Annotated in this window: 51 protein-coding genes and 1 tRNA gene (1 of these 52 running past the window's edge); 10 read left to right on the top strand and 42 right to left on the bottom strand. The window is 59.1% G+C overall.

Features of this window, described 5'->3' with window-relative positions:
- The 7 genes from wecB to Q0K15_RS01125 form a co-directional block, all read right to left on the bottom strand.
- Positions 1 to 169: the 5' portion of a UDP-N-acetylglucosamine 2-epimerase (non-hydrolyzing) gene (wecB, locus tag Q0K15_RS01155; RefSeq protein ID WP_294510834.1), read on the bottom strand. 980 nt of this gene lie to the left of the window's left edge; only the first 169 of its 1149 coding nucleotides appear in the window; it begins with the start codon at positions 167 to 169; its stop codon lies off the left edge, out of view.
- Complete coding sequence (locus Q0K15_RS01150; RefSeq protein ID WP_294510831.1) at positions 166 to 1251, bottom strand: MraY family glycosyltransferase; 1086 nt, start codon at positions 1249 to 1251, stop codon at positions 166 to 168. The genes wecB and Q0K15_RS01150 overlap by 4 nt, the downstream gene beginning before the upstream one ends.
- A gap of 37 nt (positions 1252 to 1288) precedes the next feature.
- Positions 1289 to 2296: a tryptophan--tRNA ligase gene (gene trpS, locus Q0K15_RS01145; RefSeq protein WP_294510828.1), complete on the bottom strand. Its 1008-nt coding sequence runs from the start codon at positions 2294 to 2296 to the stop codon at positions 1289 to 1291.
- A 187-nt stretch (positions 2297 to 2483) separates the two neighbouring features.
- Positions 2484 to 3326, bottom strand: coding sequence for a bifunctional methylenetetrahydrofolate dehydrogenase/methenyltetrahydrofolate cyclohydrolase FolD (folD, locus tag Q0K15_RS01140; protein WP_294510824.1), 843 nt, complete (start codon positions 3324 to 3326; stop codon positions 2484 to 2486).
- Positions 3307 to 4236, bottom strand: a complete 930-nt coding sequence (gene lgt / locus Q0K15_RS01135) for a prolipoprotein diacylglyceryl transferase (protein WP_294510821.1) — start codon at positions 4234 to 4236, stop codon at positions 3307 to 3309. Before lgt ends, folD begins: the two co-directional genes overlap by 20 nt.
- The gene (locus Q0K15_RS01130) at positions 4233 to 5513 is read right to left on the bottom strand and encodes a pitrilysin family protein (RefSeq protein ID WP_294510818.1); all 1281 of its coding nucleotides are present in this window, start codon (positions 5511 to 5513) and stop codon (positions 4233 to 4235) included. Before Q0K15_RS01130 ends, lgt begins: the two co-directional genes overlap by 4 nt.
- 4 nt (positions 5514 to 5517) lie before the next feature.
- A complete protein-coding gene (locus tag Q0K15_RS01125) occupies positions 5518 to 6804 on the bottom strand; it encodes a pitrilysin family protein (RefSeq protein ID WP_294510815.1) in 1287 nt (428 codons plus the stop codon).
- Positions 6805 to 6995: 191 nt separating this feature from the next.
- Here Q0K15_RS01125 and Q0K15_RS01120 point away from each other — a divergent pair, with 191 nt between their 5' ends.
- Positions 6996 to 7610 (top strand): hypothetical protein, encoded by a 615-nt coding sequence (locus Q0K15_RS01120; protein WP_294510812.1) that lies wholly within the window; start codon positions 6996 to 6998, stop codon positions 7608 to 7610.
- Between the two features lie 67 nt (positions 7611 to 7677).
- Here Q0K15_RS01120 and Q0K15_RS01115 read toward each other — a convergent pair whose 3' ends face one another.
- The 10 genes from Q0K15_RS01115 to Q0K15_RS01070 form a co-directional block, all read right to left on the bottom strand.
- Positions 7678 to 8565, bottom strand: a complete 888-nt coding sequence (locus tag Q0K15_RS01115; RefSeq protein WP_294510809.1) for a ribokinase — start codon at positions 8563 to 8565, stop codon at positions 7678 to 7680.
- A 22-nt stretch (positions 8566 to 8587) separates the two neighbouring features.
- Positions 8588 to 9535 (bottom strand): nucleoside hydrolase, encoded by a 948-nt coding sequence (locus Q0K15_RS01110; protein WP_294510806.1) that lies wholly within the window; start codon positions 9533 to 9535, stop codon positions 8588 to 8590.
- A 36-nt stretch (positions 9536 to 9571) separates the two neighbouring features.
- Positions 9572 to 10345, bottom strand: a complete 774-nt coding sequence (locus Q0K15_RS01105; protein WP_294510803.1) for a nucleoside phosphorylase — start codon at positions 10343 to 10345, stop codon at positions 9572 to 9574.
- Positions 10346 to 10369: 24 nt separating this feature from the next.
- Complete coding sequence (locus Q0K15_RS01100) at positions 10370 to 11296, bottom strand: ABC transporter permease (RefSeq protein WP_294510800.1); 927 nt, start codon at positions 11294 to 11296, stop codon at positions 10370 to 10372.
- Positions 11297 to 11308: 12 nt separating this feature from the next.
- Positions 11309 to 12397, bottom strand: coding sequence for an ABC transporter permease (locus tag Q0K15_RS01095; RefSeq protein ID WP_294510797.1), 1089 nt, complete (start codon positions 12395 to 12397; stop codon positions 11309 to 11311).
- Positions 12394 to 13956, bottom strand: a complete 1563-nt coding sequence (locus Q0K15_RS01090; RefSeq protein ID WP_365932863.1) for an ABC transporter ATP-binding protein — start codon at positions 13954 to 13956, stop codon at positions 12394 to 12396. Before Q0K15_RS01090 ends, Q0K15_RS01095 begins: the two co-directional genes overlap by 4 nt.
- A gap of 90 nt (positions 13957 to 14046) precedes the next feature.
- A complete protein-coding gene (locus Q0K15_RS01085; RefSeq protein ID WP_294510793.1) occupies positions 14047 to 15174 on the bottom strand; it encodes a BMP family ABC transporter substrate-binding protein in 1128 nt (375 codons plus the stop codon).
- Between the two features lie 95 nt (positions 15175 to 15269).
- On the bottom strand, positions 15270 to 16022 hold the full coding sequence (locus Q0K15_RS01080; RefSeq protein WP_294510790.1) for a GntR family transcriptional regulator: 753 nt from the start codon (positions 16020 to 16022) through the stop codon (positions 15270 to 15272).
- Between the two features lie 14 nt (positions 16023 to 16036).
- On the bottom strand, positions 16037 to 16810 hold the full coding sequence (locus Q0K15_RS01075) for a nucleoside phosphorylase (protein ID WP_294510787.1): 774 nt from the start codon (positions 16808 to 16810) through the stop codon (positions 16037 to 16039).
- A 14-nt stretch (positions 16811 to 16824) separates the two neighbouring features.
- On the bottom strand, positions 16825 to 17595 hold the full coding sequence (locus Q0K15_RS01070) for a nucleoside phosphorylase (protein WP_294510784.1): 771 nt from the start codon (positions 17593 to 17595) through the stop codon (positions 16825 to 16827).
- A gap of 797 nt (positions 17596 to 18392) precedes the next feature.
- Here Q0K15_RS01070 and bilQ point away from each other — a divergent pair.
- The 3 genes from bilQ to bilS are packed head-to-tail and all read left to right on the top strand — an operon-like array spanning position 18393 to position 20393.
- Positions 18393 to 18845 (top strand): bilirubin utilization transcriptional regulator BilQ, encoded by a 453-nt coding sequence (gene bilQ / locus Q0K15_RS01065; RefSeq protein WP_294510780.1) that lies wholly within the window; start codon positions 18393 to 18395, stop codon positions 18843 to 18845.
- Complete coding sequence (bilR, locus tag Q0K15_RS01060; protein ID WP_294510777.1) at positions 18803 to 19909, top strand: bilirubin reductase; 1107 nt, start codon at positions 18803 to 18805, stop codon at positions 19907 to 19909. Before bilQ ends, bilR begins: the two co-directional genes overlap by 43 nt.
- A 1-nt stretch (position 19910) precedes the next feature.
- The gene (bilS, locus tag Q0K15_RS01055) at positions 19911 to 20393 is read left to right on the top strand and encodes a flavodoxin family protein BilS (RefSeq protein ID WP_294510774.1); all 483 of its coding nucleotides are present in this window, start codon (positions 19911 to 19913) and stop codon (positions 20391 to 20393) included.
- 431 nt (positions 20394 to 20824) lie between these two features.
- Here bilS and gspM read toward each other — a convergent pair whose 3' ends face one another.
- The 19 genes from gspM to hprK form a co-directional block, all read right to left on the bottom strand.
- Positions 20825 to 21391 carry a type II secretion system protein GspM gene (gspM, locus tag Q0K15_RS01050; protein ID WP_294510771.1) on the bottom strand — a complete coding sequence of 189 codons (567 nt, stop codon included), beginning with the start codon at positions 21389 to 21391 and terminating at the stop codon, positions 20825 to 20827.
- Positions 21388 to 21975 (bottom strand): hypothetical protein, encoded by a 588-nt coding sequence (locus Q0K15_RS01045; protein WP_294510768.1) that lies wholly within the window; start codon positions 21973 to 21975, stop codon positions 21388 to 21390. Before Q0K15_RS01045 ends, gspM begins: the two co-directional genes overlap by 4 nt.
- Positions 21976 to 21978: 3 nt before the next feature.
- Positions 21979 to 23004 carry a pilus assembly protein PilM gene (pilM, locus tag Q0K15_RS01040; protein WP_294510765.1) on the bottom strand — a complete coding sequence of 342 codons (1026 nt, stop codon included), beginning with the start codon at positions 23002 to 23004 and terminating at the stop codon, positions 21979 to 21981.
- A 179-nt stretch (positions 23005 to 23183) separates the two neighbouring features.
- Positions 23184 to 23957, bottom strand: coding sequence for an A24 family peptidase (locus Q0K15_RS01035; RefSeq protein WP_294510763.1), 774 nt, complete (start codon positions 23955 to 23957; stop codon positions 23184 to 23186).
- 27 nt (positions 23958 to 23984) lie between these two features.
- Positions 23985 to 24398 carry a prepilin-type N-terminal cleavage/methylation domain-containing protein gene (locus Q0K15_RS01030; protein ID WP_294510759.1) on the bottom strand — a complete coding sequence of 138 codons (414 nt, stop codon included), beginning with the start codon at positions 24396 to 24398 and terminating at the stop codon, positions 23985 to 23987.
- Positions 24399 to 24551: 153 nt separating this feature from the next.
- The gene (locus Q0K15_RS01025; protein ID WP_294510756.1) at positions 24552 to 25010 is read right to left on the bottom strand and encodes a prepilin-type N-terminal cleavage/methylation domain-containing protein; all 459 of its coding nucleotides are present in this window, start codon (positions 25008 to 25010) and stop codon (positions 24552 to 24554) included.
- Positions 25011 to 25108: 98 nt separating this feature from the next.
- Positions 25109 to 26314: a type II secretion system F family protein gene (locus Q0K15_RS01020; RefSeq protein WP_294510754.1), complete on the bottom strand. Its 1206-nt coding sequence runs from the start codon at positions 26312 to 26314 to the stop codon at positions 25109 to 25111.
- A 14-nt stretch (positions 26315 to 26328) separates the two neighbouring features.
- Entirely contained in the window at positions 26329 to 27429 is a 1101-nt protein-coding gene (locus Q0K15_RS01015) for a type IV pilus twitching motility protein PilT (protein ID WP_294510751.1), read from the bottom strand.
- Positions 27426 to 29132, bottom strand: coding sequence for a GspE/PulE family protein (locus Q0K15_RS01010; protein WP_294510748.1), 1707 nt, complete (start codon positions 29130 to 29132; stop codon positions 27426 to 27428). Before Q0K15_RS01010 ends, Q0K15_RS01015 begins: the two co-directional genes overlap by 4 nt.
- On the bottom strand, positions 29129 to 29647 hold the full coding sequence (locus Q0K15_RS01005; RefSeq protein WP_294510745.1) for a hypothetical protein: 519 nt from the start codon (positions 29645 to 29647) through the stop codon (positions 29129 to 29131). The genes Q0K15_RS01010 and Q0K15_RS01005 overlap by 4 nt, the downstream gene beginning before the upstream one ends.
- Positions 29644 to 29985 (bottom strand): prepilin-type N-terminal cleavage/methylation domain-containing protein, encoded by a 342-nt coding sequence (locus Q0K15_RS01000; RefSeq protein ID WP_294510741.1) that lies wholly within the window; start codon positions 29983 to 29985, stop codon positions 29644 to 29646. Before Q0K15_RS01000 ends, Q0K15_RS01005 begins: the two co-directional genes overlap by 4 nt.
- On the bottom strand, positions 29982 to 30734 hold the full coding sequence (locus Q0K15_RS00995; RefSeq protein ID WP_294510738.1) for a hypothetical protein: 753 nt from the start codon (positions 30732 to 30734) through the stop codon (positions 29982 to 29984). Before Q0K15_RS00995 ends, Q0K15_RS01000 begins: the two co-directional genes overlap by 4 nt.
- On the bottom strand, positions 30731 to 37375 hold the full coding sequence (locus Q0K15_RS00990) for a GLUG motif-containing protein (protein ID WP_294510735.1): 6645 nt from the start codon (positions 37373 to 37375) through the stop codon (positions 30731 to 30733). Before Q0K15_RS00990 ends, Q0K15_RS00995 begins: the two co-directional genes overlap by 4 nt.
- A gap of 320 nt (positions 37376 to 37695) precedes the next feature.
- Entirely contained in the window at positions 37696 to 40788 is a 3093-nt protein-coding gene (locus Q0K15_RS00985; RefSeq protein ID WP_294510732.1) for an EAL domain-containing protein, read from the bottom strand.
- A gap of 1475 nt (positions 40789 to 42263) precedes the next feature.
- Positions 42264 to 42482, bottom strand: coding sequence for a hypothetical protein (locus tag Q0K15_RS00980; protein WP_294510729.1), 219 nt, complete (start codon positions 42480 to 42482; stop codon positions 42264 to 42266).
- A 567-nt stretch (positions 42483 to 43049) separates the two neighbouring features.
- Positions 43050 to 43126 (bottom strand) — tRNA-Pro (locus Q0K15_RS00975).
- 155 nt (positions 43127 to 43281) lie between these two features.
- Positions 43282 to 44229: a nucleoside hydrolase gene (locus Q0K15_RS00970; RefSeq protein ID WP_294510726.1), complete on the bottom strand. Its 948-nt coding sequence runs from the start codon at positions 44227 to 44229 to the stop codon at positions 43282 to 43284.
- A gap of 14 nt (positions 44230 to 44243) precedes the next feature.
- Positions 44244 to 45176 carry a nucleoside hydrolase gene (locus Q0K15_RS00965; protein ID WP_294510722.1) on the bottom strand — a complete coding sequence of 311 codons (933 nt, stop codon included), beginning with the start codon at positions 45174 to 45176 and terminating at the stop codon, positions 44244 to 44246.
- A gap of 28 nt (positions 45177 to 45204) precedes the next feature.
- Positions 45205 to 46152, bottom strand: a complete 948-nt coding sequence (gene hprK / locus Q0K15_RS00960) for an HPr(Ser) kinase/phosphatase (RefSeq protein ID WP_294510719.1) — start codon at positions 46150 to 46152, stop codon at positions 45205 to 45207.
- Positions 46153 to 46375: 223 nt separating this feature from the next.
- On the opposite strand from hprK, the gene rpmB reads away from it, so the two are divergent.
- Positions 46376 to 46564 carry a 50S ribosomal protein L28 gene (gene rpmB / locus Q0K15_RS00955; RefSeq protein WP_294510716.1) on the top strand — a complete coding sequence of 63 codons (189 nt, stop codon included), beginning with the start codon at positions 46376 to 46378 and terminating at the stop codon, positions 46562 to 46564.
- Between the two features lie 100 nt (positions 46565 to 46664).
- Here the strand turns inward: rpmB and Q0K15_RS00950 are convergent, their stop codons facing one another.
- From Q0K15_RS00950 to Q0K15_RS00925, 6 genes are all read right to left on the bottom strand, one after another.
- Positions 46665 to 47666 (bottom strand): NAD(P)H-dependent glycerol-3-phosphate dehydrogenase, encoded by a 1002-nt coding sequence (locus tag Q0K15_RS00950; protein ID WP_294510713.1) that lies wholly within the window; start codon positions 47664 to 47666, stop codon positions 46665 to 46667.
- Positions 47667 to 47672: 6 nt separating this feature from the next.
- Positions 47673 to 48353: a glycerol-3-phosphate acyltransferase gene (locus Q0K15_RS00945; RefSeq protein WP_294510710.1), complete on the bottom strand. Its 681-nt coding sequence runs from the start codon at positions 48351 to 48353 to the stop codon at positions 47673 to 47675.
- Between the two features lie 3 nt (positions 48354 to 48356).
- Positions 48357 to 49682 carry a ribosome biogenesis GTPase Der gene (der, locus tag Q0K15_RS00940; RefSeq protein ID WP_294510707.1) on the bottom strand — a complete coding sequence of 442 codons (1326 nt, stop codon included), beginning with the start codon at positions 49680 to 49682 and terminating at the stop codon, positions 48357 to 48359.
- Between the two features lie 29 nt (positions 49683 to 49711).
- Positions 49712 to 51079: a DUF512 domain-containing protein gene (locus Q0K15_RS00935; protein WP_294510704.1), complete on the bottom strand. Its 1368-nt coding sequence runs from the start codon at positions 51077 to 51079 to the stop codon at positions 49712 to 49714.
- A 129-nt stretch (positions 51080 to 51208) separates the two neighbouring features.
- Positions 51209 to 51409 carry a 50S ribosomal protein L32 gene (rpmF, locus tag Q0K15_RS00930; RefSeq protein ID WP_130849259.1) on the bottom strand — a complete coding sequence of 67 codons (201 nt, stop codon included), beginning with the start codon at positions 51407 to 51409 and terminating at the stop codon, positions 51209 to 51211.
- A gap of 41 nt (positions 51410 to 51450) precedes the next feature.
- Positions 51451 to 51960 carry a DUF177 domain-containing protein gene (locus Q0K15_RS00925; protein WP_294510699.1) on the bottom strand — a complete coding sequence of 170 codons (510 nt, stop codon included), beginning with the start codon at positions 51958 to 51960 and terminating at the stop codon, positions 51451 to 51453.
- A 125-nt stretch (positions 51961 to 52085) separates the two neighbouring features.
- On the opposite strand from Q0K15_RS00925, the gene Q0K15_RS00920 reads away from it, so the two are divergent.
- The 5 genes from Q0K15_RS00920 to Q0K15_RS00900 all read left to right on the top strand — a co-directional run bounded on the left by Q0K15_RS00920 (position 52086) and on the right by Q0K15_RS00900 (position 57300).
- Positions 52086 to 53066 (top strand): RluA family pseudouridine synthase, encoded by a 981-nt coding sequence (locus tag Q0K15_RS00920; protein ID WP_294510696.1) that lies wholly within the window; start codon positions 52086 to 52088, stop codon positions 53064 to 53066.
- 100 nt (positions 53067 to 53166) lie between these two features.
- Positions 53167 to 54372 carry an ABC transporter ATP-binding protein gene (locus tag Q0K15_RS00915; RefSeq protein ID WP_294510693.1) on the top strand — a complete coding sequence of 402 codons (1206 nt, stop codon included), beginning with the start codon at positions 53167 to 53169 and terminating at the stop codon, positions 54370 to 54372.
- The gene (locus Q0K15_RS00910) at positions 54359 to 55216 is read left to right on the top strand and encodes an ABC transporter permease (protein WP_294510690.1); all 858 of its coding nucleotides are present in this window, start codon (positions 54359 to 54361) and stop codon (positions 55214 to 55216) included. Before Q0K15_RS00915 ends, Q0K15_RS00910 begins: the two co-directional genes overlap by 14 nt.
- A complete protein-coding gene (locus tag Q0K15_RS00905) occupies positions 55213 to 56103 on the top strand; it encodes an ABC transporter permease (RefSeq protein ID WP_294510687.1) in 891 nt (296 codons plus the stop codon). Before Q0K15_RS00910 ends, Q0K15_RS00905 begins: the two co-directional genes overlap by 4 nt.
- A 60-nt stretch (positions 56104 to 56163) precedes the next feature.
- The gene (locus Q0K15_RS00900; protein ID WP_294510684.1) at positions 56164 to 57300 is read left to right on the top strand and encodes an ABC transporter substrate-binding protein; all 1137 of its coding nucleotides are present in this window, start codon (positions 56164 to 56166) and stop codon (positions 57298 to 57300) included.
- Positions 57301 to 57671: the final 371 nt, after the last annotated feature.

Here is a 57671-nt window from a genome sequence, read left to right as displayed (position 1 = left end):
GCGTCAGGCCGAAGATGTGGAGCACCGAGTCCAGCATCTCACGGTGCTGGGCGGTGACACAGCACAGGCTCTCCACCCCCTCCCTGCGAGAGAGCTCCTGGACCAGAGGCGCCATCTTGATGGCCTCCGGCCGGGTCCCGAATATGGTCATGACACGGATGGTCTTCACGGCTGATCCTCCTTATGGTCGGATTCCTCGTTTTTCTTCTTCTCATTGTTGCTCAAAAAGATCCGGGCGGACACGGCGCCGGCGGCGCACAGGGCCAGCAGCAGCAGCATGGCCTTGAGCTCGCCGCTGGTGGTGAGCACCACAGCGCACAGACCCAGAATGGCGCTGATGATGTAGAGCACCGCCACCGCCTGCTTCTGGTTGAAGCCCATGTCGATGAGCCGGTGGTGGACGTGGCTCCGATCGGGGTGCATGGGGCTCTGGCCGTGGGCGATGCGCCGGATGAAGGCAAAGCAGGTGTCAAAGATGGGCAGGCCCAGCATCAGGAAGGGCACGGCAAAGGAGATGATGGTATAGAACTTGAAAAGGCCCTGGATGGACATGACGGCCAGGATAAAGCCCAGGAAGGTGGAGCCGGTATCCCCCATAAAGATCTTGGCGGGGTTGAGATTGTAGGGCAGGAAGCCAATGCAGGCACCGGCCAGAGCGGCCATGACAATGGCCACCGGGGCGTCGGCCACCGCCAGGGAGATGACCAGCATGGTGAGGGCGCTGATGGTGGACACGCCGCAGGCCAGACCGTCCAGGCCGTCGATGAGGTTGACGGCGTTGGTGATGGCCACGATCCACAGCACAGTGGCAGGATAGGAGAGCCATCCCAGGTCCCACCAGGGACTGGGCGAGAAGACGTTGGGGTTGGAGATGATCTCAATGACATTGCCGGACAGCACCGCCACCAGAGCGGCCACGATCTGGATGACCAGCTTGAACTTGGCCCCCAGGGCATAGATGTCGTCAAAGATACCCAGCACCACGATGATAACGCCGCCCAGCAGCATGCCCCGGAACTGAGGGGTCATCTCCACATAGAGCAGGGCGCTTAGGATGAAACCGAAGAAGATAGCCAGGCCGCCCATCCGGGGGATGGGGTGGTCATGCATCCGGCGGTTGTCCTTGGGCACGTCCACGGCGCCCACCTTAAAGGCCAGATTCTTTACCACAGGCGTGGTGATGAGGGACACCACCATGGCGGTGACCAGGGCGGCGGCCACCCAGCCCATGGTCTGCAAATCACTGTTCATTGACTAAAATGCTCCTTTTCCGGACAAGACCGGGCCGTTACCGGGCCACGAAGCCCACCTTTTTGTAGACCTTGCGCAGGGTCTTGTTGGCCACATAGCTGGCCTTTTCGGCGCCGGCGCGGTAGACCGACTCCAGATAGGCCTTGTCGGCCAGGAGCCGCTGGGCCTCCTCCCGGATGGGACGCAGGCACTCAATGACGGCCTCACCCACGGCGGGCTTGAAGGCGCCGTAGCCCTGGCCGTCAAACTCCGCCTCGATCTCCTCCATGGTCTTGCCGGTGACGGCGGCATAGATGCTCATGAGGTTGGACACGCCGGGCTTGTTCTCCGGGTCAAAGCGGACACAGCGCTCGGTGTCGGAGTCGGTGATGGCCCGCTTGAATTTGCGCTGGATGTCCTCCGGCTTCTCCATCAGGAAGACGCAGCCGTCCGGAATGGACTTGCTCATCTTGCTGGAGGGGTCGTTGAGGGACATGATCCGGGCGCCGGTCTTGGGGATGTAGGGCTCCGGGATCTTAAAGACGTCACCGTAGATGTTGTTGAAGCGCTGGGCCACGTTCCGGGTGAGCTCCACGTGCTGCTTCTGGTCGTTGCCCACGGGGACGTAGTCGGGCTGGTAGAGCAGGATGTCGGCCGCCATCAGGGCGGGATAGGTGAAGAGACCGCCGTTGATGTTGTCGGCATGCTTGGCCGACTTGTCCTTGAACTGGGTCATGCGGCTGAGCTCGCCGAACATGGTGTAGCAGTTGAGGACCCAGCCCAGCTCGGCGTGGGCGGGGATGTGGGACTGGATGAAGAGGGTGTTCTTCTCCGGGTCCAGGCCGCAGGCGATGTAGGTTGCCAGCTGCTCCAGAGTCCGCCGGCGCAGGTCGGCGGGATTCTGGCGGACGGTGATGGTGTGCATGTCGGCCATAAAATAGTAGCAGTCGAACTCCTCGGCCCGGGCGCCCCAGTTCTTGATGGCACCCAGATAGTTGCCCAAGTGCAGGTCACCGCTGGGCTGAATGCCGGAGAGCATCACTTTTTTCTGCATTTCTTGTTCCATATCATTGCACCTCGAAACAGGATCCTATTGATCTTTCTTGCGGCATCGGCGGTCCGCCCAGGAATCGCACCCCAAAAGCAGTCCCACAGCGCCTATACAGCGGATAATATCATACCACATTACCCTCAAAATGACAAGGCCGGGGGAAGCCTGCGCCTCCCTCGGCCCTGTCATTTTTTCTCGGTTTTCAGCACCCGTGCCGACGGGCGGCCTCCAGGGTGTTCACCATCAGCATGGCCCGGGTCATGGGACCCACCCCTCCGGGCACCGGGGTGATGAGGGAGGCCTTCTCAGCCACGGCGGGATAGTCCACGTCGCCGCAGAGTTTTCCGGCCTCGTTGCGGTTCATGGCCACGTCGATGACCACCGCACCCTCCTTGACCATATCGGCGGTGATGAGGTTCCGCTTCCCCACCGCCGCCACCAGAATGTCGGCCCGGCGGCAGACCTCGCCCAGGTCTCTGGTCCGGGAGTGGCAGACGGTAACGGTGCCGTGGGCGGCCAGCAGCAGCATGGCCATGGGCTTGCCCACGATGTTGGACCGGCCCACCACCACGCACTCCTTTCCCTTGGGGTCCACCCCGTACTCCTTGAGCATCTCCATGACGCCGGCGGGGGTGCAGGGGGCGAAGCAGGGCTGGCCGGTGGACAGCCGCCCCACGTTGATGGGGTGGAAGCCGTCCACGTCCTTGTCCGGGTCGATGGCCAGCAGGACCGCCTCTTCGTCATAGCCCTCGGGCAGGGGGAGCTGGCAGAGGATGCCGTCGATGTCCGGGCGGCCGTTGAGGCTCTCGATGATCTCCATGAGGGCGGCCTGGCCTGCATCTGCGGGGAGGGCATACTCCTCGCTGTAAATGCCGCATTCGTCGCAGTCCTTCCGCTTGCTGTTAACGTAAGTACGGGAGGCCTGATTGTCTCCCACGATGATAACCGCCAGCCCCGGCCGCCGGGACAGGCTCTCCACCTCCTTGGCCACCTTGGCCTTGCACTTGGCCGCCAGCGCCTTGCCGTCAATAACTGTCGCCGCCATGCTCATCCTCCTCCTTTTTGTTGCGTTCCGCCCGGCCGACCTCCTTGGCCGCCCGGAGCCGGTTGACATAGAGCTCTTCCGGCCTGTGATGCCGGACAAAAAGATGATAGATCAAAAAGCCCGCCGCCACCAGCGCCGAGACGAAGCCCAGCAGCTGGGACACCCGGATGGGGGTGTTGAAGAAATAGAGGCTGTCGGTGCGCAGGCCCTCAATGAGTCCCCGCCCGAACCCATACCACAGGAAATAGCTCCACATGATCTGACCATCGAAGCGGCGTTTCCCTTTGAGCACCACGAAGAGCAGCAGCAGGAAGCCCAGCAGGTTCCACAGCGACTCGTAGAGGAAGGTGGGGTGGACCTCCATGTACTGCCAGGCCCCATCTACATAGGCGTCGATGCCCATGCGCCAGGGCAGATCGGTGGGACCGCCGTAGGCCTCCACATTCATGAAGTTGCCCCAACGGCCCACGCACTGGCCGATGAGGAGTCCGAAGACCCCTACGTCGGCAAAGGCAAAAAAGTTGATCTTCTTCACGCGGCAGAAAACGATGAGGGTGAGGACTGCCGCGATGACGCCGCCGTAGATGGCCAGGCCGCCGTCCCGGATGTCTACCATCTCCAGAAAGTCGAAGCTTCCGTCCTCGTTTCGATAGAGGTCCAGGTAGAAGATGACATAGTAGAGCCGGGCTCCGATGATGGCCAGGGGCACGGCGAAGAACAGCAGGTCGATGACGTCGTCGGGCTTGATGCCGAACCGGGGCGCCATTTTATAACAGAAGACCACTGCCAGCAGAAAGCCGCAGGCGATGATGACGCCATACCAGTAGATGGGCAGGCCGAAGAGCTGGAAGGCCACCCGGTTGAGGTGGAATTCCAGACCCAGGCCGGGGAAAAGGACAGTCCTCGTCATGCCTGCTCCTCCTTGGGGAGAACGATGGACAATCCGGTGCGCTCCGGGGTCATCCACCGCCGGATCACATCCTCCACATCGGCCTTGCCGATGTTCTCGAAGACCGCCGGGAACCGGAAAAACTCCTCACCGGCAAAGTGGCTCTGTGCCAGGCCGATGCAGATGTTTTCAAAGGAGTTGAGGGCCCGGACCTTGGCACCGTAAACCCCCTTCTTGATGCGTCCGAAGAGGGTGGGGTCCAGCCCCTCCCGGCGGATGCGGGCCACCTCGTCGGCGATGGCCTGACGCACTGCCCTGGGGTCCCGGCTCTCGCCGCCCACGGTGAGCATGGCGCACTGTGGATAGGCCTCGTAGCCGTAACTGAAGCTCTGGTTCACCAGGCCCTGGCTGTACAGCCGGGCGTAGAGAGGCGTAGAGGTTCCAAAGACCGCCTCGCAGGCCAGTTCGCCCAGGAACTGCCGGCGCATGTGCTCCTCCCCCTTGGGGGCGGGGTCGGCCTTCCAGCCCAACTGGAAGATGGGGGTGGACACCGCCATGGACTGGACGGTCTCCGGCCGGAAGGCCCCCTCGGACTCGGGTTCACCATAATCCCGGGGGATATCGGTGATGCCCTCCTTGGGCAGGACCTCCAGTGCAATCTCCCGCACCTGCTCGGGGTCCACGTTGCCGCAGACGCACAGGGTCATATTCCCCGGGTTATAGAAGGCGGCGTGGCAGTCGTACAGGGTGTCGGCGGTGATCTTGGCAATGGACTCCACCGTGCCGGCGATGCTCACCCGGACGGGGTTGTGGGCGTAGAGGGCCTCCAGCATGCCGTAAAAGACCTGGTTCTGGGGGTCATCCTCCACCATGCGGATCTCCTGGCCGATGATGCCCTGCTCCTTGGCTACGCTCTCAGGGGTAAAATAGGGCACGGAGACGAAGGAGAGGAGGATCTTCAGGTTCTCCTCGAACTTCTCGGTGCTCTCAAAGTAGTAGCCGGTGATGTCGGTGGAGGTGAAGGCGTTGGGGCTGGCCCCGTTGGCGGCCAGGTCCTGGAGGGCGTTGCCGTCCTTGGTGTCGAACATCTTGTGCTCCAGGAAGTGGGCCACCCCGGCGGGGGTGTCGTGCCAGGCGCCGTTTAACTGAAAGCGCATATCCATGCCGCCGTAGTTGGTGGCAAAAAAGGCAAAGCTCTTGGAAAACTCCGGCTTCACGTCCACGTAGATGTGGAGGCCGTTGTCCAGCTTGGTGTGCCAGAGCTTTTCTCCGATGTGGGTATATTCCTTGGTCTCCATGGTATCAGTCCTCCTTGCCCTTGAGGAAATAGATGGTGTCCAGCTCCATTTTTCCGGCCACCGCTGTCACCTGCTCCCGGGTGACGGCCTCCACCCGGTCCACCAGGTCCTGGGGGGACTCCTCCAGGCCGGCCACCGCCTGGCCCAGCCAGTAGTCCTCCAGCCGGCCCTGGGCGTCCATGGTGGCCCGCAGGGCGCTGACCACCGCCCGCCGGGCGCCCTCCAGCTCCCAGTCCTCAAAGGCTCCGGTGCGGCAGTTGTCCAGCTGGGCCAGGATCTCGTCCCTGGCCTTCTCGTAGTTTCCAAATTCAATGCCCGAGGAGACCAGCATGACCCCCTTGAACTTCTCCAGCATGGAGCTGGCAAAGTAGCACAGGGAGAGCTTCTCCCGGACGTTGAGGAAGAGCTTGGAGGTGGGGGTGCCGCCGTAGAGGGCGTTGAACACCAGCAGGGCCGGGTAGTCCTCCTCCCACACACAGGCGCCGCCGGTGCGGAAGCCCAGCGCCAGCTTGCCCTGGGTCACGTCCAGAGACTCGGTGACCAGCCGGGGCTGGTCCTGGGTGGCATTGTCCTGCACGCTGTGATCGGGCTCCTCCAGCTCCCCCGCCCGGGGCAGGCCGTCCAGGGCGGCGGTGAGGGCGGCGGCCACCCGGTCGGCGTCGGCGCTGCCGCAGTAGTAGAGCTCCACCGGAGCGTGGGCCAGAAGGGCCTGGTAACGCTCCCACAGCCCCTCCGCCGTGATGGCGGCGGCGCTCTTCTCATCGCCCAGCCTGTCCACGCCGTAGGGCTCCCCGGCGCACATCTCCTGGGTGAGGCGCAGGAGGGAGTAAGAGCGCTTCTCGTTGATCTGAGCCTGGATGCGGTCCACCAGGTTGCTCCGCTCCCCCTCCACATATTCCTTTTTAAAGCCGCCGTCCTCGGTGACGGGGCGCAGCAGCACCTCTCCCATCAGACTGGCTGCCTGCTCCAGGATGTGGGCGTCGTCCAGGGCATAGGCGTCGTCCAGGAAGCTGCCCACGAAGCCGATGCCCTGGGCCTCTCCCTTCTTGCGGACGGCGGGCTCGATGGAGCCGCCGTAGAGCTCGTCCAGGGCGGCGGAGAGGGACTCCATGTCGGGGTGCTCCCGGGTACCCCGGCGGAGGACATAGGGCAGAAGGGCGTTGGCCGACGCCGTCTTGGCATCCAGCGGCGCCAGGAGGGTGACGGAGAGCAGATTGCTCTTGAATTTATTGGTCTGCACCGCCGTCAAACGGACGCCGGGCAGCAACTCCCTGTGGGTCACTTGGGTCATATCTGACCTTCCTTTCCTTGGTAGGGTTTCTTCACGCAGGTCCCATTATACTATATTTTTCCCGCTTTGACACCCTTAAAACAAAAATCTCCCCCGCCCATCCCCTCCTTCTTTTATTGCGGGCCCTTTTGGCAGCCCGTCGCGCCGCGGCCCTTTCCCGCATAGGATAGGACCGTAAGGAAGTGATCCCAATGTCTATACGCTCCCGTTTGACCACGCTGCGGACCGGACTGGCCAGGATCCACCCCGTGGACAAGAGTCTGCTGCTGTTCATGGCGCTCCTGCTTCTCCAATCCGCCTACAGTATCTTCTTCCCCTCTGAAGCCGATCCGGCGGTCGGCGACATCGACGTCATCATACGCACCTCTTCCGCCGCCATTTTCGGCTACTTCCTCAGCGCCAACTTCGTCAATCGCTCCTCTGCCCAGACAGAGGCGGTATCGGCTCCGGCTGCGCTGACGACTGTCGCCCAGGCGGGGACCGAGATCAGCGCTCCCAAGAACCAGATCGGTTTTACAGCCGGAGATGCCGCCATGGAGAGCGGCGGCACCCAATCTGTCCCGTCCCCTTCTCTTCCGGCCTGGCTTCCGGATACCAACTGTCTCCAGGTGGCCACCGCCACAGTCATCGGACTGTTCTGTCTGGTGGTCCTGCTGATCCTCCGAAACATGGGGGCGGCCAGCGGCCAGCTTCTGGCCTCCGACTCCGTCAGCGCCACAGTGGTCCAGTTCCGTGACTTTGTCTCCGGCTGCGTGGGTTTTCTCATCGGCTTTCCCACCCATGCCAACAGCCGGACTTCCACTTGAAAAGAACGCGGCGCGCCCGGGCTCTCCCCGGACGCGCCGCGTCTTGGTTTTTATGATCCGTCTATACTCAGGAGCGGTAAAAGGCCTCGGCCTCGTCGTAGGCAGGTACGGCGTCAGCGGCCCCCACCCGGGTCACGGCCAGGGCGCTGGCCGCCGCCGCCAGACCCAGGGACTCCTCCAGGCTCCGTCCGTCCAGGACGCCCCGGAGGAAGTAGCCGGTGAAGGTGTCCCCGGCGGCGGTGGTATCCACCGCCTTCACCGGACGGGCAGGCATCCGGACCCGCTCCTCCCCCAGGGCGGCCAGGGAGCCCTGGACCCCCAGGGTCAGGACCAGCATGGTCTTGGGGTAGCGGGCGGTGAGTACCCGGGCGATCTCCTCCGGGTCCTCGGTTCCGGCCAGAAAGGCCCCTTCCACCTCGTTGACCAGCAGCCAGCTGAGCTTCTCCAGGGGCAGACCATTCAGCTTCTCGTTGGCCGGAGCGGCGTTGAGGGCGATGCGCATACCCAGCGCCGCCGCCCGGTCCATGATGTAACCCACACAGCTGGTCTCATTCTGAAGCAGCACCACGTCTCCGGGATCGAAGTGCTCCAGCACCTCATCCACAAAGGCCTCAGTGATGCGGCTGTTGGCCCCGTCGTAGAGGAGGATACTGTTCTGGCCCGACCGGTCCACCTGAATGATGGCGTGGCCGGTGCTCCCGTCTACCTGGCGGACAAAGGTGGTATCCACTCCGGCGGAGGTGAGCTTGTCCCGCAGGAATTCTCCCTCAGGGCCGATGCAGCCGGCGTGCCACACCTCCACCCCAGCCCGGGCAAGGGCCACTGACTGGTTGAGGCCCTTGCCGCCGCAGTTTACCTGAAGGGATAAGGAACTCATCGTCTCTCCAGGCTGGACGAAGTGGTCCACCTGGTAGACGTAGTCGATGTTCAGCGATCCGAAGTTCAGTACGCGCATCTCTGACCTCTCCTTTCCGCCTTTAATCCATAAAGGTAGTGAGCAGCTCTTCCACGGCCTTCCGGCCGTCCACGTCCACGCAGATGTTCAGATACTGGGCATCCATGGGATACTCCCGCAGGTCGGTGACCACCATGCCGCGGCAGAAGGCGCCGCCGCACTCCACCCGGGCGGGCATCCGCCGCACGGTGACCAGGGCGGGGTCCACCACAGTCAGCATGGCCATGGGGTCGTGGACCGGGCAGTGGTCCAGGCAGTTGTTCTGCTGCCGGTTGAACCGGAAGTAGAGGGGCATGGCCTGCTTGAGGTAGTCCACGATAGGACGGTTCTCCGGCGCGGCGTACTTGTCCAGCTTCTCGATGTGCTCCGCCGTCAGGCGGACCTTCTGGGTCACGTCCAGACCCACCATGGTGATGTCAAAGCCGGCCTGGAGCACCTGGTCGGCGGCCTCCGGGTCGCCGGCGATGTTGGCCTCCGCCACCGGGGTCACGTTGCCGGGGGCGTGGTAGGTGCCGCCCATAAAGACCACGTTCTTCACCATGCGGGGCAGCTCCGGCTCCTTCTGGAGGGCCAGCGCCAGGTTGGTCATCCGGCCCAGGGTCACAAGGGTCAGCTTCCCGTCGTACTCCTTTGCCATGCGGATGATGAAGTCACAGGCTTCCTCCTCCAGGGGCTGCTGGGAAGAGGCGGGGATCTGGGCGTCGCCGATGCCGTTGTGGCCGTGGATGTGAGGGACAGGTCCCTCCCACTCCCCCACCAGCGGACCGGTGGCGCCCACCGCCACGGGGACCTCATAGTCCACGCCGGAGAGCCGGATGAGCCGCAGGCTGTTGTCCGCCGCCTGGCGGGCGTTGGTGTTGCCGAAGCCGGTGGTGATACCCACCACCCGCACGTCCTTCCGCTTGAGGGCAAACAGGATGGCAATGGAATCATCGATCCCGGTGTCGGCGTCGATCAAAATATACTTCATGCTTCAAAACGCTCCTTGTTTTTTGCTGGAAACGACTCAGTGACGGCTCTGGTCGATCCGATAGATGGCCTCCAGGACCACCTGGATCTCGTCCTCCCAGCCCTGGGCCAGACCGGTGTTCTCCTTCTCATAGATCACGTCGGCGCGGACCAGATTGCCCGACACCGCCGAGATCATGGCCCCCTTCACCCCTCTGCGGTGGCAGACGGTATAGAGGGCAGAGCTCTCCATCTCCACATTCAGGCAGCCCAGATCGTGGAGCTTCTGAATCCACTCCGGCGTCTCGCCGTAGAAGGCGTCGTCGCTGGCGTTGATGCCGTAGTAGACGCCGCAGCCCAGGCTGGGCTGCATCTCCCGGGCGGTGTCGATGAGGACCCGGGTGAAGTCGAAGTCGGGCACCGCCGGGAAGCAGTCGGGCACATAGAACCGGGAGGTGCCCTCGTTTTTCATGGAGCCGGTGGAGATCACCAGGTCGCCGATCTTCAGCTCGGGCTGGAGGGCGGCGGTGCTGCCGATGCGCACCAGATACTTGGCGCCGATGTTGATGAGCTCCTCGGCGGCGATGGCGGTGGAGGGGCAGCCCATGCCGGTGGAGGTTACGGAGACCTTCACCCCCTTGTAGTAGCCGGTGAAGGTGCGGTGCTCCCGGTTGTTGGCCACCAGGCGGGCGTCCTCCAGATAGGCAGCCACCCGGTCGCTGCGGGCGGGATCACCGGGCAGGAGCACATACTCCCCGATGTCACCGGGTTCCAGGTGGATGTGATACTGCCGCTTGCCCAGAGTCATCTCGTCCTTGTTCAGCATATCCATATCTTGATTCCTCGTTTCCTGATGTCATTCCGCCAGACGGCGCTTGGCCTTTCTGGCGCGCTGGATGGAGTAGGCGGTGAGGCCGCCGATGGTGGCCAGGTAGGGAAGCATGTCGATGAACTGGGAGGGCAGCGCCAGCAGCTGCAAGGTGTTGGACATGCCGTCAAAGAAGGCGAACAGCATGGAGGACAGGAACACACCGATGGGGGTGGACTGTCCCATGGCGGCGGCGGCCAGGGCGATGAAGCCGCGGCCGGCCACCATCTCCCTGGTGAACATGCCCAGGTAGCCCATGGACATGTACATGCCGCCCAGGCCGGTGAGGGCGCCGCAGAGGAGGATGGCGATGTAGCGGGTCCGCCGGACGTTGACGCCCACGGAGGAGGCGGCGTTGGGGTTTTCACCCACAGAGCGGATCCGCAGCCCCAGAGGCATCTTATAGAGGAGGAACCACACCGCCACTACGGCCAGCAGGGCCACATAGGTCATGAGGTTGTGTCCGGAGAGGATCTTGCCGATGACAGGGATATCCTCCACCAGAGGGATGTTTACAGTGGAAAAGGAAAAGCTCTTCAGGGAGGCGCTGGTACCCTTCTCACCGGTGATGGTGAAGAGGAGCAGCACCGTAAAGCCGGAGGCAAGGGTGTTGATGGCGGTACCGCAGATGGTGGCGTCTGCCTTCAGGTTCAGATGGAAGTAGGCAAACACCAGGCTCACCAGCAAGGCAGTGCCCAGCCCCGCCGCCAGTCCGGCCAGCAGGCCGCCGCCAAAGGCGCTCCCCAGCACGCCGGCCAGGGCGGAGAGGAGCATGATGCCCTCCAGGCCCAGATTGACCACACCCGCCCGATTGCAGATGGCGCCGCCCAGGGCGGGCAGCAGGATGGGGGTCACCACACGGATCCACATGTAGACGAATTCCGTGCTGAAAATGTTTTGTAAAATGATAGACATACCAGCACCCCCTTACGCCTGTACCTGCTCAGCGGCAGCGGCGGCCTGCTCCTGCTCGGCGGCCTTGTCGATGAGCTTCTGGCGCCAGCGCTGAAGCAGCGCGCCGGAGGCGATGAGCAGCATGATGACGCCCTGGATGATCTGAGCCATCTCACTGCTCACGTCGCTGTTCATGGCCATGATATTGGCGCCGGTGTTGATGTAGGCGATGAAGGCGGCGGCCAGAGGCACCATCAAAGGGTTGTCCTTGGCCAACAGGGCCACCACGATGCCGGTCCAGCCGTAGCCGGGGGTCTCGGTCCACTTGAAGCGGGTATACATGCCCAGCAGCTCGATGCTGCCTCCCATGCCGGCGATGGCGCCGGCAATCACCTGAGCGCCCACCATGACGCCGGTCTCCTTCAGGCCCACATAGTGGGCGAAGGAGGGGTTGCAGCCGGTAATGCGCAGCTGATAGCCGAAGCGGGAGCGGTAGATCAGGAACCAGCAGAACACGCACATCAGGATGGCGATGATCACGCCCAGGTGCACGTTGGTGCCGGGCAGGATGCCGGGCAGCAGACTGGTCTCGGCCAGCTTCAGGGAGGCCAGAGAGGAGGACTGCATCTCACGGAAGTGGTAGGTCACCAGATAGATGGCAAAATACTGGACCACATAGTTGAGCATGATGGAGGTCACCACTTCGCTGACGCTCCACAGCTTCTTCAGGAAGGCAGGGATGGAGGCCACCAGAGCGCCGCCGGCAGCGGCACAGAGGAGGCACGCCACAGCGTGGATCCCGGTGGGCATGGGCACGGCGATGGAGACCGCCATGGCGATGGCGGCACCCATGAAGAAGGCGCCCTCGGAGATCATGGAGAACTGACCGGCCCGGAAGATGATCATGACGGCCAGGGCCGTAAAGACCAGGGGGCAGGCCCCCTCAATGATGTTGCCCACCCGGCGCAGGGAGAGGAAAGGCCCGATGAAAAAGTTATAGAGGGCGTTGGACGGTTCCGAACTGACGGCAAAGACGATCCCCGTCACCAGCACCAGTGCCACCACGATCACCAGCAGCATCTTGACGCTGTCCACCAGGAGGTTGGCTTTTTTCAGTGTCATTTTGTCACCTCCGCAATCTCCTGCTCGCTCTGCCGGTCCAGACCCAGCATGTACTGGCCCACGTCGTCCTCGGTGATGGCGGTGGTATCCGGGAAGTAGGCCGCGATCTTTCCGCCGCACAGCACGATGAGCCGGTCGGCCAGGCCCAGCAGCTCATTGAGGTCGGAGGACACCAAAAAGACGCATTTGCCCTCGTCCCGGAGCCGCAGCAGCTCCTTCCGGATGAACTCCGTGGCGCCCACATCCACCCCTCGGGTGGGCTGGTCGGCAATGATGACCTCGGGATCACTGGAGAGCTCCCGGGCCAGCACCACCTTCTGGATATTGCCGCCGGACAGGCTGGAGATGGCCACATCCAGGTCCTTGCAGAAGATGTGATAGCGCTCCACCATCTTCTGCCCATAGGCCTTGATGTTCTTCTTCCGCAGCAGGGTGCCCTTACCACAGAACTCCGGATTGTAGGACTTGTCCGCCATGGCGTTCTCTGTGATGGAGAGGGCCCCGGCGATGCCGGTGGTCATACGGTCCTCGGGGATGTGGCTCACCTTCTGGGCCCGGAGCTGCCGGATGCTCATGCCGCTGATGTCCTTGCCCAGGATGCGGATGCTGCCGCCGTGGAAGTCCATGTTGCGGCTGAGTGCCTCCACCAGCTCGGTCTGCCCGTTGCCCTCCACACCGGCCACGCCGAAGACCTCGCCCCGCATGGCGCGAAAGGAGATGCCGTCCAGCTTCTTCTGGCCGATGATGTTGCGCACCGTGAGGCCCTCCACTTCAATGGCGGCCTCGCCCTGGTGGGCGGGCTTCTTCTCCAGGTGGAGCGCCACATCGCGGCCGACCATCAGATGGGAGATCTCCTCCTCATCCACATCCTTCACATCATAGACCCCCATGGTCTGGCCACGGCGGATGATGGTGATGCGGTCGCACAGCTCCCGTACCTCATTGAGCTTGTGGGAGATAAAGATAATGGTGTAGCCGCTGTCCCGGAGGATCTTCAGCTCGTGGAAGAGCTCACGGGTCTCCTGAGGGGTGAGCACGGCGGTGGGCTCGTCCAGGATCATGATCTTGGCGCCATGGAGCAGCGCCTTGAGGATCTCCACCTTCTGCTTCTGACCCACCGTCAGGTCCTGGACCTTGGCATGGGGCGGCACGATGAGGTTATACTTTTCCGAGATCTCGGCCACCTGCCGCTCCGCCAGCTTCTGGTCGATGATGAGTCCCTTCCTGGGCTCCATGCCCAGGATCATGTTCTCGATCACCGTCAGGGACGGGACCAGCATGAAGTGTTGGTGCACCATACCGATGCCCATACGGATGGCGGCGGTGGGCGAGGCAATCACCGTCTTTTCTCCGTTGATATAAATGTCTCCCCGGGTGGGCTGCTCCTCACCGAACAGCATCTTCATCAGCGTGGTCTTACCCGCGCCATTTTCCCCGGAAAGGGCGTGGATCTCACCGTGGTTGACTGCGAACGTGATGTCGCTGTTGGCCACGACACCGTTGGAATACACCTTGCGGATGTGTTCCATGCGCAGGATCTCCGTCCCAGGCACAGCCATTCCTCCTTGCTTTGCTTTTTCAGACTTACAGTGCTGTAAAACAGGAGCAGCGGCGGCGGAATCCCGCCGCCGCTGCAGGTCGCGATGCTGTTAGGGCTTCATCTCGTTGCGCATGGCCTCGATGGCAGCGGTGTCCATGGTATAGGCACTGCTGACCTCGATCTCACCATTGGCCACCTTGGTGGCGATGTCGTCCAGCTGGGTGCGGATCTCTTCGCTGGTCAGAGCCTGGAAGTTGTCATTGTCAGCCAGGCCCACGGTGCCCTCAGACAGACCCAGGGAGTAATTCTCGCCCAGGCTCATGGTGCCGTCCCACAGGCTGGTGGAGGCGGTCACCACGGCGTCGCCCATCTTCTTCAGAGAGGAGGAAAGCACGTTGCGGACCAGGTTGGGATCGGTCTCCACCATCTCGCTGTACAGGTCGGTGTCACAGCCGATGATGTACTTATCACAGTCGCTGGAGGCGGTCACGGCGCCCACGATGCTCTGGGAGGCGGGGGCGTAGACGATCTGAGCGCCCTGGTTGTAGAGCTGGGTGGTCATCTCCAGGCAGGTGGCCACATCCTCGAAGGAGCCCACGTAGGAGGTAATGACCTTGATGGAGTCGTCGATATACTTGATGCCGTCGATGTAGCCCACCAGGAAGTCGTTGATGTTGGTGGTGTCCATGGAGCCCACGAAGCCCACGATCTTCTGGCTGGGATCGATCTTCTCGTCGCCGGCGTTCAGCTTCAGAGCGGCCAGGCAGCCGGCCATGAAGCCAGCCTCATTGGAGGGGAAGGTGATGCCGATCATGTTGTCGGAGCTCACTTCGCCGTCCAGGAACAGGTAGTTGTTGTCAGGATAATCGGCGGCGACCTCCTCAAAGACCTCCTGAACGGACCAGGTGGCGGCCACGATGAGATCCCAATCCTGCTCGGACACATCGCGGAAGTAGGTCTCGTAGGCAGTCTCGTCACGGCCCATCTCGATGGTCTTTACCTCACAGCCGTACTCGCTGCCCAGGCGCTCCATGCCCTCCTGGCAGGAGTCGAAGAAGCCCTTGTCGCCCAGGCTGCCGTTGACCATAAAGACGACCTTCTTGGCCTCGTCGCCGGCAGCGTCGGCGCTGCCGGTGCCGGTGGGCTGAGTGCTCTCGGTGGTCTTCGAGGAGCCGCAGCCGGCCAGCAGGCTCACGCTCATGCCCAGTGCTAAGAGAAGTGCAAGTTGTTTTTTCATTTCCTTTTCCTCCGTTGTTTTTGTTGTCTGGGTCTACGGATTCTATATCACCCGCCCAGCAAAGCCGGACGGATCATATACAGGGTCAAAAACACTTATCTGGGGCCCACCTTGCGTCCCAGATAGAGCTGGTAGCAGTCGCTTCGCAGGTAGTTCTTAAAATGCCCTACCGCCTGGTCCTCAGCGGCATAGGCGATCTCGCTGACGGAAAAGTAAGGGATCTCTTCCGACCGGCTGATTTCCGGAATGGCCTGGGTCTGGATACGCAGCTCGGCTCTGGCCTTGGTCACCAGCTGCGGGACCCGCTCCACGGCGAAGTGCTCCATCTCCTCCCGGCTGTCAGGGTCCACCGAGCAGCGCTCCAGCCACACGGCCGGCACCAGGCGCTGGGAGAGGGCGATGGACTCCTCCCCGCTGAAATAGATGATATCGTAGTTCACCATCAGCGACCCCTTGGAGAGCCGCAGCTGCTCACTCAGCCAACTTCCGGAACCGCTGATGGTCCATGTGACCCGGGTACCGGTGATAGGCGTAGTGCAGAATGCCCGACAGATGTCATTGAAATTCTGTAGTCCGCCGTTTTGGTGGTTCCGCTCAGCGATCTCCGAGCCCCGGCCCTGGTGCCGGATCAACAGTCCGTCCTCCTCCAGGTACTGGATGGCCTGACGGATGGTGCCCCGGCTGACGCCGAAGTGGGTGGCCAGAGCGTTTTCACCTGGGATCAGGTCACCCGGCTTTCCCACACCGCTGCGGATGAGCGCATAGAGCACATCGTACACCTGCACGTAGAGCTGAATGTCTGTACGCAAGGGGGTGGGGAGCTGCGGGATCTGTTCCAGGGGGAGCACCCCTGTGCGCCCTTTCACTGCTCTACCCGCGCCGTCCGGTCCTGCCGGATCAACTCCCGCAGGCCCTCCACGGCCATCTCACACACCAGAGCCTCGCACTCCTCCGGCCAGTCCGCCCAGTCGTCGGAGTAGGCGCCCCGGTCGCAGGTCACGGCCAGCACCGCTCCCGCCCGGACACCCATGGAGCTCGCCGCAACAAAGAGCGGCGCGCATCCCATATCGGCACTCAGCGCGCCGCCCGCCTCGTAAGCCTCCCAGCGCTTGGTGAGCTCGTAGCCCATGGGCCGTCCCGCGGCGGCAAACTGGGTGGAAAAGCAGGCCTTTGTAATGTTCACTCCAACGTGATAACGCTGTCCCCTGGCCCGGACAGCCGCTTCCAGAGCGGCAAGCACCTCCATATCCGGTACAGCCGGGTATTCCAGTGGAGCGTAGTGGTTGGCCACTCCCTCCATCCGCACCGCGCCGTTGGGAAGCACCAAGTCTCCCTTGTGGGCCTTGGGCGAGGTGGATTGGCAGGTGCCCACCCGGATCATGGTGTGGGCACCACACTCATGGAGCTCCTCCACCGCGATGGCCATGGACGGCCCACCCATGCCGGTGGAAGTAATGGAGACCCGCTCCCCGTCCAGAAGGCCGGTGAAGGTCTGATATTCCCGGAAATAGGCCATTTGCCGGGGGTTTTCCAGATAGGCGGACAGTCGGACCGCCCGCTCGGGACTGCCCGGCAGGAGTACATAGCCGCCCACCTCTCCGGCGCAGAGACTCACATGCATCATTCGCTTGGCCATGTCGTCCCTCCTGATTACCGAGCCGCTCCGGCCAGATCGTCACGGATGATGGACCGCAGTCCGCTCACCGCCACCTCAATGGCACGGCGCTCCCAGTCCCTGGGATAGTCCTTGCTGTCGTTGGAATAGGCGTTATAGTTGGTGGCACAGATCATGATGGAGGCCGTCCGCAGGCCCAGGGCCGCACCCATGAGAAAGAGGGGTGCACACTCCATGCTGGTGTTGGTGGCGCCGGCCTTCTCGTAGGCCTTCCACTTATAAAGAAGCTCCTCACACACCGGCTTGGTCTCCGGGGAGGACTCGGTGTAGAAGGAATCCTTGGTGATGGTGACGCCGGTATTGTAGGGGTAGCCGCTCTCCCTGGCTGCCCGCTCCAGGTGCCGGAAGATACCGTAATCAGGTACGGCGGGGAATTCGATGGGCATAAAGTGCTCGCCCACACCCTCCATCCGGGCCGCGCCGCTGGGGATGATGACGTCACCGATTTCAGACTTGGGCGAGGCCGAGGCGCAGGACCCCACCCGGATGAAGGTATCCGCCCCACAGGCGTGGAGCTCCTCCACCGTGATGGCCATGGACGGCCCCCCGATGCCGGTAGAGGTCACCGCCACCGGCTCTCCCTCCAGCGTTCCCACATAGGTGAGAAACTCCCGGCTGTGACAGAGGAGCCGGGGTTCGTCAAAATACTCGGAGATGAGCCTGGCACGCTCCACGCTGCCGGGGATAAAAACATAGCGTCCGATCTCTCCCTGGGCCACGCCTGTATGCAGCATCCGCTTTCCCATCGCGCTTCCCGTCCCCTCTTCTTTTTTCGCAGTATTTGTCGTTCCCGACCTTCTTCTACCAAATACCAGCACTTTTTACCTAAGTATAATCCTCCTTCTTCTCCGTTGTCAATGCGCTATACTAAACATGTATATACAGGTTATTTTGTCTACTTTCCATAATCTGCACAACGCGTCCCTTTGGCTTTTCGGCGCGATCTACAAATGTCCCTGCCTATTTTCTTTAAAAATAATATCAAAAAACTCCATAATTCAACACTTTTTTATTATTTTTTTGCACTTTATATCCATTGGCCATTGCGTGTGACAACCGCTCTATCCGCCAGGGGGGACCCAAGACATCAGAACGATACGTTGCCTGCCCTGTATAGACAAGTTTTTTCCTGCGTTGACTGCGATCTCCGACTCCGCTGTACCGAAAGCACGCGGATGGGAGCGTCCCTTGCTTTTTGGGATGAGGCAGCCTTTCTCCGCAAGGTTTTCCCTGCTTCTTCATCGGTTCCGGTGGCTTCGACTTGCAGGCCAGAGGTGAAAAATCTAACCTCTGCCGCACTCAGATTCGGGTCCATCTCCCCGGCGGCACGGGCCACTTTACCAAGAGTCCCATTGCCAGCCACCAGCACATCTGCTGTGGCGGCCACGTGGAGCTGATCTGCCGTTTTTACGACCTGTTCCGACAGTTTCTTCTCTCCCGGGCAGCCCACCGCTGTCTAGGGGCGTTTTAGTTCTTTTTTATACTTGACTAAGTCAAGTTTTTATTTTATACTTGACCAAGTCAAGAAAGGAGGACCTCCCTCGTGTTCCAAACATTGGCCTACTTCTCCACCGTCTTCTACCGGCAATTCACCGATTATACTACTCGGCGGCTCCAGGAGCTGGGACTCCACTTCGGCTCCCTCTTCACTGTGATCTACGTGGGCAAGCACCCCGGCTGCACCCAGGCGGAACTCACCGCCGGCTTGGGCCTGGACTGGGGGCACTCCCAGCGCACTGTGACCCGGCTGGTGGAGGACGGCTTTCTCACCCGCAAGAAATGCGGACGGGCCTACCGGCTGGATCTGAGCGAGAAGGGACAGCAGGCCTTTGCCGTGAGTCACCAGGTTTTTTTTGACTGGGACCGAAAAGTCCTCGACCCGTTGACCCCGGAGGAACGGACACAGCTCCTCTCCCTCCTGGCAAAAGCAGCACAGAAAGAAGCGGATCAACCATGTATGACATCATCAGCAGTCCGGTCGACTACGGCGGACTGACCTTAAAAAACCGGATCATCTTTGCCCCCACCACTCTGGGCCTCTCTGAGGAGGAGCAGGTGGCCAAACTAGAGGCCATCGCTGCCGGAGGCTGCGCCATGATTATCATTGGCGACGTACCTGTGGGCAAACACGGTTTTGGCCCCGACCTCTTCTCTAAAAAGGGTACAGCCCACTACAAGCGGCTCGTCGACGCCGCCCACCGCCACGGCTGCATGGCCTGCGCCCAGCTCCACCAGTCCGATTCTGATCTCATGGCCATCTTAAAGTGCGTCCCCGGCGTACTCACCAAGAAGCTGAGTCCCGATGACCTTCGTGAACGGCTCAACCAGGCGGTGGGTCCTTACATCACCAAGCTGCCCACCTCCAAGATCGCCAAGATCACGGCCTCCTTCGGCGAGGCCGCCGTCCGGGGTCGCGCCATCGGCTTCGATATGGTCCAGGTCCACGGGGACCGGATGTGCGGCAGCTTCAGCTCGTCGGTTTTCAACCACCGGACCGACGGCTACGGCGGCGGCCCCACCCACCGGGCCCGTTTTGCCGTGGAGGCGGTATCTGCCATCCGCCGTCGGCTCCCCGACATGCCCATCGATTACAAGCTGGCCGTCCGCATGGAGGACCCCCACTACGGCAATGCCGGTGTTCTGATGTCGGAGCTGCCCGTCTTTGTCCCTCTGCTGGAACGGGCGGGCGTCACCAGCTTTCATGTGGCCCTGGCCGACCACTCCGCCCTCACCGACACCATTCCACCGGCCAAACACCCCTACTTCAGCGCTCAGGGGTGCTTTCTCCCCTTCTGCGACGCCGTCCGGGCGGTCACCGACCTGCCGGTGTGCGCTGTGGGCGGTCTGAATGACCCCGACTTCATCGAAGAGCAGCTCCGGACCGGGCGCATGGACTGCGCCGCTATGAGCCGCCAGCTCATCGCCGACCCGGAGTGGCCCAACAAGGTAATGGGCGGACAGACCAGCGCCATTCACCGCTGCGTCCGCTGTAACAAGGCCTGCCTGGGCGGGCTCATGGCCCACAAAGGCATCCATTGTATCTATGAAAGGAAGAAATGACATGACCTATGCCATCGTCTACAGCAGCAAGACCGGAAACACAAAGCAGCTGGCCCTGACCATCCAGGCCGCTCTGCCTGCGGAGGATTGCCTTTACTGCGGCGCCCCCTCCCCCGAGGCTCTGGCCGCCGATGTGCTCTATGTGGGCTTCTGGACCGACAAGGGGGACTGCGACGCCTCTGTGGCCGGCTTTCTGGGCCAGGTCACCGGGCAGAAGGTCTTTCTCTTCGGCACCGCCGGCTTCGGCGGTGCGCCCGAGTACTTTGAACATATCCTGACCACAGTCCGGGGACATCTGCCCCAGGGCGTCACCGTGACGGGCAGTTATATGTGCCAGGGTAAAATGCCGGCCGCCGTACGGGCCCGCTATGAGTCCATGGAGGAAAGTCCCCGCCGCACCGCCATGCTGGAGAACTTCGACAAGGCCCTCTCCCACCCCGATCAGCGCGATCTGGACGCTCTTACCGCCGCCGTTCAGATGTGAGGCTATGAAAAAAGTAGAATATGGGACCTGTTGACAAAGATGAAATATGGGCTGAGAATACGATTTCTCAGCCCATATTTCATCGTCAACAGGTCCTTAATTATACGCTATCCAAGGCCGGAGGAGCAACGAAGGTATCAACACCAAAAATTCGTTCCCTCAATTTATAACTGAATCCGCACACTTTTTGTTGGGCGTTCCACAAGAATGATTTGAGATGCAATTCGTGCGTCTGTCTTTGCATGATGTAAACACACAGCACAGGTACATAAACATATTGTTCCGCCTGGCTGTTCGATATATCGTACGTACCAGCAGTCATAACCACACTGTGGGCACAGTTTGCCCGTTTCATTTCCGTAAATATAAATATCAACCGTTCTCCTTCTGATTAAATTCTGCATTTTTGCTGGAGTACAAGGAGAAAATTTTCAGTGCAGCTCAACCTCCTCTTGGTTTTGAGCCGATCCGGCAGTTTGATACTCAAAAAATGTTATGATTACAGATACTTTTACAGTTCCATTTTCCTGCTGTGAAAGCTGCATGTCCCCCAGAAGGCCCCGCAGAGCACTGTCGTGGAGCTTCTGCAGGATCTCGTGGGCTTGCTCATAGCTGCCGCAGGTAAAGGGGATGGACACCTGGCGGCAGAACACGTTGTCCTCCCCCTGCTCACTCTGGAAGGAGAGGGAATACTCCTGACAGCCGGCCAGGATGGTGTTCAGCTCTACCATGACAGCCTGGAGGTTATCGTAGGCTGGCATATAGGGCACCTGGGCGCCCTGGGCAGAGAGCTGCTCCAGCTTCCGTTCCATCTGCTGCTGGGTTGCCAGCCTGGCATCCATCTGAGCGACCAACTCCTGAGACTGAGCGATCTGAGCGTTGAGGGACTCAATCCGCTGGGTGGTGGGCATATAGAAGAGTAGGACATACCCGCTAATCACGGCAATAACGGCCAGTAGGAGCAGCAGCACCCGCTCACGAACCGTAAGATTTCTCATGGGGCAGATTCCTCCTGTGCAACCTGAAAGTAGATGTGAACCTCCACCTGGTCGCTGCCCTCCGTGGAGGAGGCGGTATCCACCTGGGTGTTGGCCACCAGGGGAGACTGCTCCAGCTGCACCACCAGGTCGGCAGCCTGAGCCAGGGTGACGCCAGAGAAGGAGATGACCACCTGATTGTCCTCAATGGCCACCTGAGAAACCCGGGCAGAGGGGCGGATGGTGGTATCAATGAGGGCCAGCAGCTCCATAACGTCGGCCTGCTCCTGCTCCTGCTGGGTGGGGATGGAGCGGATGTAGTCCTCCAGCACCTGGTCATAGTTTTTGAGCTGCTGCATCTGCTGGACGGTGCGCTGCTCCAGTGCCAGAACCTGGCTTTCCAGCTCCCTTTCCTGAATCATGAAGTCATAGATCATAATTTTTCCCAGTGCGAGCAGCACCGCCGCCGCAAACAGTATATACAGCGCCGCAGTGGCGGGGGCGGTGGTGCGGTCTACTTTGAAGTACAGATTCATAGAGCGCTTGGTGGGATAGACTATCTTTTTTCTGGCCACCAGATGGCGCACATCGGTATCCAGTTTCACGGCTTATCCCTCCTTTTCCGGTTCTGCCATCAGCCCAACAGCACACACAAAGGTGCCGTTTTGCACTTGACCCTCTCTGCCTGGGATGAGGGTATCCACTGGGAGTGCGGGCAGGCCCAGAGTTTCCTCCAACAGGCGTCGCAGCGGCGCGATCTCCGCACCGCCGCCAATAAGGTATACCCCGTCCAGCTGATTCTGCCGGTAGGTGAAGTGGTAGAAGTTGATGACCTTCAGCACCTCCACGGCCAGGCTTTCGTAGATCTCTATGCAGCGGGGATGCTCCAGAACCCCCTGGTGGTTGCCCCGCTTGTAGGCATCGGCCAGGAAGGGGTCCATATTGAACAGGTCGGCCACCACCCCGTCCAGGGCCCGACAGCCAATATGTACCCGGCGGGCGGCTTGGATGCGGTCGCCATGGACGACAAAAATACGGGTGGACAAAAAGCCCAGGTCAATAAAGCAGAACTCCCGGGAGTCCTCGGGCCGCTCCCGGAGGCAGCTTTGCACCAACTGGATCAGAGACATCTCCTGGGGCAGAATGCGCTTGAGGGAAAAGCCTCCGGCGGAGAAGATGCGGATGTAGTCCTGGATCTGCTGGCGCTGGACCACCGCCGCCATCATGGTCAGCTGCTCCTCGCCCTGTTCCTCCGGTTGCAGTTCGTCCCGGGACTCGTCCTGGCACAGGGCGTAGTCGCAGAAATACTGGTGGGGCTCGCCGTGGATAAAGTCGCTGAACTCATAGGGCAGATTGAGCATCAGCTGGTCCACCGACATGCGTGGCATGGTCACCAGGCGGCAGATGGCCTTGCTGGAGGGGAGCATCAGCCCCGCCGGGCCACCAGGCAGGCGCAGGTCCTTTTTGGCCTTCTTCAAGAAAGCGGAGAATGCGTGGGGCATGAGGATATTGTCCTCCTCCATCAGGTTCTCCGGCAGGGGCAGCTCATGCAGCTCCAGGGCGCCCTTTTTCAGCGCGGCAATTTTCAAACTGCTGTTGCCCAAATCAAACGCAATCTTTATATGTTGTGACATCAATTCCATCCTCTCATTCCAGCAGACTTAGGGCATGTTTGAAGTTTGGCAATATGCACGGCGGCGAGGAATTTAGGCTGCTGGCAAAGAATATTTTCGCAGGAATCCTGACGGATTTCAAGAAAATATTCTGCCGTTCAGCGGGCAAAAGGTCCGCCGATTGGGTGTGTTGACAATTTTCAAACAAGGCCTAGATACCACTGGATCAATGGTGCTCCAAACAGGGTGACCGCCAGCCAGGAGGCCGCCAAAAAAGGGCCCAGGGGAATTTCTCCCCCGGCCTGCCGCCGTCCCGGCCCAGCGGCCCACAAAAGGGCCAGGGCACAGGCAAAAATCAGCAGCAGCAGCATTTCCAGCCAGCTGAGGTACAGTCCCAGCACAAACAAAAGCTTAATATCACCGCCCCCCAGGGTGTCCTTTTTCAGCAGAGCGTCCATCACCAGGGACAGCAGCAGCAGGGGCAGGGATACGCTGAAGGCCCCCAGGGCCATTCGGGGCAGGGCCTCACCCAGGGGCTCCCGGAGCAGGAAGAGAAATGCCACCCGGTTGACGATCGCCGCAAGCAGCAGTTTGTCGGGCAGGATGTGGGTAGTCCAGTCAATTAAGCTGAGCAGCAAAAGAAGTCCCGCCAGGATGAGCTGCATCACCAGCTCCAGACCGAGGCCGAATTTCAGCCCCAGGGCGGCAAACCCTGCCGCCCCTAACAGCTCCGCCACCAGACAGCGCACGGGGATGGCCCCGCCGCAGTGGCGGCAGCGGCCACGGGAAAACAGGTAGCTGAAGATGGGGATCAACTCCCCCGCCCCCAGCACATGGCCGCAGCCGTCGCACCGGGAGCGCCCGGCAGGCAGACCGCTCCGGTCGGCGGCGCAGCAGAGAAAGCTGCCCAGCACCGCCCCCAGAACGGCCAGCCACAATGCCAGATAAAGTTGTAACAGCAGGTCTGCGTCCATGCTTGGGGTACTCCTTTTTAAGGAAAATCAGTCAAAATTTTTAATATCATCCCAGTGAATATCTATGTCTATCACGCCGTCACTTACTTTGATTTCCACTCGGACACAGCTGCCCTTGTGACCTTTGCTCTGACCGTAGTCATAGCCGGGGTCGCCTGCCACAGTCTCAGTTGCCCCTTCCAGCGCATCCTGATCCAGGACCGTACCGTCGGATTTATAAAAATAGGTGATGCTGACAGTTCGTTCCTCCATCAGATAATTGGACAGGGCAGCGGCCTTGGCGGCCCGCTCGTTGGCCTGATCGGCAGCCACCCGGGCCTTTTCCAGGCTGGCATTGACCATGGGGATGGACACCGCCACAAGGACGGCGATGACAGCCACCACGATGAGCATCTCCACGAGGGTAAAGCCGCCGGTGCGGCGGCGTCGGGACCACTTCATACGCTTTCGCCTCCTGTGGGACAGACAAGGCAAACGGCCTTGGGAGAGCTCCGGAAGCTCCGGAGCTCTCCCAAAGCGGTTTTCCGCTTTGGGGCCGCCGGGGGCCACCCCCCCGGCGGGTGCTATAGGGCATAAATTTACAAAATGGGGGGATTAGGTATCGTCGTCAGCGGAGGCAGTGGTGGTCATCAGACCGGTGCTGTCAAGACCGGTGTTATCAGGGGTAGTACCCCATCCAAGTTTTACATCACCATTTGAGCCAATCGAAACGGCAATGGATTTTCCTTTATGGTTACTGCACTGGCCATAGCCGTTCGCGGGTGCAGTTTTAACTAAATTACCGTTAACGGCGTCATAGTAGTAAGTGGTATCAATCGCAAAGGCTACATCACCAATTTTCTCCTCTGTCATATACGCAATGACAGCTGCAGCCTTAGCGGCACGCTCGTTGGCGGCGTCAGTCGCCTTGCGGGCCTTATCCAGAGCGCCACTTACCAGGGGGATGGACACCGCGATCAGAATGGCGATGATGGCCACCACGATGAGCATCTCGATGAGGGTGAAGCCGCCGGTCTTCTTCAGTTTTCTGGACAATTTCTGTTTCAGATTCATTGGATTCTCTCCTCCTTCTTATTTGTATCCGCCCCCGGGGCGGATCAAAGGACATATATTTCATCAAAGGGCGGGGTGGCCGCCCTTCAACGACGCAGTTACATGGCCCCGTACATACTGAACATAGGCAGGTAGATGGACAGCAGAATGAGCACCACAAACACAGCCATGATGCAGATGATGATGGGCTCCAGCAGAGACAGGGCCCGGGCGGACAGGTTATCCACCTCGTTGTCATAGTACTCAGCCTGGATCTCCAGCGTGCCCTCCAGAGAGCCGGTGGCCTCGCCCATGGCAGTCATCTGCACCAGCATGGGGGGCAGGTCCCGGCAGGCGCGCAGACACTCCCCCAGGGGGCGTCCCCCCTCTACGCCGGGGATGGTGCTTTGAATCTGGTGAGACAGGTGGGCGTTGCTCACCGAGCGGGAGGCTGTATCCAGGGCCTTCAGAATGGGCATACCCGCTGATAGCATGGCGGCCATGGTGTGGGCAAACTGGCTGGCCGAGGTCATGGCGGCAAGCCGGCCCAGAATGGGAATGGTCAGCCGGAACTGGGCCATGCGGATGCGCCCCCCCGCCGTCCCGGCATACAGCCGGATCAGAAAGACGATCGCTGCCACCACGCACAGCAGCACCCAGATATACCGGCTGAAAAAGTTGGACACCGCGATGACGATGCGGGTGGCCAGGGGCAGCTCCATATCCATGGATTCAAAGGCAGAGGCAAAGGTGGGCACGGCGTAGGTCATGATGATGATGATGACAAACACCGCCACCACTGTGAGAAAGGCGGGGTAAATCAGGGCGCTGGTGGCCTTGGCCCGGGTCTTGGTCATGCGGTCGTAATAGGTGCTCATACGGTCAAAGGAGCGCACCAAATCGCCCGACTCCTCCCCCGCCCGGATGGTCTCGATAAAGGTCACTGGCAGGCGGCCCTTGCCCCGCTGGGAAAAGCTATAGGACAGGCTCCAGCCGTTGGCGATGTCCAGAGACACCTCGTCCAGCAGCTTTTTCAGCATTTTATCCGAAATCTGGGAGGCCACCAGATCCACCGTCTGTACCAGAGGCAACCCTGCCTTGAGAATGATGGCAAACTGTTTGCACATCAGGGCAAAGACCTTCAGGTTGAGCTTTTGGAATTTCTCCAGGGGATCGGTACGGGGGGCAGCGATCTCCTCCAGCTTGAGCACCACGTCGTAGCTCTGGCGGATGAGGGAAACCGCCTGGGCGCTGTCGGAGGCCTCCAGCACGCCCTCGGCCCGCTGGCCGTCTCCGCCCATAGCTTCATAGCGATAGGTCGGCATGGTCTATCCCTCCTTTATCGGCCAAAGCTCCGGGGGCGGGTTCCCAAGCCGGTGCCCACAGGCCCACCCATGGGAGAAGACGCAGTCTGACCCAAGCCGCCCCGCAGCGCACCCTCCATGGTCTGCTGGGAGATGGCCCCGCTGCGGTACAGGTTTTGCAGGGAGCGATCCATGAGGATGTTGCCGATGGAGCCGCTGGTCTGGATGGAGTTCTGAATCTGGGGGGTCTTACCCTCCCGGATGAGGTTGCGGATGGCGTCGTCGGTCTTCATCACCTCGCAGGCCAGCACCCGGCCCGGCTTGCCGTTCCGGGGCAGCAGCTGCTGGGAAAGCACCGCCTTCAATGTCATGGACAACTGCAGTCGAATCTGCTGCTGGCGCTCGGCGGGAAAGACGTCCACGATACGGTCAATGGAGTCGGCGGCCGAGTTGGTGTGCACGGTGCCGAAAACCAGGTGGCCCGTCTCGGCGGCGGTGAGGGCGGTCTGGATGGTGTCCAGGTCCCGCATCTCGCCCACCAGGATTACATCCGGGTCCTCCCGGAGGGCGGCCCGCAGACCGGCGGCAAAGCTCATGGTGTCCCGGCCGATCTCCCGCTGGTTGATGAGGCACTGGTCAGGGGTGTAGATGTACTCCACCGGGTCCTCCAGGGTGAGGATGTGCAGCCGCTGGGTGTGGTTGATCTGGTTGAGCAGGGCGGCCAGAGTGGTGGATTTGCCCGAGCCTGTCTCTCCGGTGATGAGCACCAGCCCCTGGTTGTAGGTGGCAAACTCCTTTACCACCTCGGGCAGGCCCAGCTCCTCCAGCTGGGGGATGTGGTCGTTGAGCAGACGGATGGCGGCGGAGTAGAAGCCCTGCTGGCGGAAGAGGTTCACGCGGCAGCGCACCCCCGCAATGGTGAGTGCCAGGTCCAGCTCCCCCACCGCCTCCAGTTGGCCAAAGTTCTCCCCCGCCAGCTCCCGGGCCGTCTCCACGCACTGCTGGGCGGTGAGGGGAATGGGCTCCAGGTCCCGGATCTCCCCGTCCACCCGGTATTTTGGGGGCAGGGCACAGACCAGATGCAGGTCGGAGGCCCGGTCGGCTTTGGCTTTTTCGATGCATTCCTTGACGTTCATTCCACTTGTCTCCCTACGATTCTGAGGATTTCCTCTGTGGTGGTAACCCCCTGGGTCACCAGCTGGGCACAGTTGACCAGAAGGGGCTGGAAGGTGGAGTGGCGTACCGCCTCCTCCAGCTCCTTGAGGTCCCGCCTGTGGATGGCCCGGCGGATCTCCGGCGTGACCGGCAGGATCTCAAACACCGCCGTCCGGCCCCGATAGCCGGTCTGGAAGCAGTCCGAGCAGCCCGCGCCCCGGTAAAATTTCAGGTCCTCGCTCCAGGGCAGCTCCAGCAGGGCGGCCTCCTCCTCGGTGGGCGTGTAGGCCTGACAGCACCGGGGACAGATCTTTCGCACCAGCCGCTGGGAAATGATGCCCCGCACCGCCCCGGCGATGAGGTAGGGCTCCACCCCGATGTCCAGCAGGCGGTCGATGGAGGACAGGGCGTCGTTGGTGTGGATGGTGGTGAGCACCAGGTGGCCGGTCATAGCCGCACGCATGGCGATCTCCGCCGTCTCGCCGTCCCGGATCTCGCCTACGGCGATGATGTCCGGGTCCTGGCGCAGTACCGCCCGCAGGGCGTTGGCAAAGGTCAGGTCGGTGCGCTCGTTGATCTGCACCTGGCAAACCCCCTCCATGTGGTACTCCACCGGGTCCTCCAGGGAGATGAGGTTCACTTCCTCACTCTTCTTGTGGTCGATCATGGTGTAGAGGGTGGAGGTCTTACCGGAGCCGGTGGGACCCACCACCATCAGCACACCCTCGGTGCTGCCGGAGAGCAGCTCCAGGAACTTGCGTCGGTTCTCCCCCTGCAGGCCGATGCCGTCGATGGTGACCATCCGGGCGTCCTTGCGCAGCAGACGGATGACGATTTTCTCCCCGTGGATGGTGGGCAGGGTAGACACACGCAAATCCAGGGTCTCCTGCTGCACCGTCATATTGATGCGCCCGTCCTGAGGGATGTTCTTCTGGGCAATGTCCATCTGGGCCATGATCTTAATGCGGGAAATGACCGACATCTGTAATTCCCGGGGTACCGTGATGATATTGCGCAGCACGCCGTCGATGCGCATGCGGATCTGCAGCTTCTCGCCGGTGGGCTCCAGGTGAATGTCGCTGGCGTTTTCCGTATAGGCCCGGTGGATGATAGAGTTGACCAGGCGGATGGTGGGGGCGGCGTTTTCGTCCCCCTCGTCGGCCGCCAGCTGCATCTCCTCGCCGATGCGGATGGCCGCTCCATACTGGCCGGAGTCCAGATCCCGGCGCATATCTTCAATGGCCTTCATGGTGCCCTGGTTGCTGTACAGGTTCTGTACAGCCCGCTCCAGGGCGGATTCGGTGGCGATCATGGGAATGACCTGGCGGCGGGTAGCCGCCGCCACCTCTTCAATGGCGGTAAAGTTCAGCGGGTCGGACATCCCCAGGTACAGCTCTGTGCGAGTGGCCCGCACCGGGACCACCCGGTGCTTTTTGGCAATGCTTTTGGGCACCAGCTGGGCCATTTCTGATGAGATGGTACAGGCGTTCAGGTCGATGAACTCCAGACCCAGCTGGGTCATCAGGGCCTCAATCACCTGGTTTTCCGTAATGATGTGGTTGTCCCGCAGGATATCGCCCAGGCGCTTGCCGTTTTCTTTTTGCAGCTTGAGGGCCTCTTGCAGCTGCTCTTGGGTAATGGTGCCGTTGCCCACCAGCAGGTCGCCCAGTCGTGTGTACTTCATGTGCTTCCTCCCTCCTCGCCCACGGCGCCGTTGAGGCAGCGGACGGAAAATTCGGTTTCATTGGAGATGGAATTGCGCCCGGTCACTTTTAATTGGACCGTAAACAGCCTGGCCGTTTCATCATAGACGATGCTCCATGTCTCAATCCGGTAGGCTCCGTTGCCGTAGGCGCCGCCGGAGAGCATCTGGCGCTTATTCGCTTCCAGCTGCTGATTTTCATTGAGGGACAGGGTGGTGTTGCGGCCGTAATTGACGCTGGTATAGCGCTGAAGATTGCCGCTTCCGTCCGTCTCCACATCCCGGGCGTAGCGCAGTTCGTTGGACAGCAGGTCGGCAAGGGTGGACAGGAGCAGCTGGCTCTCCGCCTCACCGGTCATTTTGTTGTAGCTGTCCTGTGCCATAAATAGGCCGGTGTTGAGCATCAGCCCCAGCAGCGCCAGCACCCCCGCCGCCGCAACCATCTCCACCAGGGTCAGGCCCCGGCTGCTTTTCAGCTTTTGGCGCAGGCGCTTCATGGGCCGGCACCCCCGGAGGCGGTGTCCAGGGCGTAGGAGTACAGCCCCTCTCCCCCGTACACCTGGACGGGAATGTCAATCGATGTGCCGCCCTCCGTCAGCTTGACAACAGGAGAGGCACTGATACCCTCGGTCACAGGGGCTTGGCGGTTTTCCGCCGCCGTCAGGGTCTCATAGAAATACTCGTCAGACGTGTCCGCCTGCCGGCCCAGATTGGCGGAGACCGCTACGCCCCCCAGCAGCATAGCCACGGACAGAGAGGCGATGAGAATGGAGGCCAGCACCTCTACCAGGGTCTCGCCTCGCTGGCTGCGGAGTTTTCGTTTCAGAGATTTCATGCTCCTGCCGCCCCTCCTTCCTCTTCCACATCCAAAATGGTGATCCAGCCAAGGGTCCATTGCATTGCCTCTGTATCGTGAGTGCCAACTGACAGATTGGAAACGGTGGGTTTATTCTCCTTCGGAGTCAGCTCAGCTTCCACCTTGTAGGTATTCAGTCCGTCGAGATATGCGGTAACATAGATGGCGTAGGACTCTTTTACCTCTAAGGTAATGTGTACCGGAGTGTCATCCAGTTCCGTACCGGTAGCGGTGGTAAGGATGAGCGTATGAGGGGAAATAGCGCCGGATTTGGGATCTACAATCGTGATTCCGCTTCCTGTCAAAGCACTACTGATTTCCTCAGCAAAAAGAAACTCAAAGTCATTCAAAAGAACGTTTTTCAAATTCCCGTCTTCTGTGGCGGGACTGGTATGGGTGTACGTTCCGTCCAGCTGCCTTAAATATTTCAGAATTATTGTTTCTATTACTTCCTCATCATCATTCGTAATATCTTCTGTCTCTTCCCAATACTCGTACTGCCCACGATACTCCGACCGGTTGAGCTCGTCGCACAGGGTGCTCACCGCGCTGGAGAGGGCCAGATAGATCTGGTGCTCCTCCAGATTGCTGCGGTGCTTGCCGGCGTTGGCCACCGCCGCCATCAGAATGGAGGCGGTGACCATGGAGCAGATCAGCAGGAACAGCAGCGCCAGCAGCATGGAGGCTCCCCGCTGACTGCGCAGCTTACGGGATATTGCGCCTGTCATGTCTGCCCCTCCTCTGTCTCTATGCCCGCTCCACCCTCTTCGGTAGTTTCTATTTTGATCTGCACCGGCAGGTCTTTCCATACAAGATGTGTGCTGCCTCCGTACTCAAACTGGAACTGCACCCGTACCGAGGCGTAAGCTTCGCCCAGCGTGGGATAGTAGGCCTCAATGGACAAGGTTCCTATCTGATCTATACCGTCCTCGGTCGTAGCCCAATCCGCCAAGATGGTGCTCTTATAGTTGTCATCCATCTCAAATGCTATAATTTTCACGTCTGAGACGAGAGCTTCCCCGTCTACTTTGAGGGTAAACTGACCTCCTGCACAGGTTCCGGTTCCGGCATCGGGTTCGATTTTACTTTCGGTTCCGTTATAGGAGACAGTCATTTCACTGGTTGCTGCTGCAGTTTCGTCAAAGGTGATGACCAAGGGAGTCAGTTCGATTTCCGGCGTGACCAACTCCAGGTTGACTGCGCTGGTGGCGTGATAGTTCTTTTCCAGGTAAGTAAAGTCGTATCCCACCGTAATCTGGGTATTGCCGGGATTGGTGCCGCTGTCGGCAGTCAGGATCAAATTGTCCGGGTCAATGGAGGCTGTGGCAAAGTAGTCCGGGTCAAACTCCACTGTGGAGATGGACAGTTCAATGAGATTTTCCAGCGTGTCTGGCAGCGACTTTCCGTCACGATTCCGCAGCTCCAGAGCAGTCTGCACCGTCTCGTTGGTAAAGATCTGAACAGGGGAAGCGGCAGTAGCCGCCAGACGCAGCTCCGCCGTCACATTGACCGCAATGTCCAGGGTGTATGGCGGCTCGCCGCCTACGGTATAGGTTACGGTGACAACGGTGCTACCTGTTTGCCGGCCAGTGATGGACAGGGTGTTGGTTTCACCCGCGGTTGCGGAAAGCGCCGCCGTGGCAATGTCCGGGTCATAGCTCTCAGATGTTGTGTCCACGCTCCAGGTACCACCCGTGTCCACGCCCTCCAGGGAGAGCTCCTCGAGACATACCGCGCCCTCGTCCTCTGTTTTATAATCGGCAAACAGATCCAGGTTCACCGGCAGCCCGCCGTTTTCCCGGCGGATTCCTGCCAGGGGCCAGTCGCCGTAGTGGACACTGGCTTTTCCGCCGGCCACCAGATCGCTGGACTGGGTGAGGATGGTGGGGAAGGGGTAGTCCCGGCCCAAAAGACTGGAATCGCTGCCAAAGCTGTACCGGCCATTGAGGGGCTCGCCACTGGCGGTCTGGGTGGTAACGGTGGAAAACTGGGCGGACTCATCCTTGATATTGCTGTTCAGCCTATGAAGCAGGCCATTGTCGGTTGTGGAATCCGCCATGACGCTGTAGGTAATGGGGGTAACGGAGTTCAAATCGTGGCGCTTTCCGTCAAGCTCCCCGGAGTTATTCTTCAGAACCACGGAATCCAGATAATAGTTGTTGTCGTAACTGGTTGAGCCGTGATCCCAGACACCGTCGTTTGTACCCGGCGGATTTAATTCGCCGGGGCCGCCCACAGCATAGATGCCTTTTATTTTCGTATTGCTGCTGGCTCTGGGGATCTCCAGATAGGTGTAGCAGTTGGACAGGGTGTTATTCAGATAAGGCGTGCCGCCTGCCTTATCCGCTCTGTCTCCCACGGTATTTCCCCCACTTCCGGTCACCTGTAAGGGTTTCATATAGATACCGCCCACAATGCCGCCCACATAGATGCCGTTGTCTGCGGGCGTGGAAGTGGAGGAGGTGATCTTGATACTTCCGCCGGTGTAGCAGCTGCTGATGCTGCCCTGGCAGCTGCCCACCAGGCCGCCAATGCGGACGTTATCCTGATTTTTGGAATCAATTTCCAGCTCTGTCACGGCGGTACAGCCCACCAGATCCATGTCGCAGATTCCGATGAGGCCGCCCACGCCGGTGCCGCCCCAGCCGGTCCTTGTGGCATTGGACGAGTGCTGATCCGAAATGGTATAGCCTGAAACGGTGCAATTGACCACCGCGCTGCCGGTGGAGGAGCCCGCCAGACCTGCCAGACCGCCGATGACATACCACTGGCTGGTGCCGCTGTTATTTCCCGTTACGGAGGCGCCCTTTTCCGAATAGAGGACAATGTTTTGCAGCGTGCCGTTGTATACCGCCCCAAACAGACCCACACAGGAGGTTGCGTCATCTGTGGCGCTGGAAGCGGACGCGATGCTTACTTCGGCGATCATGTAGTCGTTGCCGTCATAAGTGCCGCCGAACCAGCCGAACAGATTGCCTCCCTCCTGTTCCGTATAGTCCGGGTCATAGACTGCTGCGATGGGGGTATAGGTTTTGCCTGTCTCCCCCTCCAGGTCGTGGGTCTGTTCCCAGTAGAACTGCCGCAGCGTCCACGAGTTGCCTTCCCCGTAGCACAGATAGGGGAACAGCGTTTTATTGTACGTATCCATCCGGCGGGCGGCGCTCATGGCGCTACTGTTCCAGTTGATAAACTGCAGCTGGTCGATGGAGCGCACCCGGTAGGGGTTCTTTTCCGTGCCCGGCAGGGTGGTGGGAACCTCCTCCGACGCAGTCCAGCCGTCATAGGACATGGAATCGGCAAAGAAGGGATTGAGACGGACGGTAAAGGTTTCGTTCAGCGTCCAGGCGCCGCAGGGAGGCTGGCCGTAGTTTCCCGCCGCGGAGGTATACAGGCCCGAATCTTCCGCCGCGGTTCCCCAGGTGTTGTAGCTGTGGAAGGAGTATCGATCCCCCATCAGGGTAGAGAGGGCCTGATTGGCGTCCTGGTTTTGTTCAGCGGTAGAGAAGCTGAAACCAGAGTCCTTTTGGAAGCCGATACCATCGCTGGACAGCGAGGGGGCAATACTGCCGGCTTCATAGAAATACCCATACCCATACTCGGTGACCACGCCGCCGTCCCCGTGGGAGGTGGAGAGGGTACCGCTTTTGCTCACCTGGCCATCCGCCGTTTGGAAGATGGCGCTGAAGTGGTAGGAGTCCGTTTTGTCGATGGTGAGTTTCTCCCAGTAGTACACCCCCACGGGGCCTAGATCCATCTGCTCTGGCCACTGGCCGTAGTGGACAGAGCGGGTGGAGGTGCCTTCCTTTTCGGTCACCACAGCGGGATAGGGGTAGGTCGCCTTCCAATTGGAGGCGGCGCCCCACTCCATGCCCAGCCCATCAACGATATCGCTCTGGGACTGCCCGGTGAGGGCATCCCAGCTCACAGAGGCGGCATAGGAATCCGTATACCGAGCGGCATAGTTTTCGCCCCGATAGGTAAAGTTTCCGTTGTTGAGGTAGACACAGCTTCTAGAGTAATCCGGGCAGAAGCCATAGCGCTGGGCCTCACCGTCGGCCAGCAGATAGACGACGGCATAGCTGCGGGAGAGGGTGGCGCTGCTGCGCCCGGCAAAGCCGCAGGCGTATACCGTACCGTAACGGGCCTGTGAAACCGACACCTTGCCCACGGCGTAACAATGGTCAATCACGCCGCCGGCGGTATTTTCCCCGACAAATCCCCCCGCGTAGGCGTGGGACATGGAGGCCTGGGCCGTAATGGACGCTCCTTCTACGGCGCTGCTTTGTACCGCACCCTGGTTTTGGCCCACCAGGCCCCCCAGATAGATGGTACTGTACTGGTAACCATTGGCCTGCAGCCGCACCCCATAAGAGGCGCAGTTATCCACTGTACCTCCATTGAACCCGGCCAGCGCGCCCACATACAGGGTCTGGGAGCTGCTGCCCGATTGGGTCACGGAAAGCACATCCGTATCCCGCATCTGGTAGACGATATCCTGGAGCACACCGGTGCTGTACCCAAACAGGCCCACATGCTGGTAGGTGTTGCCCTCGTCATCCTGAACGGTGGGTACCACCCCGGTAATGCTGTGGCAGTTGCCGTAGTAGACACACCGGAAGGGGCTGACCGCGCTCAGACCAATGGGGGTCTGAGACCAGTTGCCGGTAAACAGCTCTGTAAACCGATAATACCCCTTGTAGGTGTCATAATCCAGATCCCGCTGCTGGAGGAAACGATACTGATTATTGCTGGCGTAGTAGTCCTCAAATTTGCTCAGGTTGTAGAGATGACGGGGAGTGCGCACCTCCACCCGAAGCTGCGCAGCCTTGGCGGACAGTTCATCCTCTTTGATCTCCTCATCGGTGAGAACGGTGTTGGCAAAGTGGGGACTATAGTAGTAGGTCTGGTTTCCCGCGTCCATAATGCCTTCACCTGTAGGGGTATCATCAATCGTAATCTTCTGGTAAAAATCGGGGGAAGCATAGTCGCTGCTGACCACTTCCTCGGGCAGAGGTAGGAGGTAGTAGTAATTGGTTTCTTCATTGGTATCGCCAACATTCACAATCTCATAAATGGGATGATCTTCCTTGCCGCCTCCGTAGTTAAATGTGCCCTCAGTGGTGCTGTTGTTCGCGGTTTGATAATTTACAGTCAAAGTAGCTCCAATTCTGGAGATTTGCTGTGTGCTCTCGTAGGCCACCGCATAGCCGTCCTCCACCACGGCTTTGTCGTCCGACAGGCCGCTGATTTGAAAGCCGTAGGAGTATGTACCATCCTCCTCCTTGTAGACTTCGTAGTACACCAGACTGCCGTTTTGGAACTGAGCGCCCCAGTCGCCCCAGTGGTCCAGCTTCTCCAGTCCAGGGTAAATATAGGTGTTCAGGGACAGGGTGGTCTGGAGGTTATAGGGGTGAGACTGCAGGATGCGTTTGGAGGTAAACACATTGCTGCCAAAGAGATCATCCCACTGAGTGGAGTCAATGAGGTTGCCATAGGACACACCCTGATCATCATTTCCCTGGAAGTTAAAGTCTTCGGAGTCCAGATAGTATGTCTTTTTATAGTCGTTTCCAGTTTCACACAGGGGATAGTTGGTCACCGTTTCCGCCGCCGTAAACAGCATGGCGCTGTAAGAGCTTTCCACTGCCGCAGTACCGCTGCCCAGGCACAGCCCCGCGGCCTTGGCAACTACCTCTCCGCTGTCGATAAAGCCCACGGCATAGCTGCCGTAAATGTGGGCACTTCCCGCCAGATCGCCCACCAGACCCGCCGCAGCAGGTCCGTCCAGATAGGAGGCAGCGTAGGAGAGGTTAATTTCCAGTCCGCTGCCCTCGCCCACCAGACCGCCCACAGGGCCTGTGCTCCGCACCAAGGAGGAGGCGGAGCAGTTGGTGATGTCGGAGTTGGTCAGCGTTCCCGCCAGACCGCCTGCCGGGCCGCTGCCAGTGATCTGGTATTTGAATTGGGTAGCACTGTCGCCCAGCACATCCCGCAGGTTGGTGGTCTCCTCGGAACGGTTCTCCCAGTAGACCTGGCAGTTGTCGATGGTCAGGTGGCTGCCGCTGCCCACCAGCGCGCCCGCCGGGTTGTCGTTGGCAGTTACTTTGGTGTTGACTAAACGGATATTCTTCAGCGTTTTGCGCGCGCCGGCTTCACCGGAGAGATTACCGAACATGCCGGCGGACGCACCAGTTCCAATGATATTCAGGTCGTAGATGGAAAACGTTCCGCCGTCATAGCGATTCAAAGCTGTGTTCTCGATGGGCCGGAATTCGTAGCCCTCCACGCCCTGAATATCCTTCTTCTGCACCGCCTTCGTTTTTTCTGCGTCCACATTGGACCAATCTGCATCCAGATTTTGCAGGTGGCGCAGGCAGGTGATAATGGCAGTGTCTCCATCGCTGTCCTTGGCAAACAGGCTGTTGTCGCTGGCGATTTTCCGGGCGCCGTTCACCTTCAGAGTGTCTCCTGCATAGCTTACCTCGGCGGAGACCGTGAAGTCGTCGCCATAGGTCAGTCCGCTGAAGAGCTCCTTGAACTGCTTTTCATCCTCCTTCAAAGAATCCAGTGTCCAGGTGTAGGTATAGATTAAGTACGAAACTTCCTCTTCGTAATCACGCTCTACATTGTCAGCCATTCCGTCCAGCGCTAAAGGCTGCTCCTGATAAGTCAGGGTCACATCCAGCTCGACGTTATCTGCCTCTCCCATGGTATGAAGGGTCCTGGGTACCCAGTAGGTAACCTCCACCCGCAGAGTATCCTCGTTATAGATGTTGATGACCGGGGTGCGCAGGGAGATAGTGTTACCACTTTCGGCGGACTCACCACCGTAGTAGCCCACCATGGGCTTGCGGTTCATGCGGTCAAGCTTGGATGCGGTCCGCCACTCTCGATAGAAATCGGGGAAAGTCCCCGCAGCCACGCCGAGATTTTGATCGGAGTAGAACACGTCGATCACGCTGCCGCCTTCCGGTTCGTAGGTGATCCAGAAGTCCCCGTCCCACAAGGTTGGATCAATGGTCCCATCGGGAAGCAGCTGGGCCATATGAGAGCTTTCACAATGAATATAGTAGACGGTGATCTGAATCCCGCCATCGGAATTGGGAATGACCTCCACATTTTCGATGGAATTTGTACCATCAACCACCAGTCCATTCAACTGCTGGCTGCTGCGCAGAAGAATGGCCCGGTTCTGGGCAGCCAGAAAAATCTCTTTGGCGGAGTTGTCCAGCTGGGCCAACTGTAAGTATCGCATGTAGGTTATGATACCCACAACAGACACCGCCAGAAGAACCAGGGAAATCAGTATGACAAGCAGCATTTCCTGTACGGTGAAGCCATGCTGACCATATTTCTTTGTAAGGTTCATGCCGGTTCCCCCCTGTGTTCCGTGGTGTAAGCCTGTGGCGCAGGCCGGTTTCAATTCTCCCCTGTTGCCATTTTCCATTTGTCCGAGCATCTGGTCGCCAGGACAGCGGAGCTTGACAAGGCCACGGACCTCCTGGCCTTATGCTCTGGCGCTCCACCGCTGTGGCCGCTGTGTTCCCTTCCGACTGTTTGGAAACCATACCGTATTTCCCCCAGAAGGGATGGCGTATGCTCCCTCTCCCGCTTTGGTTGAGCGGTAAGACGGATCTCATGCGTCTCAATCATATGCGGCTCATCCATTCCCATAGCTTTATGGTTTTTCTACTGGAGCCCTTGTTCTCTGTGCGCTTTTTCGCCCGTCTCGCTGACCATCCGGTAGATGTCGCATAGCTCCATGGGGCGATAATAATAAAATCCTTGGATCATGTCACAGCCCGTATCTAAAATCAGTTCGTTCTGCGCCTCGGTTTCTACTCCTTCGATGCATACCGTTTTGCCAAACTGGTGACATGCAAAGACGATGCTGCGTATGAAGTTCAGGTTCTCTTTGGACTCCATCACTTCCGTAATCAGAGATCGATCCAGCTTGATGATGCTGGACGGGTAACGCAGCAGCATGCGCAGGGAGGAATATCCACTTCCGAAATCATCCAATGCAATATAAAGCCCCATTTTTTGTGCTTCCAGAACAAAGTGCGTTAAATTTTCCGGCTGTTCGTCCAGGAAGCTCTCGGTCAATTCAGCAATTAGATTAGAGCCGGATAAGCCGTATTTTTTTAGGGTATCTTCCATAAACGGAAGAAGCGTTGGGTCCGATAACTGCTGTAGGCTTACGTTGAAAGTCAAATAAAACACCGGATTGTATGTATGGATTCTAACGCATGTGCTGACCGCCTGCTCAAATACCCACCGGCCGACGATATGCATCAAGCTGTCCTTCTCAAGCATGGGGATAAAAATGGACGGTGATATGTCCTGCCCCTCATAAGACCAACGGAGCAAAACCTCTCCGCCGAGAGCCGAGCCGTCGCCTGCGGAGACCACGGGCTGAACGACGATACGGAAATTCTTCATGTTCTGCATGACATCCTGATTCAGGGTCAACGCCATGCTGGACATTTTTCGGACGGAGGCAAAGTGTTCTGTTGAATCATCGACATAGGGCAGCGATGTATTTTGTTTGGCGACACGGATCAGGGTGAGAAGGCAGTTGATCAGATCCTCCGAGGATAAATCGCCGTTGGGGTATCGCATAACACCGAATGCGCAGGCTTTTTGGATCGTGACCCCTTTGCTGTCATAGCAAGCCCTGACGACACTGCGGATCTGTTCGATAAGTGCTTCTGCGCCGATATATGCACATACAGGGTTAACAATGGCCATAAAACGGGTGCCTTCCAGCCGATAGAAGGTCATCTGCCAGGAAAAACGCTCTACCAGCTCATTTGACACCTTTTGGATCAAACGATCTCCGTATACGCGTCCCCTTGTGCCGTTGATCTCTGTCAGTCCGTTTAGACTAAATCCAATGATAAATGTGTCTTCCCCTCTCTTCTGCAGCTCATTGAGCTGCTGGATCGATGCATGCTCACGCAGAAACCCGGTTACAGGGTCTACCACAAATTTTTTGTCTTGGTGGGTGACTCTGCCGGAGAAAAAAAGGGGCTTTGCCTTCTTCTCATCCCACTTTAGGATGCCATAGCAGCGTATCCACTGGTTATTTCCGTTGACGTCTCGGATACGGTAGTGCAAATCATGTACCGTCCGTTTTTCACGCAGCATTCGTGAAATATCCTGCCAATAAATATCCTGATCTTCCGGGGTGCTGATTCGTTTCCCCCAAGCAGATAAAAGTCCATATACCAGATTACTTTGGAAGCCAAAATCGTCACGCATATTATCGGAAATATAGAATAAATCTTCTTGCATGTCCCCCAAATAGAAGTAACTGGAATCGTTGTTCTCCGAAACAGACTGAATCAGCGACTCCGCATCAACTTCTACTAAGGATAAGAACGTTTGCAGCGGTGTCTGTGGATTAGGAGCCGCATTTTTCGCCAGACCTTTTTTGCCGGCTAAGCCACGGCGTTCAACACCCGGGCACTGGCCATAAATACGATAGTAGTTCCTTTTATCCTCGTACATGACTTGGTCAGCGTCCGAAATCAGTTTGTCTAAGTTAAGCGGCTGCTGCTCGGACCAGACGTAACCAATGGCAATATGATGCTGGTCTTCCCTGACCTTTTTTCTAAGGTCAAATACTGTGCTCTGAAATTCTTGTTTGGTATATTCCGGGCAGAGAACGATAAATTCATCCCCGCCAGTGCGGTAAATACTGCTTGAACCGGCAACCTCTTTCAGAATTTCGTAGCAATGGCAGATGAGTTGGTCACCTGCCTTATGTCCAAACGTATCATTTGCCGCTTTTAAGCCCGTAATATCACAATAGATCACGCCTACAGAGTTCATCGGCAAATCTCCATATTGCTCAGTCAGAGCATGGCGATTCAGAGCCCCTGTCAGTTGGTCATGATAACTCAGATCATTTAGCCGCCGGAGCCATTCCCGGCGGCGTAAAAGCGTAGAAGTAAAATACCCGATTACATTTAAAAACGTTTCAATCATGGGAAGCATTGCGGCATCAGGATTATCTACGCCAATAAATCCTATAATTTCCCCGTCTGAAGTGATGGGACCGGCGGCCAAACTGCAAATTCCCTGCGGCTTTAGGATCGCGTAAGACTCCGGATACATGGTACGAATATCTTCCAGATCGGGGATGACCGTTACCTTTTGAGAGGCAAATAATGTCATCCACCACTCCACGGCTGAATAGGGAATACTCTGCAAAAACTCTTTTTGTGGCGTAACACCAGGTTTACACCATTCGTAAGTATTGCTTGCAAAGCGCGATTCATTAAACTCAAATATATAGGTGCGGTCGCAGCAAAAGGTTTCACCTATATATTGAAGCATTTTGTCAATGGATTCCTCGGCGTCTGGTGTTGAGAAAACCTCGTGGAGACACTCATTTAATATAGTTTCACTGCGCGCATAAAAATATGGCGACTTACAGCTATTTTCAGAATCAGCATCAATGGCAAGTTCAATTCGATACTTTTTCCCACCTTCTTCAACGAGTGTGTCTTTCAGCAGGACTCGTTTGTTCAAAACGGGGTTCATGTGCGTCCAAGTAAGAAATTCACCATTTTTTAATCTGCAATTCGTACAAAAATTACAGGGGCTGTTGGTTCCCTGCAAAATCTCATAACACATTCTTCCAATATATTGCTTATCGTCATGGATTCCCATAGAAGTACGCAGCTTTTCATTCATATAAATCAGCTCGTTGGTCTCAACATCAGCCACGTATACCATTTCATCCATTTTTTCAAAAAATTCCCATATCTTCAAAGCGGCTTCTCCCCCTCATATTTCTCTACAATAGTATAACCTGGGATAAACTTTAAGATCAAGATAAACTGAAAATTTATCGAAATAAGAAATGAACTTTGTTAAAGTTTCCCGGGGATAATGAATCGTGATAGCTATGGATTATATGGGCAAAAGGATAAGAAACCAGCGAATCCGTTAGGAACTGGCGCAAGATCAGTTGGCGGAAATGGCCGATATCACAACAGCATATTGATCCAGGACGGAAAACGGGCATACCAAGCCCACACTGGATGTGTATGCAACCCTTTGCGAGTTTCTGGACTGCGGCCAGTCTTTCCTTTTTGCGAGGTGTTTGTGGAATCGGACTATTATCAGTGTGAAAAAGTATTAGAATCGTTTCAGGCGTATATGTCAAAGGTCAGTCTGTGGAATTATGCATCTTGGAGCGGGTTTCAAAATTTGTTGTAAAGTTATGTTGTAAGGTTATTATATAGTTTTGGACTATAAACTCTCTACCGCCGATGCAAAATCTAAAGCTAATTGTGTAAAATTTGCTTGATATACATAGCGCCACGATTGATTGAAAAAGGCCGGCTTGCCAATGCCAGCAATTCCTTTCTGACCAGTGATAACCACATTGTTTTGGCGAAATCCGCAGTGGACGATGAGCAGATTTCCTTCTTCATCTCTACTGTCTATAATTCCTACGTTCTCATCTCCGGGATAGAATACGAACTCGCAGGGTTGTGTCTATCCCAGAAGATAGTAATGCAGTAGGTGTGCTGCATATGAATGCCCATACCTTAGTAAGCTGACCCCAGCGGGAGTCCCGGAAGATCACCAGGGACTTCCCTCCCCAGAAGCAGTTGACCTTGCCTACCAGCCTACAGCCGATCTCCACCACAGCCTGGCGCTCCGGGTCCAGATCAGCCAGCAGCTGATTCAGTGCCTCATTCTGTTCCTCAGCGTAAGAATAAAATACCCGCGTATCCTCTAGTGTCCCGGTGGTGATCGTCACAGTGAGTATCCGCTCTGTCCAGGCTGGAGTGTCTCCAGAGGCTGGATGCTCCATCTCTCCAGTTTCCCGTTGTGCAGAGGGATGCCTTGGCACTCCCGCGCAAAGGGCGCTTTTCCCTACTGTAAGAAACTTACAGTAGGGCGGGCGCGGGGATAGCTTGCATCTCCAGGCGGGCATTCTTGGTTTTGGTGTTTCCTCTTTTCGGTGCTTGGAATGTAGACGGCGGCTGGGTGAAGCTTCTGCCTGCACCCTCCGTCCGGATCTGTTCTCTCGCTTCTTTACCGCGGGTACGATTCCTTGGATGCAGAATGCCGTCATCCTTTGGCTTTGTGGCTCCGGGAGGATCATGACGGCCAGAATATCCGTCCGGGCCTGCATCTGGCGTGTGTGCTGCACCTTTCTTTCGTTTTTCCAACAGGCGCTCTGCCAGTTGCTCCGCCTGTTTTATGACGTCTGCCGCTGGTCACCGCCGAGATCATTCCGCTGGCCGTTTGGTGATGTAGGAGAGCTGGCTGTGGGAGATGTTCAGCAGTCGGGTCAGCTCCAGACCGTCGGTGCTGGCCTGGTTGAGCATGACCAGGAATTCACGGTTGTCCAGCATGGTCCGGGCCGTGTGGGCCTGGAAACGCTCGTCCACATCCTGCTCCTCTGCCTCCGGCTGGCGCAGCAGTTCCGCGTGGAAGTCCTGGCGCATGGGGCCTGACCCCGGCAGCCGTCCCACACATAGTCGTGGCAGCGCTGTGCCGCACAGCGGTTGATCATGGACTTCTCCTTGGCAGACCGCTTTCCTTCCCCCACAGACCGCTCACAGAGGAAAAGCAGGAACTCCAATTTCAGCACCGTGGAGTTTTCCCCCTCGCCGTAGCCCCGCTCCACATCCATGACGTTGATATGGTTAATGGAAGTGGCCGGGATCTCCACCACCTCGCCTCCTACCCCCTGTGGAGAGAGCCAGGGCAGTGATCTCCCGCTTGGAGGTAAAAGATTTTCCGGAGGCGGACATGCCCATAACAAATCCGTTGCCATTGAGGAGCTGCTTTCGGACGGCAATGATGAGATTTTTGCTAATGACTTTCTAGCCGTAGCAGATACCGCCTCGGTACCGGATCGCCGGAAAATCCCCGAGCGGGACATTCCTTTGGAAACGAGAAAAGGCGTAGTATTAAGCTACGCCCTCGCACAAGTTGCCATATAAACTTGGAAATAAAAAATGCGGAGTATCATCAACAGATCCTTTCAGATCCTTTAATGATACTCCGCATGGTCCGAGTGACTGGATTCGAACCAGCGGCCTCTTGAACCCCATTCAAGCGCGATACCAAACTTCGCCACACCCGGTTGTCAGCCCTGAACCCGGGCGACTCATATATATTAGCATGCTTTTCCCAAGAATGCAAGTCTTTTTTCAAATTTCTCAAAAAATTTTTTAGGCCCCGAAACACCGGAAAATATGCTCCGGGGCCTGCTCTATTTTCTGCTTTGTTTTTAAGGGGTTACGGCATGTCGTAGGCCGCTAACCTCCCGATCAGGTGCTCCACAAACCGTTCCCGATCCACACGGTTAATAAGGACAGCGTTGCTGCCGGAAGGCGACTTAGCGTCGCTGAAGGCATCCGTCACCGTTTTGCCGCGGGTGTGCTTTCCCTGGCACTCCACTCCCATCCAGCAGGACACCCCGTCAAACAGCTCCGGCTCCAGAGCGTACATCATGGCACAGGGGTCGTGCATGGGAGCGCCGGGCACCAAGAACTTCTGGTGCCACTCCACCCCATAACCCATGGTTTTGGCCGCAAAGACGGCCTGCGGCGTCCCCAGCTCCTCCAGGCGGTCGATCTCCTCCTGGGTGAAATAGGCTTTGTGGGTCACGTCCAGGGCGCACACCACCAGCGGAATGCCGGAACGGAAGACCATGTCCGCCGCCTCCGGGTCTGCATAGATATTATACTCCGCCGCTGGGGTGGTGTTGCCGAAGTCGGTGGCGCCCCCCATGAGGACGATCCGCTTGATATGGGCCGGGAGCTCCGGATACTTGGTAAGGGCGATGCCCAGGTTGGTCAGGGGGCCGGTGGCCACAATCTCCAGTTCCCCTCCATAGGCCAGGGCCTTTTGCCAGATCACATCCCAGGCGGCCTCCCTCCCCAGGGGGAAGGAGGGCTCCGGCGCCGGGATGCCCAGCAGGCCGTCGGCCCCGTGGACCTCATCTGCTGTCACCTGCTCTCCAAACATGGGGCCGGCGGCGCCGGCATAGACGGGCACCTCCGCCCCGGCCAGGGTGAGGACCCGGCGGGCATTGAGGCTGGTCTTGTCCAGTCCCACGTTGCCGGCCACCGCCGTCACAGCTGCCAGCTCCAGTTCCGGCGCCCGGGCGGCCAGCAGCAGCGCCACAGCGTCATCAATGCCGGGATCGCAGTCCACGATCACCGGCTGTCTCTTTTTATCCATCCTTGTTCCCCCCATCAGCTGTATGAGGCGGCGGCCTTCGTCAGCAGGCCTACGAACCCCTCCCGATCCAGATCCAGGATGACCCGGGCGTTGGGGGCATGGTCAGAAAGGTGATACCGGTCGCCGATGGTGGCTCCCCGGCAGTAGGTACCCTGGGTCTCCACCGCCACATACATCTCCTCCATATGGAAGAGCTCCGGCGCGATGAGGGCAGCCACCGCCACCGCATCGTGGACCGGCGCGCCGGCGTAGCCCAGCTTCCTGTGGAAGCCGTAGAAGAACTCCAGCCAGTCGGCCACCACCGAGGCCACCGGATTGTCAAGGGCCCGGATGGTCTCAAAATCCTCCGGGAAGACCAGCGCCTTTTCGGTCACGTCCAGACCGGCCATGGTAATGGGCACACCGGAGCGGAACACCAGATCGGCGGCCTCCGGGTCCACCAGGATGTTGAACTCCGCCGCCGGGGTCCAATTCCCGTGGGTGACGCCGCCGCCCATCATAGAGATGCCGGCGATCTTTCCCTTCAGGTCGGGACGGGTGAGGAGAAGGCTGGCCACATTGGTGAGGGGGCCGGTGGGCACCAGGGTCACCGGCTCCGGGCTCTCCTCCAGCACCTTTGCCATGAGGGCGCAGGCGGGCAGGTCCACCGGAAAAACCGCCGGCTCCGGCAGGACAGGGCCGTCCAGGCCGGACTCGCCGTGGACGCTGGGGGCGGCCATATGTTCGGCAATCAGAGGGCCGGTGCGGCCCTTGGCCAGGGGAGCATCGATCCCCAGCAGGGTCATAACCCGCTGGGCATTGTAGGTGGTTTTCTCAATGGTCTGGTTGCCGCAGACCGAGGTGACGCCCCGGATCTCCAGCAGGGGCGAGGACTGGGCCAGCATCCAGGCCATGGCGTCGTCATGGCCCGGGTCACCGTCTAAAAGGATAGGGATCGGTTTGGTCAAATCGGGACCTCCTTTTTTTCTTGCATGCTTACAACTGGCCGCTCAGGGCCTGGTCAAAGTGCTCGTTGATCTGCTGGGTGAAGGCCTGGGCCGCATTGTAGCCCATCTTCTTGTGGCGGTTGTTCATGGCCGCCACCTCCACGATGATGGCCAGGTTCCGGCCCGGCTTCACCGGCACAGTAAGGGCAGGGACCTTCACGTCCAGGATCACCGTATAGAGCTGCTCCAGGCCCAGGCGGTCATACATGGTCTCGTCGTTCCACTGCTCCAGGTTGACCACCAGATCGATGTCCTGGTCCTCACGGACGGCAGACATACCAAAGAGCTGCTGCACGTCCACCACGCCGATGCCGCGCAGCTCGATATAGTGGCGGATGAGCTCGGGGGCGGAGCCAACCAGACGCTTGACGCCCACCCGCTTGATCTCCACGGCGTCGTCGGCCACCAGCCGGTGGCCGCGCTTCACCAGCTCGATGGCCGTCTCGCTCTTGCCAACACCGGACTCGCCCAGCAGCAGCACACCCTCGCCGTAGACCTCCACCAGCACGCCGTGACGGGTGATCCGAGGCGCCAGGTAGTTGCGCAGGGCCAGGATCAGCGCCCCCATGAAGGCGGTGGTGGTCTCCTGGGTGCGGAGGATGGTGCGGTCGTATTTCTCCGCCATCTCCATCAGCTCCGGGAAAGGCTCCATTCCCCGGGTGATGACCAGAGCGGGGATGTCGTGGGCCAGGAAGGCATCGAAGCACTTGCAGCGCTCCTCCGAGCTGATCTGCTCCAGATAAGTGCTCTCCACCCGGCCCAGAAGCTGCATCCGCTTGGCGTCAAAATAGTCGAAAAAGCCCACCAGCTGTAGGCCCGGACGGTTTACATCCTCCCGCTGTATGAGCACATCCTGGTAGTTCTCCGCCCCACGGAGGACTTCCAGCTCAAATTCCTCGATGAGCTTGCCCAGCTTGACGGAATAACGGTTCTCCACATCCACCACTCCTTATCCAGTGCCGTGTGCGCCCTGCTTCAGGGCGCTTTTTCCACCTTAGTATAACCGACTTCCCCTTGTTTCGCAACGGCTATTCCGCTTCCGGGGAAATTTGCGGAGAAAATCGAAATTAGCACTTGCATTTTTCCAAAATATCTGCTATCATATCATTCGATGCTTTGTTATGAGCGAAACTTTGACCAGCGAGGAGGTTGAAGGAATCATGGCCAAATGCGAGTTTTGCGATAAGGGCGTTGTGTTCGGTATCCAGGTGTCCCATTCTCACCGCCGTTCCAATCGTCCTTGGAAGCCCAATGTGAAGCGCGTCAAGGCGATTGTCGACGGCAGCCCGAAGCACGTGTACGTCTGCACCCGCTGCCTCCGTTCGGGTAAGGTCACCCGCGCTGTGTGACAATTGGATAAAAAATTCCGCACGATGTCGTGCGGAATTTTTTTATCTCTTCCCCGCAACACATCAAAAGGCCCTCCGGCAATGCCGGAGGGCCTTTTTGTCATACCCAGCTGTCCTCGATCTCGTGCTTCTTCTCCCGAGTCATGAGCTCCTGGAGCACCACCTTGGGATCTTTACCGTGGTAGAGGACCTCATAGGCCGCGGAAGCGATGGGCATCTCCACCCCCAGCTTGTCCGCCAGGATCTTGGCGTTGGCGGCGGCGTAATAGCCCTCCACCACCGCGCCGATCTCCTTGACGGCCTGGGTGGGCTCCATACCCTTTCCGATGAGGATGCCGCAGCGGCGGTTCCGGGAGTGCATGGAGGTGCAGGTGACAATGAGGTCGCCCACACCGGCCAGACCGGCAAAGGTCTCCTTCCGCCCGCCCATGGCCACGCCCAGCCGGGCGATTTCGGTGAGACCCCGGGTCATGAGGGCGGCCTTGGTGTTGTCCCCGCAGCCCATGCCGTCACAGCAGCCGGCGCACAGGGCGATGACGTTTTTCAGCGCGGCGGCCAGCTCCACGCCCGTCACGTCGTCGGAGGCGTAGACCCGGAAGCGGGGGTTCATAAAGAGGTCCTGGACCAGCTCGGCGGCCTTCTGGTCCTTGGAGGCAGAGACCACCGCCGTGGGGACGCCTCGGCCCACCTCCTCGGCGTGGGAGGGGCCGGACAAAGCCACCACCGGATAGTCCGGGCCCAGCTCCTCGTGGATGGCCTCGGTAAGTGTGGTGGAGGTCTCCTTCTCGATGCCCTTGGACACCGACACCACTACGGTGCCCGCCGTCAGGTGGGGCGCCATCTGCCGGGCGGTGCTCCGCACGGCGAAGGAGGGAGTGGCCAGGACTACCACGCCGCAGCCGGCGACGCAGTCCAGATCGGTGGTAAACTTGAGCTCCTTGGGAAGGGGCACACCCTTGAGCATGGGGTTCTCCCCTGTCTCCCGCAGGACTTTGGACTCCTCCTCTGAATAGGACCAGAGCGTCACATCATTTCCATTTTCTAAAAGCAGCATCGCCAGAGCTGTGCCCCAGCCGCCAGAACCAATGACAGCTACCTTCACGGTTATTTATACCCCCGTTTCCTTTTTCTTGTGAAAGGTAAGCTTGTTCTCCTCACCTTTCAAAAGTCGACCGATATTGGTCCGATGTTTCCAGAGAATGAGGCCGCCGATCAGGATGGCAAGCAGGAGCAGGATCACATCATGATAGACAAACCAAGTGGCAAACGGAAAGGACGCTCCCGCCCAGCAGGAGCCAAGGGACACCCAGCGGGTCAGCGCGGTGAGGATCAGGAATCCTCCCCACACCACCAGGGCAATGCGCCAATCCAGCATGAGGGCAATGGTACCGCCGGAGAGGATACCCTTTCCGCCCTTGAACTGGAACATGCAGGGAAACATATGTCCCAGCAGGCAGAAGAGGCCGGCCCAATACTTACCCAGAACGGGCCCCATCCAGCCGCCCACCACCGTACCGATGACCATCGTTCCGATCAAAACGGCGAGGATCGCCTTGAGGACGTCACAGAGGATGACCACAAAGGTCAGCCCGCCTCCGAACACCCGGTGGAAATTGGTCAGTCCAGCGTTGCCGCTGCCGTGGTTGCGGATGTCATTGCGCAGAATATACTTGGAGACGATGACCGCACCATTGAAGCATCCAAGGAAGTAGGCAACTGCCGCCACCCCAAAGAATACTCCAGCCAGGAAAAGAAAGCCCTGAGAGACCTCTGAGTTCATTGGTGCCATCCGTCATTCCTCCTTATCGCCTTTCTGCCGGATGGTCAGCCGCACCGGCGTTCCCTCCAGACCGAAGGTGGCTCTGATCTGGTTTTCGATATACCGCTGATAGGAGAAGTGGAAGAGCTGTGCGTCGTTGCAGAAGCAGACAAAGTGGGGAGGCTTCACGCCCACCTGGGTCATATAGAAGATCTTCAGCCGGCGGCCCTTGTCTGTGGGAGGCTGGACCCGCTGGGTGGCGTCGGCCAGGAGGGTGTTGAGCATGCCGGTGGTGATACGCATGGCCGCCTGGTCGTTGACGTAGTTGATGAGCTCAAAGAGTCGGTTCACCCGCTGGCCGGTGAGGGCGGAGATAAAGACGATGGGGGCGTAGGTCATGTAGGAGAGGTCCCGGCGGACCTCCTCCCGCATGCGGTCCATGGTCTTGTCGTCCTTCTCAATGGCGTCCCACTTGTTGACCACTATGATGCAGGCCTTGCCCGCCTCATGGGCCAGACCAGCCACCTTGGTGTCCTGCTCAGTAACCCCCTCGTTGGCGTCGATGAGGATGAGGCAGACGTCACTGCGCTCAATGGCCATGGTGGCACGGAGGACGGAGAACTTCTCGATGCGGTCGTCCACCTTGGACTTCTTCCGCATACCGGCGGTGTCGATGAAGAGGTACTTGCCCTGCTTGTTTTCAAAATAGCTGTCCACAGCATCCCGGGTGGTGCCCGCCATATTGCTGACGATGACCCGCTCCTCCCCCAGGATGCGGTTGATGAGGGAGGACTTGCCCACGTTGGGCTTGCCGATGACGGCCACCTTGACCACGTCGTCGGGGGTGTCGTCCTCCTCCTCCTCGGGGAAGTACTGCACGCAGGCGTCCAGCAAATCGCCGGTGCCGTGGCCATGGACGGCAGAGACGGCAATGGGGTCGCCCAGGCCCAGGTTATAGAACTCATAGATGTCCGGGTTGGTGGCACCCACCTGGTCCATCTTGTTCACCGCCAGCACCACCGGCTTCCGGGAGCGCAGGAGCATGTTGGCCACCTCCTGGTCGGAGGCGGTGAGGCCGGTCTTGATGTCACAGAGGAAAATGATGACCGTAGCGTTCTGGATGGCGATCTCCGCCTGCTTGCGCATGAAGGTCAGGATCTCGCTGTCGGTACCCGGCTCGATGCCGCCGGTATCCACGATGTCGAAGGTATGGCCGCACCACTCTGCCTCGGCATAGAGCCGGTCACGGGTAACGCCGGGGGTATCCTCCACGATGGAGAGGCGCTTGCCCACCAGTTTATTGAACAGCATGGACTTCCCCACATTCGGGCGTCCAACGATGGCCACAAGAGGTTTCATTGGCGGCACATCCTTTCTATTGATACTCCTTACGGATTGTAGCGGTAGTATTCCTCCTCCGGCGGGAGGACATGGCCGGTGTGCTCCACCGGCAGGCCGAAGATGGCGTCCACCAGGTCGAAGCCGCTCTCCTCATCCAGAGGGATGATGGGGACGCCCAGGGCGGCCTGGGCCTCCTCCACCGTCACGTCGTCCAGGAAGACCCGCTCCCCGGACCGGAGCATGTTGGCGGGGATATAGAGCGCCTCCCCCAGCTCCGCCCCCCTGAGCTGCTCCACCAGATCGGCGCCGGTGATGAGTCCCGACACCGTGATGGTCTCGCCGAAGAAACGGTTACGGATAGGATAGACCTTTCCCCTTATTTTATCGCATTTTTCCCGGCACATGTCAACGATTTCCTGCACAAAAGGCGCCGCTGACACACCGGTGGCCACCGAAAAGGCGGGAGGTGCGGCCCCGGGGTCCTGGTCCTCCAGGGCCATAGCGGCCTGGCTCAGCAGCAGCCGCAGCATACCCACGCCGTTCTCCAGCTGGGCCATGTCCTCATAATAGGACTTCTCCGGCAGCTTCCGGCCGGCGATGAGGTAGAACTCATCGGAGCACCAGGCCAGGGCGGTGCCGTGTCCGGCCTGGAAGGCCCGTCCGAAGGCCTCCACCTGATCGATGAGGGCGGCGGCCTGGTCCGGCGTATAGGGGTCGATGTGACACAGGCCCTCCCGGAATTTGGTCACCCCCACCGGCACCACCGCCACGCTGTTCACCTGGGGATAGAGCTCCCCAAGCTCCCGCAGGGTGCGGTCCAGGGCGGGGCCGTCGTTGACGCCGGGGCAGGCCACCACCTGGCAGTTCATCTCGATCCCCGCCGCCGCCAGCCGCTTCATGACGTCCAGGCACTCCCCCGCCCGGGGATTCTTCAGCATGGCGGTACGCAGCTCCGGGTCGGTGGCGTGGACGGAGATATTGACCGGGCTCACCCGCAGATCGCAGATCCGCTGGATCTCCCGCTGAGAGAGGTTGGTGAGGGTGATATAGTTGCCCAGCAGGAAGGAGAGCCGGGCGTCGTCATCCTTAAAATAGAGGGTCTTCCGCATTCCCGGCGGCATCTGGTCCACAAAGCAGAAGATGCACTGGTTGGCGCAGGAGCGGGCCCGGTCCATGAGGTAGGTCTCAAAGTTGAGACCCAGGTCCTCCCCCTCCTCCTTCCGGAGCTTCAACGTCCGCCGCTGGCCGTCCTCCCCCTGGAGCGTCAGGGTGAGCCTGGCGTCGTAGCCGTAAAACTTGTAGTCCAGCACGTCCACCACCCGGTGGCCGCTGATCTCCAGCAGGGTCTCCCCCGGGCGGACGCCTGCCCGCTCCGCCGGGCTGCCGCTGTCCACCGAACGTATTTTCGTGCTCACAGGCTCACATCCTTATCCGTTACTCGTCTTATTGTACCCGAATTGCAGGCAAAATGGAAGAGGAAAGCATCCCTTCTTGCAGAAGGGCAAAAAGAAAGAGGGGTTGCCCCCTCATTTCTTTTTGCCTGTTTAGTTGGCCTTGGACTCGGTGGCCTCGACCTTGCCGAACTCACGGCCATTGTAAGTCATGCAGGACTTGCACAGCCGGTGAGGCAGGCGGTAAGCGCCGCACTTGGGGCACTTGTTGAGACCGGGGGTCTCCAGCTTCCACACGGAGCTCCGGCGCTTGTTCCGACGCTGCTTGGATACTTTAGACTTAGGGACTGCCATTTGTGACACCTCCTTGAATACCCTGCGCGGGTACTGCTAGTTTACTCGCTCTCTTTGTCCTCCAAAAGCTTGGCAAGTACTGCCAGCCGGGGGTCTACCTCGGGCTTGCACCGGCATGCTTCCACGTTGAGGTCAACGCCGCACCCGGGACAGATGCCCTTGCAGTCCTCTGAGCAGAGGTTCTTGCTATCCATTGCGAGGACGAACGCCGTGGTAGCCACGTCGTCCAGATCCACCTCGTCTCCGTCCAGCAGGACGATCTCGTCGTCGCTCCGCTCGTCGGCCAGCTCCTGGGCCAGCAGCGTTTCCAAGCGGACCGTCTTCTCCCGGGCGAACGGTTTGGCGCACCGGTCACAGACAAGATGGAGCGTGGTGGCGGCCGTTCCCTCCAGCACCAGCGCACCCGCCATGTTGCGGACCTGTCCGGTCACCAGGACCGGCTGGTCGATGGGGTGGGCGCCGCCGAACTCCAGGTCGGAGAGATCCAACTCATAGGAGAAGGGGCACACGCCTCCGGGCACATTGATGATGTTCTTCAGGTTCAGTCGCATGGCACACCTCGCATAATGGCACGTCAAATATTATAGTCAAGAGTTCTGTCAATGTCAAATACTTTCTTCACTTTTTTTCTAAAATATGATAGAGTGTATGCAACTACCACAACCGGGAGGTCCCCATGAGAGAGTTTACCGTGACAAAAAACGACGCCGAGCAGCGTTTGGATCGCTGGCTGGGCAAGACCCTGCCCCTCCTCCCCGCTCCCCTGGCCCAGAAATACATCCGCCTCAAGCGGGTGAAGCTCAACGGAAAGGGGGCCAAGCGGGACACCCGTCTGGCGGTGGGCGATGTACTCCAGCTCTACATCAACGACGAGTTCTTCGACGCCCCCGCCCCGGAGAACGCCTTCCTCTCCGTCTTCAAGCCCCAGCTGGACATCGTCTATGAGGACGAGCACATCCTCCTGGTGAACAAGCGCCCCGGCCTGCTGGTCCACCCCGACCAGGGGGAGTATGTCAACACCCTCATCACCCACATCCAGGCTTACCTCTATCAAAAAAAGGAGTGGGACCCCCGTCAGGAGCACTCCTTCACCCCCGCCCTGTGCAACCGCATCGACCGGAACACCGGCGGCATCGTCATCGCCGCCAAGACCGCCGAGGCCCTGCGCATCATGAACCAGAAGATCAAGGACCGGGAGATCGAAAAGTATTACCTGTGCGCCATCCATGGCCGCATGAACCCGCCCGAGGGCAAGCTGGAGGGCTTTCTCTCCAAGGACGAGAGCAAAAACCAGGTCACCGTCCACAAGACGCCGGTGCCCGGCGGCCGGACCGCCGTCACCCTCTACAAGACCCTGAAGGTGCAGAATGGGCTCTCCCTGGTGGAGTGCGAGCTCATCACCGGCCGCACCCATCAGATCCGCGCCCAGTTTGCCGCCGCCGGCCACCCTCTCCTGGGCGACGGCAAGTACGGCCGCAACCGGGACAACAAGCGCTATGACCGGAAGTTCCAGGCACTCTGGTCCTATAAATTGGTCTTTTCCTTCACCACCGACGCCGGCGTTTTGGAGCCCCTCAACGGAAAAAGCTGGCAGGTGGAACAGGTTGATTTTGTAGAGGAATATTTCCCCCGTCAGCCCCGGAAAAATACCCTGTAAAATTGCGGGAAATCCATTGACATTTCAGGGGAGACATTATATATTGTACCTTGCCATTTTCCGTCGGAATCTGGCTATCATTTGGAGAGGAGGGTGATAAATGTCCAAGGAGCTCATCCGTTTGACGGACTGCGTCATGTCTTACGACGATGACATTGTACTGGATCATTTAAACCTCTATATCAATGACAAGGAATTCCTCACGCTGCTGGGTCCCAGCGGGTGCGGCAAGACGACCACCCTGCGTATCATCGGTGGTTTTCTCACCCCCACCTCTGGCGACGTTTTTTTTGACGGCGTGAGGATTAATGATGTTCCCCCCCACAAACGGGCGGTGAACACCGTATTCCAGAAATATGCCCTGTTCCCCCACCTGAATGTGTTCGAGAACGTGGCGTTCGGCCTTCGTCTGGGCAGCACCGAGACCACCCAGGTCAACGGCAAGCCGGTCACCCGCAAGGTGAAGATCCCCGAGGCGGAGATCCGCCGCCGGGTCATGGAGATGCTGGAAATCGTCAACCTCAAGGGCTTTGAAAAGCGCTCCATCTCCGCCCTGTCCGGCGGCCAGCAGCAGCGGGTGGCCATCGCCCGGGCTCTGGTGAACCAGCCCAAGGTGCTCCTTCTGGACGAACCCCTCGGCGCCCTGGATATGCGCCTGCGAAAAGATATGCAGAATGAGCTCAAACGCATCCAGCAGGAAATGGGCATCACCTTTATCTACGTGACCCACGACCAGGAGGAAGCCCTGGCCATGAGCGACACGGTGGTGGTCATGGATGGAGGCCGTATACAGCAGATCGGTACCCCTGAGGACATTTATAACGAACCCAAAAACGCCTTTGTGGCCGACTTCATCGGCGAGTCCAACATCATCGACGGCATCATGCGCGCCGACGGGGTGGTGGAGATCTTCAACCGGAAATTCCAGTGCCTGGACAAGGGCTTTGCCAAGGACGAGCCGGTGGACGTGGTCATCCGGCCCGAGGACGTGGACATCGTGGACGAGGCCAGCGGCCAGCTGAAGGGCACAGTCACTTCTGTCACCTTCAAAGGCGTCCACTATGACACCATCGTGGACTTCTACGGCTTCAAGTGGCTCATCCAGACCACCGACTTCTGCCCCGTGGACAGCCACATCGGCATCAAGATCGATCCCGACGGCATCCACGTCATGAAGAAGAGCGCCTATTCCGGCATGTTCGGCGACTATTCCTCCTATTCCGAGGAATATGATGAGATCGGCGATGCAGACTACGACCCTGAACAGGAGGAGAGCTTCCGGGAGGACGGCCATGAAGAAGAGTAAGCGCCCCCTCCTGGCCATCCCCTACGTGGTCTGGATGGCCCTTTTTGTTGTCGCCCCCATCATCATGGTGGTGATCTACGCTTTCAGCACCGCCAGCGGCGGCTTTACCCTGGACAATTTTGCCCGGATGGGGACCTATACCGTCATCTTTACCCGCTCCTTCAAGCTGGCCATCATCGCCACCTTCGTCTGTCTCCTCATCGGCTATCCCCTCTCCTATATCATGGCCAAGGAGGGTCCCCGGTTCCAGCGGGTGGGCATGATGCTCATTATGCTCCCCATGTGGGTCAACTTCCTGCTGCGGACCTACTCCTGGATGTCCATCCTGGAGAAAAACGGTCTCATCAACCAGTTCTTCTCCGCCATCGGGTTCTTTGACCTCATCAATGCCATTTTCGGCACCGACATCCAGTACTTCCACATGATCGGCACCCAGGGCGCCGTGGTGCTGGGCATGGTCTATAACTACCTGCCCTTCATGATCCTGCCCATCTACTCTGTCATCGTCAAGCTGGACAATTCCCTGCTGGAGGCCGCCCGGGATTTGGGGGCCAACTCCACCGCCGTCTTCCGGAAGGTGATCTTCCCCCTTTCCCTCCCCGGCATCCTCTCCGGCGTGACCATGGTGTTCGTCCCCTCGGTGTCCACCTTCGCCATCTCCCGCCTGCTGGGCGGCGGCGCCCAGATGCTGCTGGGCGACCTCATCGAGCAGCAGTTCTTGGGCGGAGCCTACAACCCCCACCTGGGCAGCGCCATCGCCCTGGTGATGATGCTCATCGTGATCGTCTGTATGTGGGTCATGAACCACTTCGGCGAGGGCGAGGAACAGGCGGTGCTGCTATGAGTCTGCAAAAGAAAAACGGTTTCATGAACCGGCTGTTCATGGGCTTGGTCTTTCTCTTCCTGTACGCTCCCATCCTCCTGCTCATCGTTTTCTCCTTCAACTCCGGCAACAGCAGCGTGGTCTGGAAGGGCTTCTCCCTCCACTGGTATGTGGAGCTCTTCCAGGACCGGCTGATCATGCAGAGCATCTACACCACCCTGCTGGTCTCCCTGCTGGCCACCGCCATCGCCACCGTGGCCGGCACCTTCGCCTCCATCGGCTTCTATGCCATGCGCCGCCGGTGGCGGGACCCCCTGATGACGGTGAACTCCATCCCCATGATGAACGCCGATATCGTTACCGGCGTCAGCCTGTGCCTGCTCTTTGTGGCGGTCTTCGGCTTCTGGAACGAGTTTGCCGAAAACTACCGTATCACCTTCAGCCTGTTCGGCGAGGTCTACCGCGTCACCTTTCCCCGGCTCACCCTGGGCTTCGGCACCCTGCTCATCGCCCACATCACCTTCAACATCCCCTATGTCATCCTGTCGGTGGGCCCCAAGCTGCGGCAGATGGACAAGAACCTGGTGGACGCCGCCCAGGATCTGGGCTGCACCTGGTTCCAGGCTTTTTGGAAGGTCATTCTGCCTGAGATCATGCCCGGCATCGTCTCCGGCGCCCTCATCGCCTTCACCATGAGCGTGGACGACTTCGTTATCTCCTACTTCACTGCCGGCTCCGCTACCTCCACCCTGGCCATGGCCATCTACGGCATGACCAAGAAGCGGGTGAGTCCGGAGATCAACGCCGTGTCCACCCTGCTTTTCGTGACGGTGCTCATCCTGCTGGTCATCGTCAATGTCCGGGAGGCCCGGGCGGAAAAGGCCGCCGCCGCGCAGCGGTTCGACTGAGGTCTTTTGGCCCAAGGGGCCTGAAGATAATATCACCTATTCAACTGGAGGAATGATCAATTGAAGAAACTCGTAGCCTTGACCCTCGCCGGTTCCCTGACGATGGGCCTGTTCCTGACCGGCTGCTCCGTGGAGCAAGTGAGCACCGACACCAGCACGCCAGTCAGCAGCGGCAGTGAAGGCAGCGCCGATACCGGTGACCGCGTGCTCAATGTGTGCAACTGGGGCGAATACATCGACGAAGACCTGATCACTCAATTCGAGGAGGAGACGGGGATCAAGGTCAACTATCAGACCGCTGAGAGCAACGAGGCCCTGTACTCCCTGCTCAAGAGCGGCGGCGCCAACTATGATGTCATCTGCCCCTCTGACTATATGATCTCCCAGCTCATCGAGGAGGATATGCTCCAGCCCCTGGATTACAGCAAGATCCCCAACTTTGAGAAGATCGACGCCCGGTTCAAGAACCTGTCCTACGACCCCGAGAACCTCTACACCGTCCCCTACACCTGGGGCACCCTGGGCATCATCTACAATACCACCATGGTGGATGAGCCCATCACCAGCTGGAGCGCCATGTTCGACGAGAAGTATGCCGGTGACGTGCTCCTCATCAACAACTCCCGGGACGCCCTGGGCATGGCCCTCTACTACCTGGGCTACTCCGTGAACACCACCGATGAGGCCCAGATCCGGGAGGCCTTCCAGCTCCTCTCCGACGCCGTGTCCAAGGGTGTCTATCAGGGCAAGGTCATGGACGAGGTGTTCCAGAAGATGGAGCAGGGCAACGCCGCCATCGCCACCTACTATGCCGGCGACTACCTGACCATGCTGGAGAACAACCCCGACCTGGCCTACGTGGTCCCCGAGGAGGGCTCCAACTGGTTCGTGGATGCCATGTGCATCCTCAAGGACGCCCAGAACGTGGACGAGGCCCACGAGTGGATCAACTTCCTGGCCTCCACCGAAGCCAACCTGGCCAACATGGACTACATCTGGTACGCCTCCCCCAATACCGAGGCCCTGGAGCAGTACCCCGCCTACTATGAGGAGACCTACGGCGAGCCTCTGGACATGGAGCTCTATGAGATCATGGCCGCTCCTCAGGAGGTACTGGACCGCTGCGAGTCCTACCTGGTCCTCCCCGAGGCCACCCGCACCCTCTACAACGACCTCTGGATCGAGTTGGGCCTCTGAGCCGACCGCTCACACACAAAGGAGACATCCTCTTGGGATGTCTCCTTTCACTCTGTCGAAAAAGTGCCCATATGTCAAATCGTATGCAAGAGCCTCGCAGAGTTCCGTCGTCCGCAGACGACGGAATCAAGTCAAATCTGTTTTTTCCGGGGACATGTGCCTCGGAAAAAACACTTCTCAGGCCGCAAGTGTGGAATTTGGCCGCTCCGGACAAATTATGCGCGCAGCGGCCTGCATCTCTTCGAGCACGTGCTTGCACGTGCGAGAGAGCCTGTCGACTTTGTCGACAGGCTCAAAGGAGACATCCTCTTGGGATGTCTCCTTTTTTACTTGCCAAATGCCATGCAATGAGGTACACTGTTTTTATATTT

Source organism: uncultured Intestinimonas sp., assembly GCF_944387245.1.
Classification (GTDB): Bacteria; Bacillota; Clostridia; order Oscillospirales; family Oscillospiraceae; genus Intestinimonas.
Note: the sequence above shows the minus strand (reverse complement) of the source record. Positions and strands in the feature narration are given on the sequence as shown.

Bases quoted from the DNA above. Each gene is read 5' to 3' on its own strand.
- Q0K15_RS01015 (WP_294510751.1), bottom strand. From the start codon at position 27,429: ATGAACGTCAAGGAATGCATCGAAAAAGCCAAAGCCGACCGGGCCTCC.
- Q0K15_RS00980 (WP_294510729.1), bottom strand. From the start codon at position 42,482: ATGCGCCAGGACTTCCACGCGGAACTGCTGCGCCAGCCGGAGGCAGAG.
- Q0K15_RS01095 (WP_294510797.1), bottom strand. From the start codon at position 12,397: ATGACACTGAAAAAAGCCAACCTCCTGGTGGACAGCGTCAAGATGCTG.
- rpmB (WP_294510716.1), top strand. From the start codon at position 46,376: ATGGCCAAATGCGAGTTTTGCGATAAGGGCGTTGTGTTCGGTATCCAG.
- Q0K15_RS01120 (WP_294510812.1), top strand. From the start codon at position 6,996: ATGTCTATACGCTCCCGTTTGACCACGCTGCGGACCGGACTGGCCAGG.
- Q0K15_RS01110 (WP_294510806.1), bottom strand. From the start codon at position 9,535: ATGAAGTATATTTTGATCGACGCCGACACCGGGATCGATGATTCCATT.
- Q0K15_RS01030 (WP_294510759.1), bottom strand. From the start codon at position 24,398: ATGAAGTGGTCCCGACGCCGCCGCACCGGCGGCTTTACCCTCGTGGAG.
- trpS (WP_294510828.1), bottom strand. From the start codon at position 2,296: ATGGAACAAGAAATGCAGAAAAAAGTGATGCTCTCCGGCATTCAGCCC.
- gspM (WP_294510771.1), bottom strand. From the start codon at position 21,391: ATGAGAAATCTTACGGTTCGTGAGCGGGTGCTGCTGCTCCTACTGGCC.
- Q0K15_RS01075 (WP_294510787.1), bottom strand. From the start codon at position 16,810: ATGGCCAAGCGAATGATGCATGTGAGTCTCTGCGCCGGAGAGGTGGGC.
- Q0K15_RS01130 (WP_294510818.1), bottom strand. From the start codon at position 5,513: ATGGAGACCAAGGAATATACCCACATCGGAGAAAAGCTCTGGCACACC.
- Q0K15_RS01020 (WP_294510754.1), bottom strand. From the start codon at position 26,314: ATGCCGACCTATCGCTATGAAGCTATGGGCGGAGACGGCCAGCGGGCC.
- Q0K15_RS01125 (WP_294510815.1), bottom strand. From the start codon at position 6,804: ATGACCCAAGTGACCCACAGGGAGTTGCTGCCCGGCGTCCGTTTGACG.
- Q0K15_RS00910 (WP_294510690.1), top strand. From the start codon at position 54,359: ATGAAGAAGAGTAAGCGCCCCCTCCTGGCCATCCCCTACGTGGTCTGG.
- Q0K15_RS01150 (WP_294510831.1), bottom strand. From the start codon at position 1,251: ATGAACAGTGATTTGCAGACCATGGGCTGGGTGGCCGCCGCCCTGGTC.
- folD (WP_294510824.1), bottom strand. From the start codon at position 3,326: ATGGCGGCGACAGTTATTGACGGCAAGGCGCTGGCGGCCAAGTGCAAG.
- Q0K15_RS00925 (WP_294510699.1), bottom strand. From the start codon at position 51,960: ATGCGACTGAACCTGAAGAACATCATCAATGTGCCCGGAGGCGTGTGC.
- Q0K15_RS00945 (WP_294510710.1), bottom strand. From the start codon at position 48,353: ATGGCACCAATGAACTCAGAGGTCTCTCAGGGCTTTCTTTTCCTGGCT.
- Q0K15_RS01010 (WP_294510748.1), bottom strand. From the start codon at position 29,132: ATGAAGTACACACGACTGGGCGACCTGCTGGTGGGCAACGGCACCATT.
- Q0K15_RS01000 (WP_294510741.1), bottom strand. From the start codon at position 29,985: ATGAAATCTCTGAAACGAAAACTCCGCAGCCAGCGAGGCGAGACCCTG.
- Q0K15_RS00995 (WP_294510738.1), bottom strand. From the start codon at position 30,734: ATGACAGGCGCAATATCCCGTAAGCTGCGCAGTCAGCGGGGAGCCTCC.
- Q0K15_RS01105 (WP_294510803.1), bottom strand. From the start codon at position 10,345: ATGGATATGCTGAACAAGGACGAGATGACTCTGGGCAAGCGGCAGTAT.
- Q0K15_RS00920 (WP_294510696.1), top strand. From the start codon at position 52,086: ATGAGAGAGTTTACCGTGACAAAAAACGACGCCGAGCAGCGTTTGGAT.
- Q0K15_RS01090 (WP_365932863.1), bottom strand. From the start codon at position 13,956: ATGGCTGTGCCTGGGACGGAGATCCTGCGCATGGAACACATCCGCAAG.
- Q0K15_RS01085 (WP_294510793.1), bottom strand. From the start codon at position 15,174: ATGAAAAAACAACTTGCACTTCTCTTAGCACTGGGCATGAGCGTGAGC.
- Q0K15_RS01070 (WP_294510784.1), bottom strand. From the start codon at position 17,595: ATGGGAAAGCGGATGCTGCATACAGGCGTGGCCCAGGGAGAGATCGGA.
- bilS (WP_294510774.1), top strand. From the start codon at position 19,911: ATGACCTATGCCATCGTCTACAGCAGCAAGACCGGAAACACAAAGCAG.
- Q0K15_RS00905 (WP_294510687.1), top strand. From the start codon at position 55,213: ATGAGTCTGCAAAAGAAAAACGGTTTCATGAACCGGCTGTTCATGGGC.
- rpmF (WP_130849259.1), bottom strand. From the start codon at position 51,409: ATGGCAGTCCCTAAGTCTAAAGTATCCAAGCAGCGTCGGAACAAGCGC.
- pilM (WP_294510765.1), bottom strand. From the start codon at position 23,004: ATGTCACAACATATAAAGATTGCGTTTGATTTGGGCAACAGCAGTTTG.
- Q0K15_RS01025 (WP_294510756.1), bottom strand. From the start codon at position 25,010: ATGAATCTGAAACAGAAATTGTCCAGAAAACTGAAGAAGACCGGCGGC.
- der (WP_294510707.1), bottom strand. From the start codon at position 49,682: ATGAAACCTCTTGTGGCCATCGTTGGACGCCCGAATGTGGGGAAGTCC.
- Q0K15_RS00915 (WP_294510693.1), top strand. From the start codon at position 53,167: ATGTCCAAGGAGCTCATCCGTTTGACGGACTGCGTCATGTCTTACGAC.
- Q0K15_RS01115 (WP_294510809.1), bottom strand. From the start codon at position 8,565: ATGCGCGTACTGAACTTCGGATCGCTGAACATCGACTACGTCTACCAG.
- Q0K15_RS00990 (WP_294510735.1), bottom strand. From the start codon at position 37,375: ATGAACCTTACAAAGAAATATGGTCAGCATGGCTTCACCGTACAGGAA.
- Q0K15_RS01100 (WP_294510800.1), bottom strand. From the start codon at position 11,296: ATGTCTATCATTTTACAAAACATTTTCAGCACGGAATTCGTCTACATG.
- Q0K15_RS01035 (WP_294510763.1), bottom strand. From the start codon at position 23,957: ATGGACGCAGACCTGCTGTTACAACTTTATCTGGCATTGTGGCTGGCC.
- Q0K15_RS01005 (WP_294510745.1), bottom strand. From the start codon at position 29,647: ATGAAGCGCCTGCGCCAAAAGCTGAAAAGCAGCCGGGGCCTGACCCTG.
- lgt (WP_294510821.1), bottom strand. From the start codon at position 4,236: ATGACGAGGACTGTCCTTTTCCCCGGCCTGGGTCTGGAATTCCACCTC.
- bilR (WP_294510777.1), top strand. From the start codon at position 18,803: ATGTATGACATCATCAGCAGTCCGGTCGACTACGGCGGACTGACCTTA.
- Q0K15_RS00970 (WP_294510726.1), bottom strand. From the start codon at position 44,229: ATGGATAAAAAGAGACAGCCGGTGATCGTGGACTGCGATCCCGGCATT.